The organism is Actinokineospora sp. NPDC004072, assembly GCF_053604195.1.
In genome coordinates this window covers 173,195-229,936 of sequence record NZ_JBSGHB010000011.1, presented here as the reverse complement: position 1 = coordinate 229,936, position 56,742 = coordinate 173,195, and the positions used below count along the sequence as shown (strand labels likewise).

The window sequence follows — 56,742 nt, the reverse complement described above, 5'->3', positions numbered from 1 at the left end:
CGATCCGCGACACCTTCAGCCCCGACGATCCCAGCCGTGCGTACTGCACGTGACCTCCCCGGTGCGACCCAGACTGCCAGGTGATGACCCTACTGGGTGAACGGCGGACCGCTCCGACACGCTTGCGACGCGGCCGGCCGTGGGGTATTGGACCCGATTTGGGTGACGCTGCGCGGGTGCGTACACTGGGCAGGTGGCGCTGTGCAAGCGCCGTCTCTGTCGTGCGTGTCGTCCGGGACAAGGGTAGCTGTTGCCCTGGCGCGCGGCTCGGCAGTGTCACCCGACACCGTCACGAAACGCGGAGGACATGGGCAAGAAGGACGGGGCCATCGAGGTCGAAGGCCGCGTGGTCGAGCCACTCCCCAACGCGATGTTCCGCGTCGAGTTGGAGAACGGCCACAAGGTGCTGGCACACATCAGCGGCAAGATGCGGCAGCACTACATCCGCATCCTGCCCGAGGACCGGGTCGTCGTAGAGCTCTCGCCCTACGACCTGTCCCGCGGCCGCATCGTCTACCGCTACAAGTGACCCCCGGTCCGCCGCGGACCGGGCCACTACTGCTGCCCCCGCCCTGGCGGGGGCACGCGGCCGAAGCAGGAGAAACAAGGACGTGAAGGTCCAGCCGAGCGTCAAGAAGATCTGCGACAAGTGCAAGGTGATCCGCCGTCACGGGCGGGTCATGGTGATCTGCGAGAACCTGCGCCACAAGCAGCGCCAGGGCTGATCACGCCGCACCCGAGGACCTCCCTCGACCTGCCGGGTCACACGGACCCGGTTCACGCCCGGTCTCCAGGCCGGGTCCCCGACCTTGAGTCGGCCGGGGGTGGCGGGGGAGCAGACCTGGAGATACCGACAGGAGACAGAAGCCGCCATGGCACGACTCGTTGGCGTCGACCTCCCCCGCGACAAGCGGATGGAGATCGCGCTCACCTACATCTTCGGCATCGGCCGCACGCGCTCCAAGGAGCTGCTTGCCGCCACCGAGATCTCGCCCGACCTGCGCGTGAAGGATCTCTCCGACGAGGAGCTGACCCGCCTGCGCGACTACATCGAGAACAACTACAAGGTCGAGGGTGACCTCCGCCGCGAGGTGCAGGCCGACATCCGACGCAAGATCGAGATCGGCTGCTACGAGGGCCTGCGCTGGCGTCGCGGGCTGCCGGTCCGCGGTCAGCGGACCAAGACCAACGCCCGCACCCGCAAGGGCCCGAAGAAGACGGTCGCCGGCAAGAAGAAGGCCGGCAAGAAGTGAGCACGGGCCGCCAGACCGTGGTCGTCGCCCCGCAGCGGCGACGCAACCGGGCCTTCATGGCTCTTGCCGTCGCGCCCCGGAGCAGCCGCCCGGCTGCCCTGCGCGAGCTGTACACGGACGCCGGGACAGTCATCCGGCACGCGGCCCCCACCGTCACCACCTCGAAGCGTTCCAAGTAGGAGAACACCCAAGACATGCCCCCCAAGTCGCGCACCGGCGCCGGAGTCAAGAAGGTCCGGCGCAAGGAAAAGAAGAACGTCTCGCACGGGCACGCCCACATCAAGAGCACGTTCAACAACACGATCGTCTCCATCACCGACCCGACCGGCGCCGTGATCTCGTGGGCGTCCTCCGGGCACGTCGGCTTCAAGGGCTCGCGCAAGTCGACCCCGTTCGCCGCGCAGATGGCCGCCGAGAACGCCGCCCGCAAGGCGGCCGAGCACGGCATGAAGAAGGTCGACGTCTTCGTCAAGGGCCCCGGCTCCGGCCGGGAGACCGCGATCCGGTCGCTGCAGGCGGCGGGCCTCGAGGTCGGCACGATCCAGGATGTGACCCCGCAGCCCCACAACGGCTGCCGCCCGCCCAAGCGGCGCCGGGTCTGAGGAACGGGGAGGAGTAGAAACCATGGCACGCTACACCGGCCCCGCCACGCGCATCTCGCGTCGCCTCAAGGTCGACCTCGTCGGCGGCGACCAGGCCTTCGAGCGCCGCCCCTACCCGCCCGGCCAGCACGGCCGCGGCCGGGTCAAGGAGAGCGAGTACCTGCTGCAGCTGCAGGAGAAGCAGAAGGCGCGCTACACCTACGGCGTCCTGGAGCGGCAGTTCCGCCGCTACTACGAGGAGGCCGTGCGCCGCCAGGGCAAGACCGGCGAGGTCCTGCTCCAGCTGCTGGAGTCCCGCCTGGACAACGTGGTCTACCGCGCAGGCCTGGCCCGCACCCGCCGCCAGGCGCGGCAGCTGGTCAGCCACGGGCACTTCCTGGTCAACGGCAAGAAGGTCAACATCCCCAGCTTCCAGGTGTCGAAGTTCGACATCATCGACGTGAAGCCGAAGTCGCTGCCCACGCTGCCGTTCGTGATCGCCAAGGAGTCCGTCGGCGACCGGCCGATCCCGGGCTGGCTGCAGCTGGTCCCGTCGACCCTGCGCATCCTCGTGCACCAGCTGCCCGAGCGCGCCCAGATCGACGTGCCGGTCCAGGAGCAGCTCATCGTCGAGTTCTACTCGAAGTAGCCGTCATGGGCGGCGGCCGACCCGGCCGCCGCCCGGCTTTCGACTGGCGTCATATAGCGGGCGCCTTCGGAAAGGAAATCCCAGAAGTGCTCATCTCACAGCGTCCCACCCTGACCGAGGAGCCGGTCAACGAGACCCGCTCCCGCTTCGTCATCGAGCCGCTTGAGCCCGGCTTCGGCTACACGCTCGGCAACTCGCTGCGGCGCACGCTGCTGTCCTCGATCCCCGGCGCGTCCGTGACCAGCATCCGCATCGACGGCGTGCTGCACGAGTTCACGACCGTGCCGGGCGTCAAGGAGGACGTCACCGACATCATCCTCAACCTCAAGGAGCTGGTGATCTCCTCGGAGGAGGACGAGCCGGTGACGATGTACCTGCGCAAGCAGGGCCCCGGTGAGGTCACCGCGGGCGACATCGTGCCGCCCGCGGGCGTCACGGTGCACAACCCGGATCTGCACATCGCCACGCTCAACGGCAAGGGCAAGCTGGAGATCGAGCTCGTCGTCGAGCGCGGTCGCGGCTACGTCCCGGCGATGCAGAACAAGCAGGCGGGCGCCGAGATCGGCCGCATCCCGGTCGACTCGATCTACTCGCCGGTGCTCAAGGTGACCTACAAGGTCGAGGCCACCCGCGTCGAGCAGCGCACCGACTTCGACAAGCTGGTGCTCGACGTGGAGACCAAGCCGTCGATCACGCCGCGCGACGCCGTCGCGTCGGCGGGCAAGACGCTGGTGGAGCTCTTCGGCCTGGCCCGCGAGCTGAACGTCGACGCCGAGGGCATCGAGATCGGCCCCTCGCCGCAGGAGGCGGACACCATCGCCGCCTACGCGATGCCGATCGAGGACCTCGACCTCACCGTGCGCTCGTACAACTGCCTCAAGCGCGAGGGCATCCACACCGTGGGCGAGCTGGTCTCGCGCAGCGAGGCGGACCTGCTGGACATCCGCAACTTCGGCGCGAAGTCCATCGACGAGGTCAAGATGAAGCTGGTCGGCCTCGGCCTCGCGCTCAAGGACAGCCCGCCCGGGTTCGACCCGTCGGCGGCGGCCACCGACTACTCCGCGGACGCGGGCTGGTCGACCGGCGCGGACACGGGCAACGACGACGGCCAGGACTACGCGGAGACCGAGCAGCTCTAGGTCCTCGCGGGCCTCGCTGATCTTAATCAAGGAGCATCCAATGCCCACCCCAACCAAGGGCGCCCGGCTGGGCGCGGGCCCGGCCCACGAGCGGCTGCTGCTGGCCAACCTGGCCACCTCGCTGTTCCAGAACGGCCGCATCACCACCACCGAGGCCAAGGCCAAGCGCCTGCGGCCGTACGCGGAGCGGCTGATCACCAAGGCCAAGCGCGGCGACCTGCACAACCGCCGCGAGATCATGAAGGTCATCCGGGACAAGGACGTCGTCCAGCGCCTGATGACCGAGATCGGCCCGTTCTTCAGCGACCGCAACGGCGGCTACCTGCGCATCGTCAAGACGATGCCGCGCCGGGGCGACAACGCCGCGATGGCCGTCATCGAGCTCATCCAGGAGAAGACGGTCACCGCGGAGGCCGAGGCCGCCCGCAAGACCAAGTTCGCCGCGGACGAGAAGAAGGCCGACGCCGCCAAGGCCGAGGAGACCCCGGCCGAGGACGCGGAGACCACCGCGGCCGCCGACGTGGCGGACCAGGACGCCGAGGCGCCCGAGTCGGCCACCAAGGACGCCGCCGAGGAGCCCGCGGAGGGCGCCGACGACGCCGCGGACAAGGACAAGACGTCCTGACCGAGCACGTCCAGGGCGAGCCCGTCACCCCAGCCGGGGGTGGCGGGCTCGCCCGCTTCCGCATGGACATCGCCTACGACGGGGCGGGCTTCTCCGGCTGGGCCCGCCAGCCGTCGCGGCGCACCGTGTGCGGGGTGCTGGAGGAGGCGCTGGAGCGGGTGCTGCGCCGCCCGGTGCGGCTGACCGTGGCGGGCCGCACGGACGCGGGCGTGCACGCCAGCGGCCAGGTGGCGCACGCCGACCTGCCCGCCGGCACCGACCCCGGGCACCTGGTGTTCCGCCTGTCCCGGGCGCTGCCCGCCGACGTGCGCGTGCTGGCCGCCCGGGTGGTCCCGCCCGCCTTCGACGCCCGCTTCGGCGCGCTGCGCAGGCACTACGCCTACCGGATCACCGACACCCCGTGGCAGGCGGACCCGCTGCGGCGCGGCTTCGTGGTGGCCTGGCCGCGGCCGCTGTCCCTGGACGCGCTGAACGCGGCCTCGGCGCTGCTGCTGGGCGAGCACGACTTCGTCGCCTTCTGCAAGCGCCGCGAGGGCGCGACGACCATCCGCGAGCTCCAGCGCCTGGAGTGGGTGCGCGAGGGGGACGAGCTGGTCGCGCTGGTCTCCGCGGACGCCTTCTGCCACTCGATGGTCCGCAGCCTCATGGGCGCGCTGCTGGCCGTCGGCGAGGGCCGCAAGCCCGCCGACTGGCCCGCGTCGATGCTGACCGCGACGAGCCGCCCCTCGGAGATCACCGTCGCCCCGGCCCACGGCCTGGCGCTCATCGGCGTGGACTACCCGCCGGACGACGAGCTGGCCGCCCGCGCCGACCTCACCCGCAACGTGCGCACCCGCTGACGCGCGCAGGCCCGCCGAGTCCGGGGGAACTCGGCGGGCCCCGCCGCTCATGCCGTCATGCCGAGCAGGCTCGGATCACAGGTCGAGCGTCCAGCTGTTGATCGTGCCGGTGTCGGAGCGGTACACGTCGCGGACCGACAGGCGCCAGGTGCCGTTCGGGGACTCCCCGGCCAGGTTGACGGTGAAGGTCGCGATGACGTTGTCCGCGCTGTCCGAGCCGCTGGAGTTCTTCAGCCGGTACGACGAGCCGTCCGGGGCGATCAGGTCGACGACCAGGTCACCGCGGTAGGTGTGGCGGATGTCGACGGCCACCTTGGACGTCGAGGACGCCGCGTCGCAGTTGGCGATGGTGATGGAGCTGGTCACGGCCGAGCCCGCGTCCGGGATGGCGACGTCGGTGTCGTTGGTGACCGGGTCGCAGCCCGTCGGCGGCTCCTCGCCGCCGCCCTGGCCGGTGTAGAGCAGGCGGTTCGGCGAGCCGGTGCCCGGGTTGCTGATCTTGCCGGTGGACGCCGCGCCGATGATCGCCGCGTTCACCTGCGCCGGGGTGGCCGACGGGTTGGCCGCCAGGTACAGCGCCGCGGCGCCCGCGACGTGCGGGGAGGCCATCGACGTGCCGCTGATCGAGTTGGTGGCGGTGTTGCCGGTGTACCACGCCGAGGTGATGTTCACGCCGGGCGCGTACAGGTCGGTGCAGGTGCCGTAGTTGGAGAAGCTGGCCCTGGCGTCGTTGCTGTCGCTGGCGTTGACCGTCAGCGCCTCGGCCACCCGCGCGGGCGAGGAGTTGCAGGCGCTGGTGTTGGAGTTGCCCGACGCCAGCGCGTAGGTCACGCCCGCGGAGATCGAGCGGCGCACCGCGTCGTCCAGCGCGGTGGAGGCGCCGCCGCCGAGGCTCATGTTCGCCACGGCGGGCTTGACGTGGTTCTGGGTCACCCAGTCCACGCCCGCGATGACCCCGGCGTTGGTGCCCGAGCCCGAGCAGTTGAGCACCCGGACCGCGTAGAGCTTGACGCCCTTGGCCACGCCGTACGTGCCGCCGCCGACGGTGCCCGCCACGTGGGTGCCGTGGCCGTTGCAGTCGGTGGCGTTGTTGTCGTTGTCGACGGTGTCGCGGCCGTGGACCGCGCGCCCGCCGAAGTCGTTGTGCGTGGTCAGGATGCCGGTGTCGATGATGTAGGCGTTGACGTTGGCCGCCCGCGTCGTGAACGAGTACTTGTTGTCCAGCGGCCGGTCGGTCTGGTCGATGCGGTCCAGGCCCCAGGTCGGGTTGAGCTGGTCCTCGGCGATGGACACCACCTGGTCGGCCTCGACGTAGGCGACGGCGGGGTCGGCCGCCAGCCGCTTGGCCTGGCGCTCGGACATGGTCGCCGAGAAGCCCTTGATGGTGGCGCTGAACCGGTGCTTGATCTTGCCGCCGTGCCGCGCGGCCAGCGCGTCGGCGGTGGCGCCCTGTGCCTGGACGCCGTCCTTCATGACGACGATGTAGCTGCCCTCGATGGCCGTCGCGTTGCCGGCGCCCAGGATCTGGCCCTCGGCGGCAGCAGCTGGTGCGACCAGGCCGACGCCCGCGGCGGCGGTGGCCGCCGCGGCGATGCCCACCCCGGCGAGCCGACGCAGCGACTCGGCGCGAGACTTACCCATCAGTCGATCTCCTTGGTGCAGGGAGCATGCGGCGCCAGACCCTCGTGGTCAGGGCCGCGTGCTGGTTGGGGAGATGTGATGTTGCAGGGTGTCCGCGCGGACTTCCTCACAGTGGTTTATCGCCGTTAACCGCCGCAAGGGGTATTCCGTGTATGAGGGCGTCCACTTATGAACAGATGGGCCTTCCCTGGGAAGCGTTTGCCCCCCGGGGAGCACCTGGCTGGTCCGGATGGCTCAGTCGCCTCGGCGGACCGGCCCCAGGATCTGCTGTTCCTTCTGGGTGGTGACCAGCCGCATGCGCTCCCACATGTTGCGACCGAGGGCCACGACCTGGTCGTCGGCCAGCGAGCTGAGCTCCTGCACCATCGGCGGGGGCAGCCGCCAGATCCGGGCCGCGAGCTGGGCCTGGCCGACCGGCAGGCGCTGCATCAGCACCAGGTCGGCGGTGTTCGCGGTGGCCCCGGCCTGCGGGTGCATGTACGGCAGCACGTAGACGGTGGTCTGCCACGGCGAGCGCGGCGGGAACAGCTCCTGCGGCGTCGGGCCGCCGTCGTGCACGACCAGCAGCGGGCCGTCCTCGGAGGGGCGGGGCAGCTCGACCGGGCTCAGCCGCCGGATCTGCACCAGCGGCGCAGGCCGCCCGTCCGGGCCGGTCCCGGCGGCCTTCTGCAGCACCTGCCAGGCCGCGGGCCGACCGGTGGCCACGACCACCCACGCGCCGACGGCCATCGCCCGCAGCGCCACCTGCCGCGCCAGGTACAGCCCGCCCACCAGCACGATCCGGGTGGGGGCGGGCCGCAGCGCCGAGACCAGCAGCGGCTCGCCGCGCGGGCTGGATCCCAGCACCATGCCGCCGCGGTCGCCCGACGGGCTGACCGCGCTCAGCATCTCCGGCGGCACCAGGAACTCCGGCGCGACGCCCGCGCCGCCCTTGGTGTCCATCAGCCTGCTGCTCATACCTGGCCTCCCAGCGGCAGCGACGCGGCCAGGCCCGCGGCCTGCAGCCCGCGCAGCGGGGTGAGGGTGATCCCGATGCGGTCGGCGATGGCGGTCAGCCGCTCGTCCGCGTGCCCGAGCTCGTCGGGGTTGCGGGCGCTGACGCGCACCAGCCCGCGCAGGCCGACCAGGCCCTCGTCCGCGCCGGGGGAGATCGACATGGTGACCGTGGCCGAGAGCGCGCGCACGCTGGTGAGCGTGTTGAGGCTCTGCGCGGCCTTGCCCTGCGGCCAGCCGGTGATGGCGTAGCTGGCGTGGCCGATGCCCGCCGCGGTCACGCCGGTCCAGCGCTCGCGCAGCGACACCCGCGCCTGCGAGCCCGCGACGCCGGTCAGCTCGGCGGCGGAGATGCCCGCCTTGAGCAGCTCGTCGGGGTCCAGCGGCCGGGTCGGCACGCCGCGCGACTCCAGCGCGTTGCGCACCCGCGAGAGCGCGCCGATCAGCGCGCGGTGGGCGCCGACGACGCCGCCGCCGCGCTCGCGCACCGCGGCCGGGCAGCGCCGCGGGTCCAGCCGCACCGCGACCCAGGTGCTGCGCCGCGCCGCGGCCGACAGTCCACCCAGGACCTCCAAATAGGACGCCAGCGCCGGGGAGTTCGGCGGCAGCGCCGCGCTTCCCGGGTAGCAGTGCCAGATCACCTGGATCGCGTCGAGCACCACGCCGCGGTCCTCCAGGCACGGGGCGAGCGCGGCCAGCGGCAGGCTGGGCGTCGCGCCGACCTTGGTGATCAGCCCGGGGGCCGGGTCGACCAGCAGCACCGCCGTCCAGGTGCCCTCGTGCCAGGCCAGGCCGACCGGCTTGCGCTCGTGGTCGATGCCGTGGGCCACGACGAGGTCGGGCACGGCCAGCCGCAGCAGCGCCACGCGCGGGTCGTCGGGGCCGGTGACCTCGGCCTCGCTGCCCGGGGCCATCTGCTCCATGGTCACCACGCCGGTCGGCTTGGTGACGCGGGTGTGCGAGCGGGCGAGGTAGCGCGCGGTGACCGTGACCCACTGGGTGAACCAGCGGCCGCGCCAGCGCAGGAACGCCACCACCAGCGCGACGACCGCGATGCCGATGGCGACGTAGACCAGCTTGAGGTTGATCGCCAGCAGGATGAGCCCGATCGCCAGGCCGACCTCCAGCACGACCAGGTTGGCCACCGGCAGCGGGCCCAGGCTCGCGCCGCGGGCCCGCCTGCGCGCCGAGACCCGGGTCGGCGGCGGTCCGGCGGGCACCGCGCCCGCAGGCCCCGGCCTGCCCGGACCACCCGGCCCCCCGGGGCCGCCCGGCCCACCGGGACCACCCGGGCCGCCGGGTCCGCCCGGCCCACCGGGTCCGCCAGGACCACCCGGGCCGCCGGGCCTGCCGGGACCACCTGGTCCCCCCGGGCCACCCGGTCTGCCCGGCCCCCCGGGTCCGCCCGGCCCGGGGTGCGGCGGCTGCCCCGGCGGTGGTGTCCTGCCCTGGCGCGGCGGAGTGGTCACGGACATCCGATCGATCATTCCCCTAGTGTCGGTGCCGGTTCTGGCCGAACCGGCATACGGCGCACGTCCGTACGACTATCCTGCGGAACCGTACCGCGACGGGGAGAGCTGCAGGCCGAGAATGCCATCAACACCGACGACGAAGTCCCAGGTTCAGGCATACCGCTTCGTGCTGCGCAGGATGCAGTCGGCGCTGGTCCGCAAGGACGCGGTGATGCTGCACGATCCGATGCGCACCCACACCAGAGCCACCGTCGTCGGCATCTGCCTCGGCGCGATCGGCCTGATCGGGTTCCTCATCTTCGGGCTGCTGAGCCCGTCGCCGAAGCCGCCGGACAAGGACGGCATCGTCATCGCCCAGCCGTCGGGCTCGGTGTACGTGCTGCTGAACGGCACGCCCAAGGGCAAGGTGCTGATCCCCACGTTCAACCTCGCCTCGGCGCGGCTGCTGCTGCTGGCCCGCAGCAGCCCGGAGGCCCAGGGGGTGGGCACCCAGGTCGAGGGCAGCGAGCCGATCGGCGCGGTGGCCCAGCCGACCTTCGTCGACGACAAGAAGCTCGAAGGCATCCCGCGCGAGCGGATGACCGGCCTGCCCGACGCCCCGCAGCTGCTGCCGGAGAAGGCCGAGCAGCGGGTGACCGACCACTGGGCGGTCTGCGACGAGTACCAGCTCGACCGCAGCCTCAACGACCCGGCCAGCCAGGACAAGATCGAGACCACGGTGCTCGGCGGGGTGGCCGACCTCGGCCCCGAGCTCGGCGAGCAGGCCGCCCTGCTGGTCGAGGCCCCCACCAAGAAGGTGTACCTCGTCTACCGCACGCCCGGGTCGGCCAACCGCCCGAACACCAGCACGGTGCGCGCCGAGGTCGACATGTCCAACGACCGCGTGGTCGACGCGCTGAACCTCGACCGCAACAACGCCCGCAAGATCACCGTCGGCCTGCTCAACGCGATCCCCGAGGCCGCGGCGCTGCGCTCGCCGGAGATCCCCGGCCGCGGCGCGCCGAGCAACGTCGACATCGACGGCCTCAAGGTCGGCGACGTGATGGAGGTCGAGCGCGCGGGCCAGCTGGTGTACTACGTGCTCCTGCGCGACGGCGTGCAGCAGATCAAGAAGACCACCGCCGACCTCATCCGGTTCACCCAGTCCGACCAGGTCGACATCCCGCGCGTGGCCCCCGAGCAGGTCACCAGCCGGGTCGTGCGCGACGTGGTGGAGGAGAAGGACTTCCCCGAGGTCGTGCCCGAGGTGCTGACCCCGACCAACTTCCCGGTGGTGTGCCTGGGCTGGGGCATCGTCGGCGAGGGCGCCAACGCCCAGGGCCAGACCAAGGTGCACATCGGCCAGGACGTGCCGCTGCCGATGAAGACCAGCGCTGGCGGGTCGCCGGTCGTCGACATCACCTCGCCCAACGCCGACGGCGGCAAGATCGACCACTTCTTCCTGCAGCCGGGCAAGGCCGCCGTGGTGCGCGGCTCGGTGTCCCCGGCCGACTTCACCACCGGCCCGATCTACCTGATCTCCGACCGCGGCGTGAAGTACGGCATCCCCGACGCCCGCACGGCCGGTGCGCTCGGCCTGGCCAACCAGACCCCCGCGCCGGACGCGATCGTGCGGCTGCTGCCCAACGGCGCGTCCCTCAACGCCCGCGACGTCCTGCAGACCTACGACTCGGTCCCGGTCGGCGACGGCGTGTTCACCGAGCAGCCGCAGCCCGCGGGCCAGCCCGCCCCCTAGGGGAACCGGACAGTTCGGCCTACCGTCGGAACCGGTACCCCGTCCGGCGAAGGAGGACCAGCGGATGGCCGTGATCAAGGTCGACCCCGACTGGGTCGGCGGCTACGCGAAGAAGGTCGCGGCCGCCGCCGCCGAGCTGTCCGAGGGCGCAGCCGTGCTCAGCACCGCCCCGCTGGGGCCGGAGGCGTTCGGCGAGCTGGGCCGCACGGTGCGCATCGCGGACGCCTACCAGCGAGCGTCCGCCGCGCTGCGCGGGCAGCTCGACCGCGGCGTGGAGTCGCTGTCGGCGGCGGCGGAGAGCCTGGGCAAGGTGGCCGAGCAGTACCAGACGTCCGACGACGACGGCGCGGTCTCGCTGCGCCGCAGCGGGGGTGAGTGAGGTGGTCGTCGTCGGCGCGGTGGCCAAGGGCGGTCCCGACGGGGCCGACGTCGAGGCGGGCATCGGCCCGTACCTGGACTTCCTGTCCCGGCTGTGCGCGGAGCTGGGCGTGCCCGACCCGGTGGAGGACTACTTCGCCCCGGTCGTGGGCCGCTGGAGCGACCTGCACGCCGAAGCCGAGCGCTACCGCGCGGTGGGCGCGGTGGCCGAGCAGGTGTCGAGCGACCTGACCGGACCCCTGGGCGGCCTGGACGCCGCGTGGCAGGGCGCCGACGCGGATTCGTTCATCGACTACATGAACAAGGTCGGCCTGGCGGGCAACGACATGGCCGACGCGATGACGACGATGGCCGACGTGCTGGACGAGACCGCCGACGGCCTGCGGGAGATCGTGGTCACGCTGGCGGACATGCTGGTCGACACGGCCGAGACCGCGGGCGGCGGGCGCGGCCTCGGCGACGACCGCACCCGCTTCTACCTCGACCAGATGCGCAGGCCCGGCCAGGAGCTGTTCGAGTCGGTGCGCCAGGTGCTCGACGCGCTGGTCCAGCTGTGCGAGGGCATCGACGGCTCGGCCGCGTTCAAGGACGTGGCGATGGCGCACACCTTCCCGGAGACCGACTGGACCATGACGGCCCCGCAGGTCAAGCCGGTGGAGACCGAGACGCCCTCGGTGCCGTCGGCGGGCGGCGCCGGTGGTGGCGGGGGCTTCGGCGGCGGTGGGTTCGGCGGTGGCGGCGCGGGCGGCGTCGGCAGCGCCACGAGCCCGCCCGCCCCGGGCGACTGGGTGGCCGCGGGCGAGGCGGCCCAGGGCAAGCAGGCCCCAGCCGCGGGCGCTGCCGCGGCGGCCGCAGGCGGTGGGGCGGCCGCGGGCCGCGGCATGGGCATGGGCGGCATGGGCATGATGCCGATGGGCGGCGGGATGATGGGCCAGCAGGGCGGCGGCACCGAGCACAAGCCGCGCAACCGGGTCCAGGGCAAGCCAGAGGACATCTTCGGCAAGCCCGCCAAGGCTTCCCCCTCCGTCATCGGCGACGACTGACCCCCCGACGGCCGAGCAGCCCCCGCCGAACACCGGGCGGGGGCTGCTCGTGTTCAGTGACCCGCGGCGACGGTCTGGTTGACCGCCTAGGCGAGGGTCGCCAGTGTGCCCGCCCTGCGCTTAGCCGTTCTGCCGTCCTGGCCGGGGATCTCGCCCTCGCAACTCGCGCTGGATTGGCGGATGCTCAGGACATCGGCGGGCGGTTGGCCGCGATGATCCCGGCGGCGAGCGCGCGGTTCAGGCCTGGCCCCTCACCTCGGCGGGTGATCCCGGCCGGTTGCGGCGGATGGTGTGGACGACGAACAGGGTGACCAGCAGCAGGAGCAGCCCGCCGCCCGCGCCGATCAGGGCGACGTGCATGGGCGTCCAGTCCTTGCGGATCTCCGGTGGCATCTGCATCTGGACGTCGACCGCCTCGGCGGGCGCGATGCCCTGCTCGGCCGGGATCATCGCCGTCAGCGCGCCGATCGGGTTGATCATGCCGTAGCCGACGAGGTTGTCGTGGCCGCCGGGGGCCGCGGGGTGCGAGGCGGTCAGCTTGATGCGCTCCATCACCTCGCGGGCGTCCAGGTGGTCGAAGCGCTCGCGGATCAGCGCGGCCAGGCCTGCGACGTAGGGCGCGGCGAAGCTGGTGCCCTGGATGGTGCTCTTCTCGCCGCTGTTCTTGATGTGCAGGTTGGCCAGGCCGTCGCCGGAGGGGTCCAGCGAGATGATGTCGGTGCCGGGGGCGGACACGCCGACCCACGGGCCCTGCACGGTGAACGGCGCGGGGTCGCCGTCGCGGTTCACCGCGGCCACCGACAGCACGTCGTCGCGGAACCACGGCGGGGTGACGATGTGGCTGGGGTTGTTGGGGTCGAAGCCGTTCTGCGAGTCCGGGCACAGGTCGTCGTCGGTGTTGCCCGCGGAGGTGACCAGCACGGCGTCCTTCTGGTCCACCGCGTACCGCACGGCCGCCTGCAGGGCCAGCTCGCCGCTGTCGATGACGTACGAGGAGGCCAGCCTGCACCGGTTCACCGACATGTTGATCACGTCGGCGCCTGCGTCGGCGGCCAGCACGACCGCCTTGGCCAGGGTTTCCAGGTTGCCCGCCCGGACCTCCTCGCGCCTGCCGTTCTTCTCGATCTCGGCGGTGTAGTTGGCGCTGGACTGGCGGATGCTCAGGATCGTCGCGTCCGGGGCGATGCCCTTGAAGCCGATGTCGGAGTCCGCGGGCGGCTTCGCGGCGATGATCCCCGCGACCATCGTGCCGTGGCCGTCGCAGTCCTCCAGGCCGCGGTGCTCCTTCTTGACGAAGTCGCCGATGCCCTGCAGGTCCTTCAGGTACGGGTGCGGCGACACCCCGGTGTCGATCACCGCGACCTTGATGCCCTTGCCGGTTGCGAACTTGTGCAGGGTGTCGAACTGCAGCTTCGACTGGCCCCACGGCTTGTTCTTGATGTCGATGTTGTCCTTGTGCCCGCGGATGCACTGGGTCTTCAGCCCGTAGGTCAGGTTCGGGTCGGTCCCGCGCGGCACCGGCGTGCCCGGGGGCAGCGGCGGCGGGAAGGCCCCTGCGGTGCTCGGCGGCGGCTGCTGCTGGGCGAGCGCGGGCTGGACGGGCACGGCCACGGCCAGCCCGGCGGCGAGGATGGCGGCGGGGACGCGGAGGCGGCGCATCAGAGCTTGAAGTTCACTTGCCGCAGGACCGAGTACAGCTCCATCACCGCGAGCGCCAGCGGCAGGACCACGGCGATGCAGATGGCCTCGAACACCTCGACGCTGCGCCGCAGCGGCGGGGAGAAGCGCTGGCGCGGGAAGATCACGCCGAGCACCAGGGCGGCGGCGGCGACGAGCACCAGCGCGCCGAAGACCCACAGCAGCCGCTCGAACGGCGGCATCGACAGCAGCCAGCCGACCAGGATGCCCGCCGCAGCCAGCATGCCGGTCGCCAGCAGGGCGATGGCCTGGCTGCCGTTGGCGTAGGTCCGCCCGCGCAGCAGCAGCACCAGCGTGGCCACCACGCCCAGGATGATCCCCCACGGCCCGGGCGCGGACGCCGCCACGATCGCGCCGATCGCGGTGACCGCGCCGCAGCCGATGATCATGCCCGTCATGTACTCGTGGGCCAGGCCCGCGCGCCGCTCGATCGAGCGGTAGTCCGGGAAGCCGGTGTCCTCCTTGAGGTCCTCGGCGCTGCCCGGCACGTTCGGCAGCGGCAGCCGGGCCAGCTGGATGGTCAGCCGCGGCAGCAGCGACAGCGCGGCCAGCGCGACCGCGACCGCGCCTGCGGCGATGCCCGGGGCCGGGTGGGCGATCAGCGTGGCCACGCCGAAGGCGAGCACGCCGAGCCCGGCCGCCGTGCCCGCGGCCACGAACGTGGTCACGCCCGCGCCGATCAGCATGATCGAGGCCGACGCGACGATCAGCACCAGCGCCGAGGCCAGCAGCAGCGACGCCCGCCCGGTCGCGCCCGGCACGATCGCCAGGCCGCTGACGAAGGCCATCGGCAGCGCGCCCGCCGCGGCGATCAGCACGCCGGTGGTGCGCTCCTGGTAGCCGCGGGCGATCACCGCGCCGAGCGCGACGAACACCACGGCGGCCACGCCCGCGGTGATGGCGGGGCCGAGGTGCCCGCCGCCGAACATCGGCCCGCCCATCCACACCGCGACCGCGCCGGTGATCAGGGCGAGCGCGCCCGCGATGTGCCCGATGCGGCGGGCGGTGTCCTTGGTCCACGGCCGGTAGCTGTCCGGGGCGGACTCGGCGATCGCGTCGACCACGTCGTCGTACAGCGGCGGCGGCGGGTTCTCGGCGCGCTTGCGCAGCTGGAGCATGTCGCCGTCGACGATGCCCAGCGAGCCGAGCGTGCGGCTGGGGTCGAGCGGGGCGTCGCCGAGCTTGGCCAGGCACCAGCCGCCGTGCCGCGCGCCGCCGTCCGGGGTGGCCTCCTTGGCCATCTCCAGCAGCATCGACATCAGGTCGGCCACCGGAACGTCCGCCGGCAGCGCCACGTCGATGCGCGTTCTCGGGGCGAGCACCGTCACCCGGCTGAACACGGTCGTCCCCGTTGCCACCTAGCTGCCCCCTAACCCTGGCCGATCACGCCCCGGCTGCCCCGAGACGGCCCTTAGTATGGCCGCACCGCCCCGCGCGGGTGAGCCGGTTGGCGCAGAAACCGGACGCGGGGGACCAACGGGGAGATGACGATGGCCGTTCCGCCTGCCCGCCGCGGCGTCGCGGGCGCGCTGCTGCCACCGGCGACCGCCCTGGCCGCCGTCGGCATGGCCGTGCTGATGGCCACCGCGACCGGCCACCCGGCCGCCGTCCTGCCCGCCGCCGCGGTCGCCGCCGCGGCGCTCGCCGTCGGCTACACCCCCGCGGGCGCGACCTTCCCCGGGCGCGTGGCCTTGGGCGTGGTGCTGGTCGCCGCGGCGGTGGCGATCATGGGCGTGATGTTCCTCGTGGACGGCCGCGACCCGGCGGGGCTGGCCTACGGCGCGGCCTTCCTGGTCGCGTCGGTGGCGCTGCTGTTCTCCGGGCGCGTCGACACCTCGCCGCGCCCGGTGACCGCGTACGCGCCCGCGGTGGCGGCGGTGGCGGGCGCGCTGCTGCTGGCGATCCAGTACCTCGGCGCGTCCGGCGCGGTGGCCGCGTTATGGCACGGTGGCCTCGCCCTGCTGCTCGCGGTCCTGCTCGCGGTCGCGTCCGCCGCAGGCGGGCCTGCCCGGTTCGCCCTGGGCGCACTGGGCGTGGCGCTGTCGGCCGCGCTGCTGTACTTCCTGGCGATCACCGGCCCCGGCGCCGCGGCGGTCGCGGTGGCCGCGGTGGTCACCGTCGCCGCCGTGGCCGGGATCGGCCCGCTGGACAAGAGCCGTTCGGCCGAATCGTCGGACGGCGGTCCCCGGGTTCGGTAGGTTCCCGGTCAAGTCCTGCCCACGAGAGAGGTGTCCTCCCGGTGAGCACGCTGCAGTTCAAGCGATCGCCGCGCATGGCCGCGCCCCGCCAGCCCGGCGGCGAGGTGCACCTGGAGCCGCCGCCGGAGGTGCCCCGGGTCATCCCGGGCAACATCGTCATGAAGCTGCTGCCAGCGGTCATGATCGTGGCCTCCATCGGGATGATGGTCTTCATGTTCATGGTCGGCGGCCGCAACCCGATGTCGCTGATGTTCGGCGGCATGTTCCTGATGTCGACGGTGGGCATGATGGCCGGCGGCATGGGCGGGCGCGGCGGCGGCCAGAAGAAGGCCGAGATGAACGAGGACCGCAAGGACTACCTGCGCTACCTCGGCCAGATGCGCGACCGGGCCCGCGAGGCCGCGCTCGACCAGCGCGCCGCCCTGGAGTGGACCCACCCCGACCCGCAGGCGCTGTGGTCGATCGCCACCAGCCGCCGGATGTGGGAGCGCCGCCAGGCCGACGCCGACTTCTGCCACCTGCGCGCCGGGCGCGGCTCGCAGCGGCTGGCCACCCGCCTGGTCCCGCCGCAGACCGGCCCGGTCGACGAGCTGGAGCCGATCGCCACGCTGGCCCTGCGCCGGTTCGTCCGGGCCCACTCGATCGTGCCGGACCTGCCGATCCAGGTCGCCATCCGCGGGTTCGCCGCGGTCGGCATCTCCGGCGAGCGGGACCGCACCCGCGCCCTGGCCCGGGCGCTGCTGGCCCAGCTGGTCACCTTCCACAGCCCCGACGACGTGCTGATCGCCGTGGTCACCTCGGGCAAGGCCAAGCAGGAGTGGGAGTGGGCCAAGTGGCTGCCCCACGTCCAGCACCCGACGATGGTCGACGGCATCGGCCAGCTGCGGATGATGGCCGGGTCGCTGGCCCAGATCGAGCACTGGCTCGACGACGAGCTGCGCGACCGGCAGCGGTTCACCCGCAACGCCCCGCCGCAGCCGGACCAGCCGCACATCGTGATCGTCATCGACGACGGCGAGGTGACCCGCGAGGAGAACATCATCCTGGAGGAGGGCCAGGTCGGCGTCACGCTGATCGACCTGTCCGACTCCCTGGGCGCGCTGACCGCCCGCCGCGGCCTGCGCCTGGTGATCGAGGGCGACAAGCTCGGCGCGCGCAGCGCCAGCGGGGTGGAGTGGTTCGCCGCGCCGGACTCGCTGACCGTGGCCGAGGCCGAGGCGCTGGCCCGCAAGCTCTCCCCGTACCGGCTGGGCCAGGGCCAGGCCGACTCCGGCGAGGAGGACGCGCTCGCGGCCAACCCGACGCTGCTGGAGCTGCTGGGCATCCCCGGCGACCCGATGACCTTCGACGTGCAGCAGGCGTGGCGGCCGCGGCCGGTCCGCGACCGCTACCGGGTGCCCTTCGGCATCGGCGAGTACGGCCAGGCCGTCGAGCTGGACATCAAGGAAGCGGCGATGGAGGGCATGGGCCCGCACGGCCTGTGCATCGGCGCGACCGGTTCCGGCAAGTCCGAGTTCCTGCGCACGCTCGTGCTGGGCATGCTGGCCACGCACTCGTCCACCACGCTGAACTTCGTCCTGGTCGACTTCAAGGGTGGTGCGACGTTCCTCGGCTTGGACGGCGCGCCGCACGTCTCCGCGGTCATCACCAACCTGGCAGGCGAGATCACGCTGGTCGACCGCATGAAGGACGCGCTGGCGGGGGAGATGAACCGCCGCCAGGAGGCGCTGAAGAACGGCGGCAACTTCAAGAACGTCTGGGAGTACGAGAAGGCCAGGGAGAACGGCGCCGACCTCGACCCGCTGCCCGCGCTGTTCATCGTCGTCGACGAGTTCTCCGAGCTGCTGTCGGCCAAGCCGGACTTCATCGACCTGTTCGTCATGATCGGCCGCCTCGGCCGGTCGCTGCAGATGCACATGCTGCTGGCCTCGCAGCGCCTGGAGGAGGGCAAGCTGCGCGGCCTGGACTCGCACCTGTCCTACCGCATCGGCCTGAAGACCTTCTCCGCGGCCGAGTCCCGCGCCGCCATCGGCGTGCCGGACGCCTTCGAGCTGCCGTCGATCCCGGGTTCGGGCTACCTGAAGTACGACACCAGCACGATGGTGCGCTTCAAGGCCGCCTACGTCTCCGGCCCCTACCGCCCCGCGGGCATGCAGGCCGCTGGCCCGGTGGCCGCGGTGTCCGGCGACCGGCGCGCGAAGCTGTTCGTGCCGGACTACGTCGAGATCCCCAAGGAGCCGGAGAAGCCGGTCGTCCCGGTCAAGGAGGAGCCCAAGCCCGAGGGCGGCCACGAGCCCAGCGAGCTCGACGTGATCGTCGGCCGCCTGGTCGGCCAGGGCCCGCCCGCCCACGAGGTGTGGCTGCCGCCGCTGAACGAGCCCAACTCCCTGGACACGCTGTTCCCGCCGCTCCAGCCCACCGAGGACCGGGGGCTGTCCCCGGTCGGCTTCTACGGCAACGGCAGGCTCCAGATCCCGCTGGGCATCATCGACAAGCCCTACGAGCAGCGCCGCGACCTGCTGTGGGCGGACTTCTCCGGCGCCGCTGGCCACGCCGCGGTCGCGGGCGGCCCGCAGACCGGCAAGTCGATGCTGCTGCGCACGATGATCATGTCGATGGCGCTGACCCACACCCCGCAGGAGGTGCAGTTCTACTGCGTCGACCTCGGCGGTGGCACGCTGGCGTCGCTGGAGGGCCTGCCGCACGTCGGCGGGGTCGCCGGGCGCCTGGACCCGGACAAGGTCCGCCGGATGGTGGCCGAGGTCACCGGCCTGGTCGCCGAGCGCGAGGCCCGCTTCCGCGACCTGGGCATCGACTCGATGACCGACTACCGCAACCGCAAGCGCCGCGGCGAGCTGGCCGACGACCCCTTCGGCGATGTCTTCCTGGTCGTCGACGGCTGGCTGAACTTCCGCCAGGAGTTCGAGAACCTGGAGATGCAGGTCGTCAACCTGGCCGCGCAGGGCCTGTCCTACGGCATCCACGTCGTGGTGGCCGCCAACCGCTGGGCCGAGATCCGGCCCGCGCTCAAGGACCTGCTCGGCACCCGCTTCGAGCTGCGCCTCGGCGACCCGTCGGAGTCCGATGTGGACCGGCGGGTGGCGGTGAACGTGCCTGCCGGGCGGCCCGGCCGCGGCCTGTCCCGGGACAAGCTGCACTTCCTCGTCGGCCTGCCCAGGGTGGACGGTTCGAGCAACGCCGAGGACGTGGCGGTGGGCGTGCAGGACGCCGTCGCCAAGATCGCCGGGTCCTGGCGCGGCCGGACCGCGCCGAAGGTGCGCCTGCTGCCGGAGCTGCTGCCCTACGAGGACCTGCTGGCGATGGACAACCGCCGCGACACGCACATGGTCCCCATCGGCGTGGACGAGGAGGACCTCGCGCCGGTCTACCTCGACTTCGACAACGAGCCGCACTTCATGGCCTTCGCCGACGGCGAGTCGGGCAAGACCAACCTGCTGCGCACGATCGTGCGCGGCATCATGGACCGCTACACGCCCAAGGAAGCGGTCATCATCCTGGTCGACTACCGCCGCACGATGCTCGGCTTCATCAACACCGACCACCTGCTGTCCTACGCGGTGTCGTCCAACCAGCTCGGCGACATCGTCAAGGACGTGCGCGGCTCGATGCTCAAGCGCCTGCCCGGCCCGGACGTGACGCAGGAGCAGCTGAAGAACCGGTCCTGGTGGAAGGGCCCGGAGCTGTTCATCGTCGTCGACGACTACGACCTGGTCGCCCCGCAGGGCAACAACCCGCTGCAGCCGCTGGCGGAGTTCCTGCCCCAGGCCAAGGACGTGGGTCTGCACATCGTCACCGCGCGGCGCACCGGCGGCGCGTCCCGGGCGATGTTCGACCCGATCCTGGGCAAGCTGCGCGAGATCGCCAGCCCCGGCCTGGTCATGTCCGGGTCGAAGGACGAGGGCGCGCTGCTGGGCACGGTCAAGCCGTCGGCGCTGCCGCCGGGCCGCGGCACGCTGGTCAGCCGCAAGGCGGGCCAGGCGCTGATGCACGTGGCCTGGATCCAGCCGGACTGAGCCGGGCGGGAAGTAGGGTCGCCCCATGAACCCCGACTTCGCCGAAGCCGTCGCCCGGTTCCGCGCGGAACTCGCCTCGGCCGTCACCCGCTCGCGGCGGGCGGCGGCCGAGGCGCGGTCGCATTCGGCCGCGCTGCGCCGCGAGGTCGAGCAGGCCGACGCCGAGCCGCAGCGGCAGCCGCCACCGTCCGATCCGGACGACGAGGACTTCTCCGACGAGCCCATCCTGTTCCGCCCCTGACGGTGCATTTGCACACGCTTTGCGGCGCTGACCTGCGGGTTCCCCGATCCGGCGTTTACGGGAGCAACTACCTGGGGCCAACCGCAACCGGGGTGGAACCGAACCTGGCAGGGTCTCCGTCGTAAGGGGCGTACGGACGAAGAACGCCAAACAGATCTAATAGGGGGTCATTCCCATGGCCGGTGGATACGGTGTTTCCCAGGACGAGATGGCCAAGGCCGCTGTTGACGTCGACAACGTCAACCAGCAGAGCCAGGACGCTCTCAAGAGCCTGTACAACGCGCTGACCCCGCTGCAGGACAACTGGCGCGGCCAGGCGTCGGTCGCCTTCCAGACGCTGCTGCAGCGCTACCAGGACGACTCGAACAAGCTGCACCAGGCCCTGGCCGACATCTCCGACCAGCTCAAGCAGTCGAACGAGGCCTACGCCCGCCAGGAGGAGGAGTCCTCCCAGGCGCTCAGCAACATCACCAACGTCCTCGGCGGCTGAGTCCGCTCCCGCCATAGCGATACCCACAACCGGCTTATATCCACAGGGAGAGAACAATGGGCGAGATCAAGGTCAACTTCGAAGAGGTGGCCGCCGCCTCGCAGTCGCTCAACAGCACCGCGGGCCAGCTCGAGGGCCTGCTGCAGGACCTCAAGTCCCGCCTGGCCCCGATCGGCGCCAGCTACACCGGTGCGGCGTCCGAGGCCTGGCAGCAGAAGCAGGCCGAGTGGGACCGCGCCTACGACGACCTGAAGCAGGTCCTGTCCTCCATCGGCGCGGCCGTCGGCCAGGCTGGCGAGAACTACCAGGCCACCGAGCAGGCGAACGCCTCGCGCTGGGGCTAGACCGCCCTTCGCGCCGAGCCCCGCGGGTCCGCGCCCGCGGGGCTCGCGGCGTGTCCGGGATCACTCGGCGGCGGGTGGGGGACCCCCGTTTTGACCCCCGCCGATGCCACCCGGTATCTTCTTTCTTTGTTGTGCGGCGCGGGGCGTGAGGCTCGACCGGCTGGAGCTATGGTCGGGTGGCGTTGCGCGCTCCTGGCCGGTTCGCCGGCCAGGGGTGATGCCCGCACAGGTACCCATGACGCAAGTTGACAATGAGGTAGACCCGTGCCCACGTACACCCCGAAGCCCGGCGAGATCGACCGCGCTTGGCACGTTGTCGACGCCGAGGACGTGGTGCTTGGCAGGCTCGCCACGCACGTCGCGAACCTGCTGCGCGGCAAGCACAAGCCCACCTACGCCCCGCACGTCGACACCGGCGACTTCGTCGTCATCGTCAACGCCGAGAAGGTGGCCCTGACCGGCAACAAGCGCGACACCGCGTTCGTCTACCGGCACAGCGGCTACCCCGGCGGTCTGCGCAAGCGCTCCTTCGGCGAGATGCTCGACACCCGGCCGGAGCGGCTGCTGGAGAAGGTCGTCAAGGGCATGCTGCCCAAGAACAAGCTGGGTCGCGCCCAGGCCAAGAAGCTGAAGGTCTACGCGGGCCCGAACCACCCGCACGAGGCGCAGCAGCCCAAGCCGTTCGAGATTGCGAAGGTCGCCAAGTGAGTGAAGACGCCGTGACCCCCGAGGTCGAGGAGACCCCGGAGACCCCGGAGACCGCGGAGGAGGCCGTTGAGGCCCCGGTCGCCGACGCCGAGCCGCAGGCCGACTCGTTCGAGGCCATCGAGGCCGCCGACGACGAGCCCGCCGCGCCCGCGCTGCCCCGGCTGACCGCCGAGAGCGCCCAGACCGTCGGCCGCCGCAAGGAGGCCGTGGTGCGGGTGCGCATCACCCCCGGCTCGGGCAAGTTCCTGCTCAACGGCCGCTCCCTGGAGGAGTACTTCCCGAACAAGGTGCACCAGCAGCTCATCCGCGAGCCCCTGGTGACCGTCGAGAAGAACGAGTCCTTCGACATCCGCGCCAACCTGCGCGGCGGCGGCATCACCGGGCAGGCGGGCGCGCTGCGCCTGGCCATCGCCCGGGCGCTGATCGAGCTGGACAGCGAGGACCGGCCGCCGCTGAAGAAGGCGGGCTTCCTCACCCGTGACGCGCGGGTCAAGGAGCGCAAGAAGTACGGCCTCAAGAAGGCCCGCAAGGCGCCGCAGTACAGCAAGCGCTGACGCGACATCACGCTACCGTTCGGGAGCAGCACGCACCGTGCTGCTCCCGTTCTGGTTTCGCACTAGTGGAGGTTTCCCGGTCCATGGCCCGCCTGTTCGGCACCGACGGGGTGCGCGGTCTCGCCAACGCCGACCTGTCCCCGGAGCTGGCCCTGTCGGTCGCCGCGTCGGCGGCCCGCGTGCTGGCCGCGCACGACCGCACGCACCGGCCGGTCGCCGTGGTCGGGCGCGACCCGCGGGCCAGCGGCGAGATGCTGCAGGCCGCGGTGTGCGCCGGGCTGGCCGCGGCGGGGGCCGACGTCATGCAGGTGGGCGTGCTGCCCACGCCGGGGGTGGCCCACCTGGTCGGCGACCTCGGCGCCGACCTGGGCGTGATGATCTCCGCCTCGCACAACCCGATGCCGGACAACGGCATCAAGCTCTTCGCCGCGGGCGGGCACAAGCTGCCCGACGCCATCGAGGACGAGATCGAGGCGGGCATCGGGACCACCGACGGCCGCCCGACCGGCGCGGGCGTCGGCCGGGTCTACGACATCCCCGACGCCGAGGACCGCTACGTCGAGCACCTGCTCAAGGCGGTGCCCAACCGGCTCGACGGGCTGCGCGTCGTGGTCGACTGCGCCAACGGCGCGGCCTGGTCGGTCGCCCCGCGCGCCTACCGGGAGGCCGGGGCCGAGGTCATCGCCCTGCACGCGCTGCCGGACGGGGCCAACATCAACGACGGCTGCGGCTCGACCCACCTCGACGACCTGCGCGCGGCCGTGGTGGCCGAGGGCGCGGACCTGGGCATCGCCCACGACGGCGACGCCGACCGCTGCCTGGCCGTGGACGCCGCGGGCGAGGTGGTCGACGGCGACCAGATCATGGCGGTGCTGGCGCTGGCCATGAAGGACGCGGGCGAGCTGGTGGACGACACCCTCGTGATCACCGTGATGAGCAACCTCGGCCTGCACCTGGCCATGCGGGAGGCGGGCGTCGCGCTGCGCACCACCGCGGTCGGCGACCGGTACGTGCTGGAGGAGCTGCGCGCCTCCGGGCTGGCGCTGGGCGGCGAGCAGTCCGGGCACGTGATCATCCCCGGGTTCGCCACCACTGGCGACGGCCTGCTGACCGCGATGCGGCTGATGGCCCGCGTGGCCGCCACCGGGCGGCCGCTGGCCGAGCTGGCGGGCGTGATGACCAAGCTGCCCCAGGTGCTGATCAACGTCAAGGTGGCCGACAAGGCCGTCGTCGCCGCCTCCGAGCAGGTCAGCGCGGCCGTGGCCGCGGTGGAGGCCGAGCTGGGCGACACCGGGCGGGTGCTGCTGCGGCCCTCGGGCACCGAGCAGCTCGTCCGGGTCATGGTCGAGGCCGCGACCCAGGAGCTGGCCCAGGCCGCCGCCGACCGGCTCGCCGCCGCGGTGGCCGCCGCGGGCTGAGCGGGCTTCGCGTCCGCAACCGCCTGGGAACCCGCCGCTCCCCGTCGCCATCCCATCCCCGGCAAGCAGGTGTGATCACCCGTTTGGACCGTCCCGGTCGGAACAGGCGAGTACGCTGCGCAGCACGGGCCGGGAGACCGGAAGGGGAGTTTCGTGAGCGGCTTTGAGTACGACGCCGACGCGGTGCGGGGGTTCGCCGCGGTGTTCGCCGAGGCGCAGTCGCAGGTGTCGATGATCCAGTCGGACCTGGCCACCAGCACGGCGAAGGCGGCCGACTTCGGCAAGCCGTGGGCCGGGCTGCAGGGCGCGGAGTTCGAGTCCTACTGGCAGGCGCTGGCCAACGACCTGAAGAACCTGGCCACCCACCTCGGGGAGATCAGCGCGAGCCTCAACCAGGGCACCGACCTCGTCGTGGAGTCCGACACCTCCGGGTACGGCAACCTCAAGTCCATCGAAGATCGCATGGGCGGCGACCCGGCCGGCGGCCCCGCCGTCGCCGTGTAGCGGGCGCCGGGCGCGTAGGGGGAAGCAGTGGAATTCGAGAAGCCGGACGCCTACCAGGCGTTGGTGAACAAGTCCGCGGCGGTGGGCACCCGCGGCGAGGCGTGGGACGTGATCGGCGAGCCGATGAACTACGGCGTCGACCAGCTCCTGCCCGCCTACGACACCGCCATCGAGCTCAACCTCAACCCGAAGCCGCCGGAGAAGCGGCAGGAGGTCAACGAGCTGCGCTGGGGGAAGATCAAGAAGGACGCGGTGCGGCTGGAGGGCCTGGCCGCGGCGATGGAGAACATCGCCCAGGTCGTCAAGAGCGGCCGGGACAAGCTTGCCCACGACTGGAAGGGCGAGTCGTTCGAGGCGTTCAAGACCGCCGTCGAGCGGGTGGAGAAGACCCTCACCGACTACGCGGGGGCGTGCAAGACGACCGCGGGCGGGCTCACCGCCGCGATGGAGAGCGCCGAGCAGCTCTACCAGAGCTACTCCGACAACTGCGTCAGCATCTTCGACTTCAGCTGCTTCACCAAGCCCGAGGACTGGAAGAAGGTCCAGCAGAGCGACCTCGACCAGTTCGCCGAGACCTGCGGCGACTGGCACGAGTGGACGTTCAACTGCGACAAGGACGACGACGACGCCGCCGCGATGATCGGCAAGTTCGCCACCAAGGGCTGGTTGGAGTGGTTCGACTCCAACGAGTGCGACGAGAGCGGCGACAAGGTCCGCGGCATGGCCTCGGATGTGGCGACCAAGTCCGAGGAGGAGCGCCAGTCGATCCGGGAGAAGATCCACGGCTTCTACACCGCGACCGACGACCTCAAGGAGCAGGTCACCGAGCTGCACGACGCGGCGCTGGAGAACATGCGGATCATGGCGGAGCTGAAGGTCTTCGCCCTGATGAAGGTCCCCGGCGCGCCCTCGGGCAACGGCAATGACAACGGCGGCAACGACAACGGTGGCGGCGGCAACGACAACGGGGGTGGCGGCGGCACCGGCGGCGGTTCGGGCAGCGGCGGCGGCTCCGGCTCCGGCGGTGGTTCCGGCTCCGGTGGCGGCGGCGAGCAGGCCCAGATGCCGACCCCGCCGACCCCGCCGCCGCTGCCCGAGCCCGACCAGGGCTCGCTGGAGAAGGACGGCAAGCCCGACCCCAACAACCCGCTCGACCCCGACAACCTCGACCCGAACGACCCGAGCAACCCCGGCCCGGACGGCTCCGCTGGCAACAACGGCGCGCCCGAGACGGTGAAGATCGAGGAGGACGGGCGCACGATCGAGGTCACCAGCCCGGACAGCCAGGGCCAGGTCAAGGTGACCGTCGACGACGGCACGGGCAAGCCCAAGACCTACACCGTGGACTTCGGCGCGGGCGGCACGCCGCTGCCCGGCGGCGTCACCACGATGCCCGCGCCCGCCCAGGGCTCCGGCCCGGAGGGCCCCGGGGCGGGCGGCGGCGGGCTGCCGGGCGCGGACGGCGAGCTGGTCCAGCCCGGCGCCGACGGCAAGGCCGTGATCTCCGACCCGCCGATGACGATCACCGCGGAGCGCCCGGGCGGCGGCGACACGGTGGTGGTCACCGTCGACGACGGCAGCGGCGGCGAGCCCACGACCTACACCCTCGACTACTCCGACCCCGACCAGTCGCCGACCCCGCAGCCGGACGGCCTCGTCGAGGTCAAGCCGATGCCCGCGCCCGCGTTCACCGAGCCGCAGGCCGCCGTGTGGTCCGAGCCCGGCTCGACGCCCGGCGCCGCGCCGGTCGGGTCGCCCATCAGCGCCCCCGGCGAGCCGGTCGCGGCGTTCGCGGGCGGCTCCGGCGAGGCGGGCCAGTCCTTCGGCGGCGGCTCGGGCGGCGCCTACGGCGAGCCCGCGGGCGTCGTGGCGGGCGCGGGGGCCGAGCCGGTCGCGGTGGCCGACTACCAGGGCACGACGCCCTCCGGCGACGGCGGCGCGTGGGGCGCGGCGGGCAGCGCGTTCGCCGACCCGCTGCCGCAGGCCGCGGAGAACGCGATGGCCCAGGCCGCGACGGCCACCAGCGAGGCCGCGCTGAGCGCGGTCAGCGGCACCCCCGGCGGGGCGGCCGACGGCCAGCCGGGCGGCTCGGCAGGCATGGGCGCGATGGGCGGCGGCATGGGCGGCATGGGCGGTGCGGGAGCCGGTGGCGGCCAGGGCGGCGACTCGGAGCGGTCGAGCGGTCAGTGGCGCACCAGCGGCAACCTCTTCGACGACGACTTCGCCGAGTCCCGCATCGGCGGCTTCCTCGGCGACTTCCGCTGACGACGGGGGCGGTCATGAGCACGTACCTGATGGACCAGATGGACCCGGCGGCCACCCAGCGCCGCATCGACCAGGCGACCGAGGCCGGTCGCCGGGCGATGGACCGGGCGCTGGAGCGCTCGCAGGAGCTGGACAAGTCCGCGGCCGAGGCGAACAAGCAGCGCGAGCAGCTGGTGCGCGAGGCCAAGGAGGAGCACGAGCGCAAGGAGGCCGCGCGCATCGCCGCGCGGGAGGCGGCCAAAGCGGAGAAGAAGCCGCAGAACCCCTGGGGCGACCGCCCGCAGCGGCAGACGGTGCTCTCCTTCGGCGAGGAGGAGCCCGCCCCCGCGCCGCGGCCGGGCCCGCCGCCCCTGCCGCCGCGCCCGGTTCCGCCCGCGGCCCAGCCGCAGGCCGCGCCGCCCCAGCGCTACCTGAGCTTCGGCGGCGAAGCCGATGACGCGCAGGCCCAGCCTGCGCCCCCGCCCGTCCGCGCGCCCGAGCCGCCGCGTCGTCCCGCGCCCCAGCGCAGGCCCGTCGAGAGCCACGACGACGATGACGACGACTGGTCGGGCCGGAGCTGGATGCGGCGGTAGCCGATGACCGCCGGGGAGGTGCGGGTCGACCCCGAGGCCGTCGAGCGCGCGGTCCGGGGGCTGGCCGAGATCAAGTCCGCGGTGGACGACGTGGCCGCGTTCGCCGCGCGGGAGGCGCTCGCCGCGCAGCAGTTCGGGCCGCTGGCCGCCCGGTTCGGGGCGGGGGAGGCGGTCGTCGGCGCGGTGGCGGCGCTGCGCGAGTCCTTCGCGCGGTCGGTGCCGGTGCTGGCCGAGCTGGCCGACGGCCTGGCCGAGCAGGCCAAGCGGGTGGTCGAGGTCGACGCGGAGGCCGCAGCGGCGATCCGCAGGGCCGGAGGGGGGTGAGCGTGTCCGCAGACGCGATCTTGTCCGCCCTGGTCGAGCCCGCGGGGGCCGACACCGGCGACACCAGCACCGTGCTGCTCGACACCGAGATCGCCCGGCGCTGCCAGGCGCTGTCCACCCGGGAGGCGGGCGGGCTGTACGCGCGGTGGCGCACCCACCCGGCGGCCCGGCAGGGCTGGTCCGAGCCCGCCTGGGGCACCCCCGACGACGAGCGGCTGCTGGCCGAGCTGCGCGCGATCGAGTTCTGGGCGCTGGACGCCTGCGCCGCCCGGCTCGCCGCGCTGGTCGAGGCCGCCGACGCCCTGCGCGACGCGGTCGACGCCGTGGGCGGCGGCCTGCACGACGCCTGGGCCGACGCCGTGGCCACCGCGGCCGCAGGCCGCTTCGGCCGCTACGCCGCGGGCGTGCGCGGCTGGCAGGACGGGCTGACCCAGCTGGCCGTGGGCATCGACGGTGGCCGCGACGTGGTCTCCGGCGTGCTGCGCGGCTGGGCCGACGACGCCCGCGACCTCGACATCCGGGTGGACGACCCGGCGCTGCGGCAGGCCCAGATCGACCGCGTGGACGACGCGCTGGGCCGGGGCGCGCTGTGGGGCCGGACGTTCCGCCCCGACGAGCTGCGCGCCGAGGGCGCCTGCGACCTCAACCTGCGCGGCGTCCCCGCCTGGCCCAGCCACGACGTGCTGGCCTGGCTGGACGAGTTCTGCGGGCGCTACGACGCCGTCGTCGGCCGCTTCCGCGCCGGGCTGCGCGCCGTGCACGACGCGGTGGGCCAGACCTGGCAGGCGGTGGCCGAGCTGGCCAAGGCCGTCGACCCCGACCCGTTCGCCGCCGCGCTGGCGGGCGCCGCGCCCGCCGACCCGGTGACCGGCGGCGACCGCGTGGTCATCCGCGACGGCGGCCGCGCGATGACCCTGGTCGGCCCGGACGAGCGGGGCCGCTACGGGCTGACCGTCGACGGCCGCGCCCACGTGCTGGAGCTGGCGGGCGGCAGCGCCGTGGTGCAGGACGGCAGCACGACGATCACCGCCGAGCAGATCGGCCCCGGGCGGGTCCGGCTGACGGTGGACGACGGCTCCGGGCCGCCGCAGCAGTACACGATCGAGTCGAGCGACGCCCCGCAGGCCAAGCCCGCCGAGGCCGCGGACGGCGGCCAGTCCGGCGCGTCGGCCACCGGCGGCGGACCGGGCAGCGGCGGCGGGCCGGGTGGCGGCGGGCCTGCCGGGGGCGACCCGGGTGGGGCCAGCGGTTCGGGCGGTTCCAGCGGGGCAGGCGCCGGGACCGGGGCGACCGCGCCGGGCGAGGGCGCGATGTCCGGAGCCCAGGAGCTGGAGGGCGAGCGCAAGCCCGCCCCCGCCGCGGCCGCCGCAGGCGGCGGCGCCGCAGCGGGTGGCGCGGCGGGCGGCGGTGGCATGCCGATGGGCGGCGGCGGCATGGGCGCCGGGGCGGGCGCGGGCGGCCAGGGCGGCGACAACGAGCGCAAGTCCAGCCAGTGGCGCGTCCAGGGCAGCCTCTTCGACGAGACCGACCCCGCGGTGAACTTCGACGGCGTCATCGGCGCCGTGGCCCCGAAGGGGTGATGGCAGTGCTGGACGAGAGCGACCCCGCCGTCCGGGCCGCCCGGGCGCGCTTCGCGGCGATCAGCGCCGACTTCGGCGACCGGCTCGACGCGGCCAAGAAGGTGTGCCGGGAGAAGCTGGCCGAGGCGCAGCGGCCCCTGCCGCCCCCGCCGCCACCACCCCCGCCGCCGCCGGTCCGGCGGCGCAGGCCGCAGCCCGACGACCCGTCCGACACCGGGTTCTTCGAGGTCAGCTGGATGACCAAGGGCCACTAGGCCGCCGTGGTCAGCGTCCCCTTGACCGGCTCGTCCAGCAGGGCGGCGTAGTCGGCGACCCCGGCGAGGTGGTGCAGGAAGAACGCCGTCAGCAGGCCGCGGGCCAGCTTGCGCGCCCCCGAGTCGCCCTTGCCGTGCACGAGCAGCTCGCTCCAGTGGCGGCCCTCGGTGAAGGCCAGGTGGCTGGCCTTGGGCAGCACGCACAGCCGCGACGGACCCGCCCAGGTCCGCGCGATCAGCTCGGCGTGGGCCACCGGCGGGGCGACGACGTCGCGCGCCCCGGCCAGGTGCAGGCCGGGCATCGCGCACGCGCGGGCGGCCTCGGAGGCGAACGGGCGGGTCTGCGCCGCCGCCAGCGTGGCCACCGCCCGCACCCGGGTGTCCTCGGCCGCGGCCAGCACCGCGCAGCCCGCGCCCGTGGAGTGCCCGGCCAGGCCGAGCCTGCCCGGGTCGACGCTGATCTCGCCGTCCCCGAGCCGCACGCCGACGCAGATGTCCAGCGCCGTGCGCAGGTCGGCGGCGAACAGCCGGTTCGAGCCGAAGGGCCCCGATTGGGTGGCGGGCGCGGCCACCACGACGCCCCAGGACGCCAGGTGCCGCAGCAGCCCGCGGTAGCGCTCGACGGGTTGCAGCCAGCCGTGGCCGAAGGCGACGGCAGGCAGGTTGCGCCCGGTGCTCGGGGTGAACACCGCCCCCGGCAGGCCGACGAGGGCCAGGTCGCCGCGCAGCACTGCGTGCGGGCCCGGGCGGGACAGCTCGTCGAGCAGGCGTGCCATGCGGGAAGCCTATCCGGGTCCGCGCGGCGCACGTGGTTACCCTGGTCGCCGTGTGTGGAATCGTGGGTTACGTAGGACACCGGCAGGCGCTGGACGTCGTCCTCAACGGGCTGCGCAGGCTGGAGTACCGCGGGTACGACTCGGCGGGCGTCGCCGTCCTGACCGGCTCGGGCCTGACCGTCGAGCGCAAGGCGGGCAGGCTGGCCAACCTGGAGGCGCGGCTGGCCGAGGTCGGGGTGGGCAGCTTCGCGGGCACCGCGGGCATGGGCCACACCCGCTGGGCGACCCACGGCGCCCCGGTCGACCGCAACTCCCACCCGCACCGCGACGCCACCGGGCGCGTCGCCGTCGTGCACAACGGCATCATCGAGAACTTCGCCGCGCTGCGCGCCGAGCTCGAAGCCGAGGGCGTCGAGCTGACCAGCGACACCGACACCGAGACCGCGGCCCACCTCGTCGCCCGCGCCTACGCAGGCGACCTCGCCGAGGCCGTGCGCGCGGTCTGCCGCAGGCTCGAAGGCGCGTTCACCCTCGTCGTCTCGCACGCCGACGAGCCCGACCGCATCGTCGCCGCGCGCCGCTCGTCGCCGCTGGTGGTCGGCCTCGGCGAGGGGGAGACCTTCGTCGCCTCCGACGTCGCCGCGTTCATCGAGCACACCCGCGAGGCCGTCGAGCTGGGCCAGGACCAGCTGGTGGAGATCACCCGCGACGGCTACCGGGTCACCGACTTCCACGGCAGCCCGGCCGAGGTCAAGCCCTTCACCGTGGACTGGGACCTCTCCGCCGCCGAGAAGGGCGGCCACGAGTACTTCATGCTCAAGGAGATCGAGGAGCAGCCCGAGGCGCTGGCCAACACGCTGCGCGGGCACTTCGCCGACGGGCGCATCGTCCTCGACGAGCAGCGGCTGTCCGACCAGGACCTGCGCGAGGTCGACAAGGTCTTCGTCGTGGCCTGCGGCTCGGCCTACCACTCCGGCCTGGTCGCCAAGTACGCCATCGAGCACTGGACGCGGCTGCCCGTCGAGGTCGAGCTGGCCTCGGAGTTCCGCTACCGCGACCCGGTGCTCGACCGCGACACCCTCGTCGTCGCGGTGTCGCAGTCCGGGGAGACCGCCGACACGCTGGAGGCCGTGCGGCACGCCCGCGAGCAGAAGGCCCGCGTGCTGGCGGTGTGCAACACCAACGGCGCGCAGATCCCGCGCGAGTCCGACGCGGTGCTCTACACCCACGCCGGGCCCGAGATCGGCGTCGCGTCCACCAAGGCGTTCCTCGCCCAGATCGCGGCGAACTACCTGGTCGGCCTGGCCCTGGCGCAGGCCCGCGGCACCAAGTACGCCGACGAGGTGGCCCGGGAGTTCCACGAGCTGGCGGCCATGCCCGCCGCCGTCACCCGGGTGCTGTCCACTGTGGACCAGGTGCGGGCGCTGGGCCGGGAGCTGGCCGACTCCAAGGCGGTGCTGTTCCTCGGCCGCCACGTCGGCTACCCGGTGGCGCTGGAGGGCGCGCTCAAGCTCAAGGAGCTGGCCTACATGCACGCCGAGGGCTTCGCCGCAGGCGAGCTGAAGCACGGCCCGATCGCGCTGATCGAGGAGGGCCTGCCGGTCGTCGTGGTGATGCCGTCGCCCAAGGGGCGCGCGGTGCTGCACGCCAAGCTGGTGTCCAACATCAGCGAGATCCAGGCCCGCGGCGCGCGCACCATCGTCATCGCCGAGGAGGGCGACGAGACCGTGCGGCCCTTCGCCGACGAGCTGATCGAGGTGCCCGCGGTGCCGACGCTGCTGCAGCCCCTGGTGTCGACCGTCCCGCTGCAGGTGCTGGCCGCCGAGATCGCCCGCTCGCGCGGGTACGACGTGGACAAGCCCCGCAACCTGGCCAAGTCCGTCACGGTCGAATAGTGCGCGGCGTCTGGGTCACCGACCGGGTGCGCGAGGCCGAGCGCCTGGTGCTGGCCAGGACGGCCCCCGGCGCGCTCATGCGCCGCGCCGCGCACGCCGTCGCGCTGCGCACGGCCGAGCTGCTGCGCCAGCGGACCGGCGGGGTGGCCGGGCGGCACGTCGCGCTGCTGGTCGGCACCGGCGACAACGGCGGCGACGCGCTGTGGGCCGGGGCGTTCCTGCGGCGCCGGTCGGTCGGGGTGACCGCGGTGCTGCTCGACCCGGAGCGCGCGCACGCCGAGGGGCTGGCCGCGCTGCTGCGGGCGGGCGGCCGGGTCGGATCGGCGGTCGAGCCCGCGGACGCGGTGGTCGACGGGATCGTCGGGCTCTCCGCCCGCGGGCCGCTGCGGCCCGCCGCGGCCGAGCTGGTCTCGCGGGTGCGCGCGCCGATCGTGGCCGTGGACCTGCCGAGCGGGGTCGACCCGGACACCGGCGCGGTCGAGGGGCCCGCGGTGACCGCCGCGGTGACGGTGACGTTCGGGGCGTACAAGCCCGCGCACTTCCTGGCCGCCGAGCGGTGCGGCGAGGTGCACCTGGTGGACCTCGGGCTGGCGCTGTCCGACCCGGACTTCGCGGTGCTCGACGCCGACGACGTGGTCCGGGCCTGGCGCCTGCCGGGTCCGACCGACGACAAGTACTCCCAGGGCGTGGTGGGGATCGCCGCGGGTTCGGCGACCTACCCGGGCGCCGCGGTGCTGAGCGTGGGCGCGGCGGTCGCGGCGACGTCCGGGCTGACCCGGTACGCGGGCACCGCGGCCGACGAGGTGCGGGCGCGCTGGCCGGAGGTCGTGGCCACCGGGTCGGTGGGCGACGCCGGGCGGGTGCAGGCGTGGGTCGTCGGGCCGGGGATGGGCACCGGGGCCGCGGCGAAGGCCGTGCTGCGCGACGTGCTCGCCGACGGCGTGACCACCTGCGTCGACGCCGACGGGATCACCCTGCTGGGCGCGCACCCGGACCTGTGGGACGCCCGCGACCCGGACGCCGCGGTGGTCCTGACCCCGCACGACCGGGAGTTCGCCCGGGTGGCCGAGCCGCTGGGGATCCGGCTGGGCGCCGACCGGGTGGCCGCCGCGCAAGCAGTTGCGACCCGTCTGGGCGCGACCGTCCTGCTCAAGGGGCACGCGACGGTGGTGGCGGGGCCGGACGGGCGGACGCTGGTCAACCCGGCGCGCTCGCACTGGCTGGCGACGGCGGGCACCGGCGACATCCTGTCCGGCCTGCTCGGCGCCCTCCTGGCGACCGGGGCGGACCCGGTGGTGGCGGCGGGCGCCGCGGCCCGGGTGCACGTGCGGGCCGCTGAGCTGGCCGCGCGCGGCGCGCCGGTCTCGGCCTCGCCGATCCTGGCAGCTGTGCCCCAAGCGGTGCGAGAGGTGGTGGCCCATGACTAGGCCGCGGGCCGAGGTGCTGGTGCACCTCGACCACATCCGGTCCAACGTCGAGCTCCTGGCCGAGAAGGCCCGGGGGGCTGCGGTGATGGGCGTGGTCAAGGCCGACGGCTACGGCCACGGCGCGGTGCGCGTCGGCAAGGCGGCGCTGTCGGCCGGGGCGAGCTGGCTGGGGACGGTGTCCCTGGCCGAGGCGCTGGAGCTGCGCGAGTCCGGGATCGACGCGCCGATCCTGTGCTGGCTGGACCCGGTGGGGACCGACTACCGGCCCGCCGCCGCGGCGGGCATCGACGTCTCGGTGTCCAGTGTGGAGCAGCTGCGCGCGCTGTCCGGGGTCCGGATCCACCTGAAGATCGACACCGGGCTGAGCCGGGGCGGGTGCCCGCCCGAGCGCTGGCCGGAGCTGGTCGCCGCCGCGGCGGCGTCGGACAACGAGGTCTACGCGATCTGGTCGCACCTGGCCTGCGCCGACGACCCCGGCCACCCGTCGGTCGACGCGCAGGCCAAGCGGTTCGACGAGGCGTACGGGCTGGCGCTGGCCGCGGGGCTGCGCCCCCGGCGGCACCTGGCCAACTCGGCGGCCACGCTGACCCGGCCGGACCTGCACTTCGACATGGTGCGCGTCGGCATCGCCATGTACGGCTACAACCCCATCCCCGGCGGGGAGGCGCTGCGGCCCGCCATGACGTTCCGGTCGTCGGTGGTGTCGGTCAAGGAGGTCGCCGCGGGCGAGTCCGTCTCCTACGGGCACCTGTGGACCGCCGAGCGCGACACCCGGCTGGCGCTGGTGCCCGTCGGCTACGGCGACGGCGTGCCGCGGCTGCTGACCGGGCGGATGTCGGTGCTGGTCGACGGCGTGCTGAGCCCGGTGCGCGGGCGGGTGTGCATGGACCAGATCGTGGTCGAGGCCGACGCGCGCCCGGGCGACGAGGTGGTGCTGTTCGGGCCGGGCACGCGCGGCGAGCCGACCGCGACCGACTGGGCCGAGGCCATCGGCACGATCGACTACGAGATCATCACCGGGATGTACCGGCCGCGGGTGACCCGCACCTACGTGGGGGACCGGTGAGGGGTGGCCGCGCGCTCGCCGCGGTCGGGGGCGCGGTGGGGCTGGCCGCGGCCGCCGTCGCGCTGGCCGCGCGGCGCGGGTCCGAGGACCCGTACGCCGAGGAGCCCTTCGGCGACCTGCCGCCCGACCGGTCGCGCACGGTCGTGACCGACGACGGCGTGGCGCTGTCGGTCGAGGAGATCGATCCGGCCGACGGCGGCGCGCCGGAGCTGACCGCCGTCCTCGTGCACGGGTTCGCGGTCAGCAGGCTGTGCTGGCACTTCCAGCGCCGCGACCTGGCGGCGCTGACCGCGCCGAGGGTGGCCCAGGTGCTCTACGACCTGCGCAGCCACGGCCGCTCCGGCCGCACCGACGCGGCGGGCAGCACGATCGAGCGGCTGGCGCGCGACCTGGCCCAGGTGATCGACGCGGTGGCGCCCACCGGCCCGCTGGTCCTCATCGGGCACTCGATGGGCGGGATGGTGGTCATCGGGCTGGCCGAGTCGCACCCGGAGCTGTTCGCCGAGCGGGTGCGCGGGGTGGCGCTGATCGGCACGTCGGCGGGGGAGGTGGGCAAGCGGGGGCTGCCGCGCCCGCTGCTGTCGAAGCACAACCCGCTGACCCGCTGGCTGGGCCGCTTCGCCGACTGGCAGCCGGGCCTGGTCGAGCTGATCCGGGCCGCGGGCGGCCAGCTGACCCGCGCCGGGGTGCGCGCGATCGGGTTCGGCTCCCGGGAGGTGAGCCCCCGGCTGGTCGACTTCATGGTGGCGATGCTGGACGTGACCCCGGTGCGCGTCCTGGCCGACTTCATCGAGACCTTGGGCAGCCACAACCGCTACGCCGCCCTCGCGGGCCTGCGCACCTGCCGCGTCCTGGTGCTCAGCGGCGACGAGGACATGATGACCCCCTGGTCGCACGCGGAGCGCATCGCCGCCGAGCTGCCCGACGCCACCCTGGTCCGCGTGCGCGGCGCGGGCCACCTGGTCATGCTGGAGCGCCCCGACGAGGTGACCGGCCACCTCGCGGTCCTGCTCGGGGAATGCGCTGAACGCGGAGGAGTTGGTGATGGTTGACCTGCCCACCCACGAGGACACCCTGGCCTTCGGCCGCAGGCTGGGCGCCCTCCTGCAGCCGGGCGACCTCGTCCTGCTGTCCGGCCCCCTCGGCGCGGGCAAGACGGTCCTGGCCAAGGGCATCGGGGAGGGCCTGGGCGTCAAGGGCCGCATCAGCAGCCCGACCTTCATCATCGCCCGCGAACACCCCGCGGGCCCCCGAGGCATCCCCATGATCCACGTGGACGCCTACCGCCTCAACGGCGACCTGGCCCAACTGGACGACCTCGACCTCGACACCGAGCTGGTGGAAGCCGCGGTGATCATCGAATGGGGCGAAGGCGCCGCCGAACGCCTCTCCACCGACCACCTCCTCATCCACCTCACCCGCCACCCCGACGACACCCGAGCAGCAACCCTCCACCCCTCCGGCACCTGGACCACCCGAATCACCGCCCTACTGGAAACCCCCAACCACGCCTGAGGGCCCGACTGAGCAGAAGACGAACCAGCCCCGCGTGCGCAGGGACGACGAGTTCCCGCAACTTCCTACCGAGCGCTACCCGGGACCAGCCCCGCTGCGCGGGGACGACGCCAGCGACAGCACCATCGGCCACAGGGCGGGGGGACCAGCCCTGCGTGCGCGGGGACGACGGGGTGCGCACCGTGCTGGCGGGCATCTGCGACGGACCAGCCCCGCGTGCGCGGGGACGACTCTCCTGTGGAGCCCCGCCCGGTCCGGCCAAGACGGACCAGCCCCGCGTGCGCGGGGACGACCGACCCGGCCAAGGGCCGCCAAACCGTCGGAGGGGACCAGCCCCGCGTGCGCGGGGACGACACTTCGTGAGCTGGGGCGATAGTAAGCGGTTGGCCCGTTCTCATTCACTTCCCTGCCGGAGTCGGGGCGTAGTGGTGCCAACCGAGGCGCGTCCTGGCAAGCAAACCAGCTACGGCCCCACGATCCCCCGAACCACTCCCAGCTCCACCAGATCCTGCGGCCGCAGCTTCAACTGCTCCGCCGTCGCCCGCACCTCCCCAGCCCCCCGCTTCAGAATCGCCGCGCTCAACTCCGGCGCGATCACCGAGAAGTACGCATCCGGCGTGATCCACGTCCGATCCGGCGCCGCCAGCGCCAGCGCTCCGCCTGAGCCGCCCTCGCCGATCACCAACGTCGTCACCGGAACCCGGCAAGCCGCGATCGCCATGAACAGCGACGCGATCGCCGGGCCGACCCCGGCTCGCTCGGCCGCCGGGTCGTTGGCCGCGCCCGGGGTGTCGACCAGCGTCAGCACCGGCAGCCCGAGGCGTTCGGCCAGGTGGATCAGGCGGACGGCGGTGCGGAAGCCTGCGGGGGTGGTCGGGGTGCCGGTCTGGGCCGCGTAGGCGATGGAGCGGCGGCCGCGGCGGCCGATGCCGCAGAGCATGCCGGTGTCGGTGCCGCCTGCGATGGGGCGGTGGAGGTCGAAGTAGTCGTCCAGGTAGGCGTCGGCGCGGGGGCGGGCGGGGGAGCGCGCGGCCTGGACCGCTGACCAGGCGTCCGGGGCCGGGGTCGGCGCGCCGAGGGCGCGGGGGACGTCGGCGGGCTCGGGGCTGGCGGACGACAGCAGCGACAGCCACTCCGCCACCACCGACGGCAGCTCGGGCAGCCCGCACACCTCGTCCACGTGCCCGCCCGCGTACTGGCCCTCCGCGGTGTACGCCGGGTCGTCCACCGGCCGGACCCGCGATCCCGCGAACCCCACCTGCGCCCCCTCGACCCCCACGACCACGTCCGCCCCCGCCCCCAGCGACGCCCACAGCCCGCCGGTGGTCGGGTCGCGCAGGACCGACAGCTGGGGGACGCCCGCGTCGCGCAGCAGCGTCGACTGGCGGGCGATGCGCTGGAGCTGGCGCAGCGACAGCATCCCCTCCTGCATCCGGCTGCCCCCGGTCGCCAGCAGCGACACCAGCGGGGTGCGGGTCCGCCGGGCGTGGGTGAAGGCGTGCTCGATGCGGTCGCCGGTCGCGGTGCCGACCGAGCCGCCCAGGAAGGCGAAGTCGAAGGCGATGACGACCGCGGCGGTCCCGCCGACCCGGCCGACCCCGCACACCACCGACTCGGTCTCGCCGCTGCGCCCGCGGGCGCGGGCGCGCTGCTCGGCGTAGCCGGTCCAGCCCAGCGGGCCGTCCCCGCCGGGGTCGGCGGGCGCGGCGAACTCGGTGAAGTCGGTGGCCACGAGGTCGATGACCCACCGCGCGCCCGGGTCAGCCATGCAGGGCCCGCTTCGTGACCTTGCCCATCTCGTTGCGCGGCAGGGCGTCGAGGTACCGGACGACCCGCGGGCGCTTGTGCGGGGCCAGCAGCCCGGCCACGTGGTCGGCCAGCTCCTCGGCGGGCGGCGGCGTCCCGGCGGGCACCACCCACGCGACGATCCGCTCGCCGAGGTCGTCGTCGGGCTCGCCGGTCACCGCGGCCTCGGCGACCCCGGGGTGCTCCAGCAGCGCGTTCTCGATCTCGCCAGCGCCGATCTTGTAGCCGCCGCTCTTGATCAGGTCCGTGGCCCGCCGCCCGACGATGCGGAAGGCGCCGTCGGGCTCCTGCACGGCCAGGTCGCCCGTGCGGAACCAGCCGTCGGCGAAGGCCGCCGCGGTGGCGTCGGGCCGGTTGAGGTAGCCGAGGAACAGGTTCGGCCCGCGGACCTCGATCTCGCCCATGCCGTCGACCACGTCGGCCAGCCGGACCTCGACGCCGGGCAGCGCGGGCCCGACGATGCCCGGCCGCCGCTCGCCGTCGGCGCGCACGCCGCAGTTCATCAGCGTCTCGGTCATCCCGTAGCGCTCCACGACCCGCTGCCCGGTCGCCGCGGTGATGCGGGCGTGGTCGGTCGCGGGCAGCGCCGCCGACCCGGACACCAGCAGCCGCGCCCGGCCCACCGCCGCGGCCAGCTCGGCGTCCGCGGCGCAGTCCAGCCCCAGCCGGTGGTACATCGTGGGCACGCCGAACATCACCGTGGCGCCCTCGCGGAAGGCCGCGCCGACGGCCGCGCTGGAGAACCGGCCCAGGTGCCGCATCGTCCCGCCGCGCCGCAGCGTGCCCAGCACGCCGACGATAAGCCCGTGCACGTGGAACAGCGGCAGCGCGTGCACCACCTCGTCCTCCGGCGTCCAGGCCCAGATCTCGGCCAGCGCGTCGAGGTTGGTCGCCACCGCCCGCCGCGGCAGCAGCACGCCCTTGGGCGGCCCGGTCGTCCCGGAGGTGTAGACGATGAACGCCACCGACTCCGCGGGCGGCTCGGGCAGCGGCTCGCCGCCCGCCCGCGCGGCCACGTCGACCACGTGCCGGGGCAGGTCCACCCCGGGGTCGTCGGCGGGGGCGTGCAGCAGCAGCTCCGGGGCGCTGTCGGCGAGGATGTGGGCCAGCTCCCGGGCGCCCACCTTCGGGTTCAGCGGCACCACCGCCACCCCGGCGGCCAGGCAGCCGACCACCGCGACCACCGTCTCCGGCGCGGCCGTCGCCCACACGGCGACCCGCTCGCGGCCGCGCACCGCGTCGGCGACGGCCCGGGCGGCCGCGGCCAGCTCGGCGTGGGTGAGCGTGAGCCCGGGGAACCGGACGGCGGCCCGCTCCGGGGCGGCTTGCGGCAGCAGCACGAGCCCGAGCTTAGTGGTGGGCACCGGCCGCTGAGGGCTGTGAGCAGGCTCTCTCGTACCCTTGACGACTGTGTTGGTTCTGGCTGTTGACACCGCCACCCCCGCCGTCACCGCCGGTGTCGTCCAGGTGGGTGACGACGTGCGCGTGCTGGCCGAGCGGGTCACCGTGGACGCCAAGGCGCACGGCGAGCTGCTGACGCCGCACGTGCGCGACGCGCTCGCCGACGCCGGGCGGACGCTCGCCGACGTCGACGCCATCGTCTGCGGGGTCGGCCCCGGCCCGTTCACCGGCCTGCGCGCGGGCATGGTCAGCGCGGGCGCCCTGGGCCACGCCCTGGGCAGGCCGGTGCACCCGGTGTGCTCCCTGGACGCGATCGCCGCGGCCGTGCCGGGCGAGCCGCTGCTGGTGGTCACCGACGCCCGCCGCCGCGAGGTCTACTGGGCGACCTACGACGCCCAGGGCGTGCGCGTCGACGGCCCGCACGTCTCCGCCCCCGACGCGGTCGTCCCCGGCGCCTCGACCCGGGTCGCGGGGGCCGACCTGCACGACTTCGGCCTCCCGCTGGTCGAGCCCGCGCACCCGACCCCGGCGGGGCTGGTGGCCGCCGCCCGCGCCGCGCTGCTCTCCGGCGCCGAGCCCGGCCCGCTGACCCCGCTGTACCTGCGCAGGCCCGACGCGGTCGTCCCCGGCGCCCGCAAACGGGTGAGCCGGGCATGACCGTCCGCACGGCCCGCCTGCGCCGGTCCGACCTGGCCCGGTGCGCGGAGCTGGAGCGCGTGCTCTTCGCAGGCGAGGACCCGTGGAGCGAGGCAGCGTTCGCCTCCGAGCTGGACTGGGGGCACTTCTACCTCGGCGCCTACGACGGCGACCAGCTCGTCGGCTACGCCGGGCTGGCGCTGGTCGGCCCGCCCGGCGACGTCGAGGCCAACATCCACACCATCGGCGTCGACCCGCAGTTCCAGCGGCGCGGCATCGGGCGGCTGCTGCTGCGCGCGCTGCTGGCCGAGGCCGACCGGGTGCGGGCGACGGTGTTCCTGGAAGTGCGCACCGACAACGAGCCCGCGATCGCGCTCTACACCGAGCACGGCTTCACCCGCGTCGGCGTGCGCAAGCGCTACTACCAGCCCTCGGGAGCCGACGCCTACACGATGACGCGGCCCGCCCCGGCCGGGGAGAGAGTGGAGACATGACGGTCATCCTGGGCATCGAGACCTCCTGCGACGAGACCGGCGTCGGCCTGGTCCGCCTCGACGGCTCCGGCGCGGTCGAGCTGCTGGCCGACGAGGTGGCCTCCAGCGTCGAGCAGCACGCCCGCTTCGGCGGCGTGGTGCCCGAGGTGGCCAGCCGCGCGCACCTGGAGGCGATGGTCCCGACCATGCGCCGGGCCTTCGACACCGCGGGGCTGAAGCTGTCCGATGTGGACGCCATCGCCGTCACCTGCGGGCCGGGCCTGGCTGGTGCGCTGCTGGTGGGCGTGTCCGCGGCCAAGGCGTACGCGCTGTCGCTGGGCGTGCCGCTGTACGGGGCCAACCACCTGGCCGGGCACGTGGCCGCCGACACCCTCGACCACGGCCCGCTGCCCACGCCGTGCATCGCCCTGCTGGTCTCCGGCGGGCACACCCAGCTGCTGCGGGTGGACGACCTGGCCACCGGCATCACCGAGATCGGCTCGACCATCGACGACGCCGCGGGCGAGGCCTACGACAAGGTCGCCCGCGTCCTCGACCTGCCCTACCCCGGCGGCCCGCCGATCGACGCCGCCGCCCGCCGCGGCAACCCGTCGGCCATCGCGTTCCCGCGCGGCCTCACCGGCCCCCGCGACGCCCGCAACGACTTCTCCTTCTCCGGCCTGAAGACCGCCGTCGCCCGCTGGGTCGAGTCCCACGAGCCCAACCCGATCCCGGTCGACGACGTGGCCGCGTCCTTCCAGGAGGCCGTCGCCGACGTGCTGACCATGAAGGCCGTCCGCGCCTGCGTGGACGAGGGCATCTCCACGATGGTCATCTCCGGCGGCGTGGCGGCCAACTCCCGGCTCAAGGAGCTGGCCGCCGAGCGCTGCGCGGCCGCGGGCATCGAACTGCGCGTCCCGCGGCCGCGGCTGTGCACCGACAACGGCGCGATGATGGCCGCCCTCGGCGCCCACCTGGTCGCAGCAGGCGTCGAGGCGTCCGCTTTGGACCTCTCGGCGGACCCGGCGCTGCCGGTGTCCACCATCTCGGTCTAGCGGCGCGGCCGCGGCGGCTTGGGCACCACGTAGTCGGTCCGCAGGGTCACGTCCGAGGCCTTGACGAAGCCGAAGCGGTGGCCGAACTGGATCTGGATGTACCGCTCGCCGCGGACCACCAGGTGGTGGGCCGGGTCGAACGTGGTCGCCTTGAAGTACTCGGCGGCCACGTCGCCGCCCATCACGTACTTCTGGCCCGCGGGCAGCCGGTACGGCAGCGCCTCCACCGGCTCCGGGGTGATGCCCGGCGGGTAGGCCGCCGCCTGCGGGTAGGCCCGGCCGTACACCGGGATGGACGTCTTGCCCAGCTTGGGCCACACCTGCACGCCCTGGCCGGGCACGGTGTGGACGGTCCGCAGCCAGCCCTTCTGGCCCAGGTACCAGATGGCCGTCCACGCCCCGCGGACCTCGGCGACGGCGAACTGCTGGCCGGAGTCGACCCGGCTGCCGATGTCGGAGACGTGCATGGTCGAGGCCGCGCCGCCCGGCCGCAGGCCGATGTCCTTGAGCAGCGGGGCGGTGTCGCTCGGGGCGGTGCGCAGGACGACCGAGGTCGAGCTGCGCGCCGGGCACGCCGCGCTGGTGCCGTCGCAGCCGGTGAACCGCGGCTTGTTGTTCGCCCAGTCCGCGCGGATGGTCACGATGCCGGTGTACCCCGACCCCTCGGCGGCGATGGGCGCGCCCAGCAGGCCGAAGTAGTGCGTCCAGTTCCAGTACGGGCCCGGGTCCCAGTGCATCGCGGGGATGTTCGCCCCGACCGGGCCGGGGACGTTGTCGTGGCCGATGATGTGGTGGCGGTTCAGCGGGACGCCGTACCGCGCGGCCAGGTACTTCACCAGCTTCGCCGAGGCGCGGTACATCGCCTCGGTGTACCAGGTGCCCGCGGCGGCGAAGCCCTCGTGCTCGATGCCGATGGCCTTGGAGTTGACGTACCAGTTGCCCGCGTGCCAGCCCACGTCCTTGGTCGCCACGTGCTGGGCGACGCGGCCGTCGCTGCTGCGCAGGGTGTAGTGCCAGCTGGCGGGGCGGGTCAGGGTCTGCACCGAGGACAGCGCGCCCGCGTAGGTGCCTTCGACGTCGTGGATGACGATGTAGTCGACCTTCTGGTTGGTCGGCCGGTTGGACTTGTCGTGGTTGCCGTAGGTGTTGTTGAACTGCGCGTACGGCGCGGGGACCCACTCGCAGGCCACGTCGGCCGGGCACTCGGTGTTGGCCGCCGAGGTCTGGGCCAGGCCCATGCGGCCGAGCACCGCCTTGTCCGGCCGGACCGCCCGGGCCTGCAGGCGCACCTGCTGGCCGTCGTCGGTGGTGCGGGCGAAGCCCTGGCCCAGCACGCCGTAGACCTCGTCGGCGAAGATCTCCGCGCCGCGGGTGTCGGTGGCGCCGCTGTAGCGGGCGACCGCGCCGTACCAGTCGGCGGGGTTGTCGCTCAGGGGGCCGAGTTCGCGCTGGTAGTGGGCCAGCAGCGCGGCGCCCCCGCGGATGTTGGCCACCGGGTCCGCGCGCAGGCGGTCCGGGGCGATCCCGGTCAGCTCGGCGGCCTTGGCCAGGGTGTTCAGCAACGGCGCGCTGGTGTCGACGGGGGCGGGCTGCGGCCGCAGGGTCTCCCGCGCGGTGTCCCCGCGCGGGTCCTCGCCGTGGTCGTGGTGGGTGCCGCCCGCGGTCGCGGTGGCGGCGTCGGTCAGGTGCATCGGGCCGTAGCCCGCTGACACGCTCGGCTGCCCGGCGTTGGCGTCCCACCGGGACTCCAAATAGGACAGTGCGATGAGCAGGTCGGCGGGGACGTCGAACTCCGCGGCTGCCGCGGCGAAGGCGCGTTGGCGCTTCTCGTGCGCGGGTTGGGCGGTCGCGGGGTTGGAGATCGCCAGCGCGGCGAGCGTGACGACCGCGACGGCCAAGGTGCGTCGGCGGTGCAAGGGAAAGGCCTTCCGGTAGAGAACCCCAGTGTGTGGATGCCACTCTGCTCGGCTCGGCCTTTCCCCGTCAACGCACCTCGGCCTGGAGATCAAGCGCGGTGCAACGTCGGGTCGCGGTCGGCTACGACGAATGTCGCAGCGGTGGTGGCCGGGGCGTTCGGGGTGCTGACCGCGGGGAGGGTGCGGAAGTCGGCCCGCAGTTCGCGTGCGCTGATCCGGGTGCGCACGTAGCCGCGGCGGTTGCTGTAGAACTTCAGATGCGGGTTCTCCGCCAGGACCGCGGCGTTGTCGGAGTCGTCGCCGTCGCCGCCGGAGGTCACCGAGGTGGCGACGAGCTCGGTCGCCACCCGGCGGGAGTCGGGGCGGTCCCAGGTCTCCAGCACCTCGCCCGCCCAGTGCCGGTGCACGTCGCCGGTCAGCACGACGGCGTTGCGGGTCCGGCCGAGCATCCCGGCGACGCGGTCGCGGTTGGCCTGGTAGCCGTCCCAGCTGTCCATGCTGAAGCCCTGGTCCGGGCCGACCCGCAGGTCGCGCTGGGCGAAGAACACCTGCTGGCCCAGCACGTCCCAGCGGGCCCGGGACCGGGCCAGCCCGTCGGCCAGCCACCGCTCCTGCTCGACGCCGGTGATCGTCCGAGTCGGGTCCAGCCGCTCCGCGCAGTCGACCCGCGTGCCGTCGCCGCACGCCTGGTCGTCGCGGTACTGGCGGGTGTCGAGCATGTGGAAGTTCGCCAGCGAGCCCCAGCCGATCCGCCGGTAGAGCCGCATGTCGATGCCGCGCGGGCGGGCCGCCCGGCGCAGCGGCATGTTCTCGTAGTACGCCTGGAAGGCCGCGGCGCGCCGGTCGAGGAAGGCCGGGTCCGGCTGCTCGGGGACCTCGTCCGCCCAGTTGTTCTCGGTCTCGTGGTCCCACCAAGCGGGTCAGCCAACTACAGTCGACAAGCGGCCTACCAGCGAGGATACGAGCGATGAGCGCATCACCTACCCGCCGTGCACGGCGCAAGTTCCAGAAGCAACTCAGCGACAAGCCCGCAGTGGTCCCGTTCACCCCGGATGGTGACGGCGCGGTCTGCTACGCGCGTCAGTCGCACTACACCGACGAGAGCATGTCGAGTGCGACGCAGACGAAGGAAACGCACCGTTGGTCTAATGCCTTCGGAGTTCCCATTCTCGCCACCGTGGAAGACTTGCACGTGTCGGGCGATCTCGACCCTTTCAAGAGGGAAGGGCTGAAAGAGTGGCTGACCGATGCGCCTCCCCGCCCGTGGAAGACCCTGGTTGTGTCGAAGCTGGATCGCCTCGTTCGAAACGTCATGGATGCGCTGACGCTACTGGACTGGCTGCGGGCGCGTGGAAAGCGACTCATCTGCATCGCCGAAGGCATCGATTCGTCGAATTCGATGAGCGAGTTCATGATCACGCTCATCGCTGCCTTTGCTCGAATGGAACGGGAGCGGATGCGCGAGAGGTTCCGCGCATCCAAAGCCGCATTGAAAGAGGCGGGCCGTTGGGGTGGTGAAGGGCACCTCTACGGAACGATGCCGGTGGAATTGCCTGGGGGCGGTTGGATTCTCGGCCTAGATCAGTACGCGGTCAAGGTTCTGCACAAGCTCTCGGAGCAGGCGCGTCAAGGGACCGGGCTTTCCGCTATGTGTCGATGGTTGAACGAAAACCACGTCGTCAGTCCGAGGGACCGTCAACTACAGCTATCAGCCGAACGGCGTGGTCACGACCCGGGCAGTGTCGAACTGAAGGGGTACGAGTGGAACGTCACTGTTCTGCGCAGGCTGCTTGAGCACCCGGACCTCGTGGAGTTCGGCATTTTCGAACCCGCCGAACAGGCTGAGATTTCAGCCAAGCTGGATGAGAAGGCGCGGCGCAAGAGTAGAGGCAGCAACCAGCCCTACCCGTTCTCTGGGGTTCTGGTCTGCGCGGATTGCCTGGAACCCCTGTGGCACCGGATCGCTACTGCGAAGCGGACAGCCAAGGATGGGTCAACGGTGTCCTACCTTTACAACTACTGGCAGTGCCCCACCCGGCAACATGGACCCGCGATGCGGGTAGAGGTTATCGAACCGATGGCGGAACAGACCTTCTACAGGCTCTTCGCGATGGTGCCCGTTCGGGAACGGATCGTGTTGCCGCCGACCAGCCATGCCAACGAGATCGCCAAACTTGAACGCGAATACTCCCGCGCGATGACGGCGGTCGCCAAAGCGACAACGCCCGCGGATCGGCGCAGGGTGATGGATGAGGGAGATCGAATTCTTCGCGATATCGACACGCTCCGGGCTCTGCCCGCCGACCCTGGGGGCGTGCGTTGGGTTCCCACCGATCGGACTTGGCAGGAAGAGTTGGCTGGGTTGTCTCCTGAGGATCGACGGCTGCGATGGTTGGAACTGGGATACCGATTCGCGGTGCGCAAGAACCCGGATGGAACACTGGATGCTGGTTTCCGCCTGCCAGACGGCTGGCGCGAAGCCATGCCTGAACTAGCTCAGCATGTCGAGACCATTACTCTCGATGGTGCGCAAGCGAGCACGGTTACTATCCCCCTCGACACGCCAGTCAAGAGTTAGGGGGACCCGTTTCGACTGCATCGTGTTGGTTATTCTGAACCTTGCACGTTCAAATTCATTGGCCAATCGAACAAGGGGTGAGCCCCTTCCATGCAGCATGGAGGGGGCTCACCCTTATCTAGCGTTCGTATCGTGGTTGCGTGGGGATCAGCAGGTCGCATGCCTCCCTAATTTTCGCCGCGACCTGTTCGGCGTCCTTACCCGCGACGGTCACCCAAAGTGAACCGTCCGATCCATTCATCAGCGTAACCGCAATCATCCTGCTCGCGGAAGCAGCGGCGGGGATCGTTCGCCCCCGATCGTCGTTAGGGTTATCCAGTTCAACTTCACGGTCTCGAATCGCATTTTCTCTGCCGCTTTCCTGAGTGCGGTTAGTTGCAGAAGCCTCTGCTCCCTGTGAGTGGTCAGCCGCCGTGGTGACCACCTCCACTCGCACCGGGGAGGGAGCTGCTCGGCCCGCCCTCCGGTGCGCGGACTACGAGGGTTTCCGCGTCGTGGGCGTGCGCGCTCGGCTGACTCCCTCCCTGATAACCGCCCTGGTCAGGCCAGGGATGTGGGACATAGGAAGAGGTAGGGATAGGTCCCTGGCTCCCTGGTGTCTCCCTGTGGCCACGACGGTTGATCGCGTCCGCGACGTCATCGGCTCGGACGACCATCGCGCCGTCGGACTTTCGTGGCCGGATGCCATATTCCGTCAAGACTGCCCGCAGGTTCCGCGCATTCCACGGTTCGTAAACAGTCGGGTTGAGCGCGGCTAACCGGGCAAGGACGACCTGAGTCCTCACCCTTGGTTCGCCGTTGATCACCTGGTGGATATCGGATAGGTGGTCGACGGTCGCCCCCTCGATCTCCAACCTGTTCTCGACCGCGTATACCTGTGCGTTTCCCTCACGGAGGGTTAGAGCGCGAGCCACTACCGGGGTGACTTCATCGCTCCCGTCCTCGAAGGCTACGTAGAACGTGCGGACCAGATCGAAGGGACTGTCTGTGACTCCGACCGCGACGCAGGTTCCCCGGTCGGTGCCCATGCGCAATTCTGTCGCCCGGATGCCAGCCCGGTACTTGCCTGAGCCAAGGAGTCCGTCGTTGGCAACATGGTCGGCGACGGAAAATGCGATGCCACAGGAGACGTTCCGGGTCACCTCCTTGGGAATGCTGTCCTTTGTCGGCGATTGAGTGGCCAGTAGCAGGATGACTCCGTACTTGCGGCCACGCTTGATCAGCCGTACGGCAAGTTCCTCGGCCTTCTTGCCGTAGCGAGGGTGCTGGAACAACTCATGGCATTCGTCGATCGCCAGGATCAGCGGATGGAGTCCGAGTCCGGGGCGGTCGGCCAGACGACGGGAGATCTTGGGCGGACGGCCCGGCTGGCAGCCGAGCACCTTCCCCCGCCGCTCCATCTCGCCCAGCAGGTCTTCCAGGGCGGCTACGGCGTCAGCGGCCACCGAGTCATCCATGCCCACCCGGTAGCGGCCCAGGCGCGGCGCTAGGGGCTCGAAATCCGGGCTCTCGCCCATCACGAACACCCACAGTTCCGCTGTCGGGTCCAGCCCGGCCCCCAGCAGCAGAACCCGCAAGACGTTCGACTTGCCTTGTCCCGGCCTGCCACCAACCAGCCAGTTGGACGCGAACAGCGGGCCGCTGATCACCTCACCACGCTGCGAGAGCCCGAACGGAACCCCGTCGAACACGTCTACGGTCCCGTCGTGCAGCAGCGGCCACTCACCCGCGCCGCCGGACAGGGTTCCTTTGTCGGCAACCCACAGGTCCAACAGACCGTCTTCGGCGCCGGTGGTCGGCCATGTCTCCAACGCAGCTCGGCCGAGATTCGCGGCCAGCACCTTGCGCCGGTCGGTCACCATCTCCGCCGTCACCCCGAGGGGAAGTCGAACCTGCGCGTAGGTGCCGTCACCGTCCTTGCGGGCGGGAACCGTGTAGACGAGTTCGCCGCCGCGTTTGACGAAGGTGTTGAGCGGGGCGATTCCGAGATGGGTCAACGCACGGGAGATCATCCTCTCGTCAACCCACGAGTCGGAGTCGTCGCGGTCCGGGCGGGTCAACCACCCTGCGCCGGGCGTGCGGTCCCGGCCCTCCCACACAGCAGCCGCGACGAGTGCGGTCGTGCCGATGACGGGTAGCCACGTCCAGGCGACCAATGCCGCGCCAGCTAGCGCGTCACGGACCGCGTAGACGGCCCGCAACCACCCCGGCAGGCTCGCCCGGTCGGCGAACATGGCGACCAGCGCCAGGAGGAACAGCACTACCGCCACCACGGCGGCCGAGACCACTGCGCGTCGCAGGAAGACCCCGCACTTGGCCCACCTAACCCGGGCATCGGCGCGGATCAGCTCCTGCGCGGTCCGCCGGGCTGCCGTGTCGCCTGCCAGCCGGGCGGCGCGTGCGTCAGCCCTGAGGTCGGCATAGGACACCCATCGCCATGCCTTGCCGATCCACCTGCCCACGCCGCGCACCAGGAACCACAGCAGTCTGACTGCATCACGTGGGGCTTTCCGCACCCGATAGGCAGCCACCGACCGTGCGCGAACCACCACGTCAAGAGCAGCGATGGAGCGCCCCGCGGAGCAAACCCACTGCCACCTTCTAGAGGTGGGTTTCGCTTGCGTAGCAACGGCTTCCTCGGGTAGCACTTCCCCTTCGAACACGTGTCGAACCAGAGCCCGGCCAGTCTGATCGGGCACGTTCTGATCCGTCATCGGCGACCACCGCCCGAGCGGTCACGGCGGGACGTCCCAGAGGAAATGGTCAGTGCCCGAACCAACGTCCCGCTCGCGAGCAGCGCAGGCAACAGCAACGCACCGGCCTTCACCGCCCACGTGCTGCTCGGGTGGGTCAGCGCCAACCACTGCCCACCACAAACCGCGATCGCTACGACCACGGTTCGTCCAACAAGCGAGAACAACCGCGTGCCAGACCTCGCGTGCTCAGCCGCGAGGCGCGCCCGCCGCGCCGATGAGCGGCACACCCACAAGACGACCAATGCGGCCGTCAGGCCAGCCAACGCCTGTACCGGCGTGAGAGTCCAACCGCTCATCGCGCTTCACCCCACACGCCCCAAGCGGCCGCTTCCGGGTCGGCGTAGTACGCGGCAGCGCTGTCGTATGCCTGTGCGTAAGCGGCCGCAATAGCCGCAACCTTGCTGGCCTGGTCAGCGATCAGTCGGTACAGCCAAGCGCCTTGGTCGGGCGCACAAGCGACATTCTCTAGTTCCTCGCCCAGATAGCCCAAGTGGTAGAGGCGGGCTTGCAGCGATTCCCAGCGTTCCATCGGTGGTTGATCCTTCGGTGACGAGTCCCACGCGACGAGGGACTGGTTGGAGCCTGTTCACGGGAATTCGTGAACCGCTGCAACCAGTAAGCCCGTCGTGCCATGGGCATCACTACATCGGATCTGGAATAGGCTTATACCGTCAGCGGAATGCCGCAGGTCAGCCGCGGTGTCGATCGCCCGCGTATGCCGAGAAAGAATATGTGAGGACGACTATTCATCTGGAGAATGTTGATCTTCGGGGGCTTAGCCTATGAGTGGTGGCCAACCAGCTTGTGGTGAAGAAGCAGCAACGCGGCGACGGCATTGGCACTACGGACCTCGCCCTTGCTGATCAACTCAGGCACGCGCTCAAGCGCAACCCACTCCCGGCGGCCTGACTCGAAATCGTCTTCAGGATGCCCGACATACTCCGCGCCTTCGGCCCAGTAGACGTGGTGCAAGGCGTCAGAAAGACCGTTAGACGGCTCAACCGTCATGAGCGGGTGCAATCGACCTGCTCGCCAACCCGTCTCTTCAAGCATCTCCCGTGCCGCTGCCTCTTCGATGGTTTCACCGTCGTCAACGACGCCAGCGGGCAGCTCCCACCCCCACGTATCCGTGATGAACCGGTGTCGCCACAACAGCATCACTTCGTTCTGCGCGTTGACGGCCGCAGTGAGGGCAACGGGTCGCTGGCGGATGACGAAATGGTCCAGGTGGCGACCGTCGGGCAACTCGACATCGGCTAGCTTGACCTTGAACCACCGGTTCTCATAGACCGGTGTTTCGCCAAGATTCTTCCATTCCACGCCGATGGCCTCCTATTGCGGCGAGTCTCCTACGGAATAAACGAGATAGCGGTATCTATCCTAGCTATGGCTTCTCGGCTCACGGTGGCTGGGCGGCTGGCGAGTGCATTGCGAAGCTTGGCGAACCGACTGGCCAAGCGACGAGAGTCCATCCCGCGGGCTATTTCCACCATCTCGCAGGCGAGCGCGGAAGCGCGTTCAAGATCTCCCTTTGCGTACTCCAACGTTGCCAACGACGCGAGGCGATTGACCTTCCCCCGAGCGTGCCCTTCGCTGAGAACTGATTGTTCGGCGTAGCGGTGGGCTGCGGCAATCTCTCCCAGGTTGGTCAGGGCTTCGGCAAGCTGAGCCTGCAAGTGCCCTTCCTGCGCATAACTTGCCTCGCCCACCTCGCCGTTGCCGGAGACGTTGGCTACCGCTGACTCGATCTCACGGATCGCAGACATAGCCGAAGCGGTGTCGCCCATCGATGCCAAGGCTTTGGCTTTCATTGTCTGCAAATCGATGCTCAACGGCGACACCGGCGCTTTCCCGGAAGAGCGTAGACCCAAATCGGCTAGGTTCACCGCTTGTACGTAGTCCTCTAACGCGAGCGCTTGATTGGCCATTAGAGCCAGCACATACGAGTGGAACCGACGGTCTTGCGTGCGCTCCGCGATCGCCAAAGCTTGGTAGAACCGGGAGTGAGCGACGGACCATTCTTCGGAGTCGTATGCGCAAACTCCCGCGAGCGCGACCAGACTCCCAAAGGCTCGCTGCCTTCGCAGTTCTAGTTCGTCGTGGGATGCGCCGCCGCCGAGTAGCATCGGCACCGCCTCGCGGGCAAGGAAGGAATCGATTCTGCTTCCCGCGGCCAGTCCTCCAGAGTTGCGGTACATCTGCTCGAAGTGAACTCGCGCCTCGGACATGCGGTGGACGACAAGGATAGGGTCGTTGATCGCACCAGCGGGAGTTGACAGGGCGCTTACTCGATGGATTGTCGGGTATTGAGCTCCCAAGGTGGGCGAGTTGACCGACGCGGCCGGATCAACGTTGATTCGTGTCTGCCCCGGTAGGTCGAACCACAGCATGCGTTGCGGAATGTGGAGAATCGAAGCGTAGGATCTGAGAGTGTCCAGGTTGTTCTCAGGTTTCCCGTTCTCCAGCTTGGAAACCTGCGCCTGCGTGAGCCCCAACCAGCGCCCAAGGGTTTGCTGGTTCAGCGCCTTCCCGAACAGCTTCAGAAAGTGCGGGTGGTGTCGGTACGCCTTGAGAACCCGGCCGATGTGCTGGGATTGGAACGCCGCACGTAGGGCGTCCGTTTCCCAGAAACCTTCTCCTACAGGTGCCGGGGTGCGAAGTTGATCGCGCTGGTCGCGGAGGCAGCGACCGCAGAGTTGGGCAGTGTTGTCCGGTGTAAGCGGGGATGAGCAACTAGCGCACTTCTTGGGAACACCACCGATCCTGCTGCTTGCCCACTTGCTCTTGTCGCTGCTCATCAGGCCCCCTGTGTCACCGCCTCTCCAGGGTAGCCCTGTCGCTCCGCATGCAGCGACCTTTGGTGCGTTCCTGCCTGCACCAGCTCCTTGCGTGCCTGCGGAGCAGGTGACCCCCCGCGCGCGTGTCCCCTATCCGGGTGAACCCTGGGATGCCGGATGTGCTGTTCGACCTCGCAGTTATGCCGCGCCTGGCATAGGCCATTCTCAAATGGTAATAGACATCTACCCTGCAGGTGGTCGACCTTTGTCGCACGAAATGGGCGACGGGCGTCGCGACAATGAGTGCGATACGGGAGAAGGCTATGGGAGCGTTGTTTGTTAGACGCAAACTCGAATGATCGTCACGGCTGTGTTGACGACCGGAGTGGGGCGGGTCGTGCGTGGGAAAAGAGAAGCGGTCGGACTGATTGACGAGTTGCTAGGCATCGACCACGGGAGTTGGGAGTCCATCCTCTACCTAGGTGACGTCGAGTACTACACCAGTCGTTCCGGTCCGGTACCGAATCAGCAGATGAGGGTGAGCGCAAGCCCGGCAAAAGGGGCTGCGGCGCTCAATTACCTAGATCATGACGACCCCGGCGGGCCGATGGTCATTTCCTTCAACCCTTCCCCCGAACCGCCAGAGGTCGACCTCATCTTTAATGGGTCGACGGGTGCTACGTTCCCTCGGTCGGCCGCAATACCCATCGCAGCTGCGCGCACGGCGTTGATTGAATGGCTGGATACGGGCACTCGGCCTGAGTGCATCCAATGGGTGCCGCTCTAGCGGAAAGAATCGCTAGTGACGGCTGAACACCAAGGACCATGCAATGCGTGGAACATTCAAGTCCTCGTTCGCGAGCGTTGATCTTTGCCTTTCTGAACTCCGGTTGCGGAGCTGGGCTATCTGGGGGTTCGGTGACCCTGTTGTAGCCCTCTGCGCGACCAAGGACCACCCTAGCGTGGCTGACGTCCTGATAATGTGGTCGGAGAAGGCGGCTATGGCCTATAGGACACCACGCAGCCAAGGAGACGACCCCTTCTTTCCCACGCATGTCATCGACCGGTACGAAGGTGCCGCACTATGGACAATGCGGTGGGTGCTGACGCTTGAACCGCCGGGTTCTGGCATGCCTGTGCTCCACCCTGTGCCGACTGATTTCGCTTTTCCTCCAACGATGCGAAGTCCGCGAAGGATGTGGGCTCCCCGACCTGTCAATAGACGGGACCGAGGGTAGGCGCGGTGGAAACCTGGATGGGGCTCGGAGGGCTTTGCGCTCTAGTTCTTCTGGTTGTCATCGTCGTGGTGCTTGATTCGCGGTGAGCAGTCGCGGAAATGGAGAGGCGAGATGGGACTCAACAAGCAGAGGTACGTTCAAAAGCTGGAGAAGGCTATCGAAGCGGCCTACGGCACGAGAAGCGTCGAGCCTGCCTTAAACATTGCCAGCGAGGCCATTGACCTCGGCCAGGTGCATAAAGGGCTGTCGGCGACCATGCTGGTCCAGATGGTTGCGGCTCACATGGCGCTATGCGATGGCTACGACCTAGTTACTGAACTGGGGCCATATCAGATAATTCGTGACGAGTTGATCCGCTTAGGCATGTGTAGCGTGGACGATGTGCGCCGACGCGAGGAAGGTGTTCTTCTCGCTTTTGGCAGACAGTACGGCTTTCTTGATAAGCGACAATGGGAGCGCCTTCGAGATGCCATAGTTCGTGACGACATCGGAGACGCCGAGGCGCTGCTTCGAGGAATTGTTCCAGTTGACCTTCCTCGAACAAGTGACACGACTCGCCGCCTGTCCACTGTGTTTATGAGAAGTATTGCATCAGATTGGCGAAGGTAACTTTCTATGGCTGTGAGAGGTATTTGATCAGCATGGGTGGTAATTTCCGGCCGCCACAGGTGCGAGATCGAGTGTTGGGTGTACTCCTGCGAGCGGCTCGGACTAGGGCGGGACTGACGCTCGAAGACGCAGCGACCATCGCCGGGAGTTCCATGTCGACATTAAGTCGTATCGAGAACGGCAAGCGGAAGATTGCTATCGACGAGCTCGCCGTCCTGCTGACGCTGTATAAGGTTCCGCTGCGAGACCGCGCGCGAATGCTTGCCGCTTCCCGAGTCGGCTCCTTGGCGGTGTGGTGGCAGGATTGGGGAGACCCAGGATGGCAGACCACCGTTTGGGCGGAGCATCAAGCGCAGGCGATACAGATAACCGAGTGGTCGATTCTTGCGATCCCGACATTGTTGCAGACTCACGACTATGCTTTGGGATTGCTAGCGGCTAGCGGGGTGTCGACTCAGAAGTGTCAAAGTATCTGGGAGATGCGGCAGCGGCGACAGCACGCCGCGCCCCCGATTGACTACGTAGCCTATATCCATCAGAACGCGCTGAGAATCCCGTTCGGTGGTGCAGAAGGGTTCGCCGAGCAGGTGCGCCATCTACTAGCGATGGCAGATCGAGGTTGGGGAATCCGGGTCGTACAAGCGGATGTGGCGACAACTTTCCTGGCGCACTCGTGGATGTTGCTTCAGTTCGCGAGAGAATCGCCGCTTGCCTACGTGCCACTGCACAATGAGTGTGGGATTTATCTGCACGAGCACGAGGCGAGCGCCTACGTGCAAGAGGCGCGCCGTCTTAGAGAAGTGGCACTCTCGAGGGACCGAACTCGCGACCACCTGAGGCGTGCAGTGGATGAGGCTTGGGCCGCTTCCCGCCGGACGGGGCTCGCCAGTGTTCGTAGGGCTGGCGCTTCGCCGTTGTGACGTGCTGGTCCTACCTCTTCGCAGGCTTGGTTTCGACGCCTGGTCAGGAGGAGGAACGGCGCGGGCAGGCTGCTAGACTGCTGCTGTTGTTGGTTGCCCAACCTCGTGGTCGTCCCAGACGACCGCCCAGGGGGCGACGCGGTGGGCCAGCTGGAGGTCGGGATCGGTCTTGTACTGGGCGTGGCGCAGGCGGTAGTCGGCCAGCGTGCGGGTCTCCGGGCCGACGACCTCGCGGACCTCGCCGGGGCGGGCGGCGTACTCGTACTGGTAGTCGCCCAGGTGCAGGACCAGGCCGGGGTCGTCCTCGGCGAGGCGGCGGTAGGCGGTGAAGTAGCCCGCGCCGAAGTGCGAGCAGGAGGCGAAGCACATCGTCAGCGGCGCGCCCAGGGTGCCGGGGTGCGGGGCCGTGCGGGTGCGGCCGACCTCGGTGAGGTGGTCGCCGACGCGGAAGCGGTAGAAGTACTCGGCGTCCGGGCGCAGGCCTGCCACCTCGACGTGCACGCTGTGCGCCGACTCCGGCCGGGCGACGGCCACCCCGGCCCGCACGACGCGCCGGAACCGCTCGTCGGCGGCGACCTGCCAGCGCACCGGGACCGGCCGGGACGGCATGCCGCCGCGCCCGTCGAGGGCCAGCGGCTCGGTGGCCAGGCGGGTCCACAGCACGACGCCGTCGGGGGCCGGGTCGCCGGAGGCGATGCCCAGGGTGAACGGGTCGGCGAGCCTGCGGCTCGGGGCTGCCAGCGCCGGGGCGCCCAGCGCGGTCAGACCGGCGGCGGCCGCGGCCCCGCCCAGCAGGACGGTGCGGCGGGATGCGTGGTGGGTCATCGGGCCTCCCAATCGGATCGGCGGTTGCCGGGGAGCAACGCTGGTGGGCGCCGGTGGCCGTGGCCCGACATCCGGGTGATGGCGGAATGAGCGGTCGTTTACCGTCGCCTGCGTGCACGCAGTCCGCGAGATCCTGCTGGCCCGCCGCTCCGGCGCGGCCGACGACGCCCGGGTGGCGCTGGCGATCGAGGGCGGGGCCAGCCGGGGCGCGTTCTCCGGCGGCATGGTCGCCGCCTTGGCCGAACTCGGCTTCGCCGGGTGCTTCGACGCCGTCTACGGCGCCTCGGCGGGGGCGCTGAACGGCGCGTGGTTCCTCGCGGGCCAGGCGCAGACCGGCGTCCTCGGCTGGTCCGACCCGCTGATCATGCGCCGGGTGACCAACCCGTGGCGGGCGCTGGCGGGCGGCCCGGTGGTCGACACCGAGCACCTGGTCGAGCGCGTCTACCCGGCCATCCCGATGGACTTCGCCGCCATCCTGGCCAACCCGACCACCTTCCACCCCCTGGCCACCGACATCACCACCGGCGCCGCCGTCGACCTGGCCCCCACCATCCACGACGCCGCGTCCCTGCGCGCCGCCCTCCGCGCCTCCACCGCCCTACCGCTGCTCGCAGGCCGCCCCGTCCGCATCGGCGACCGCTCCTACATCGACGCGGGCATCGCCGAATCCCTCCCGTTCCGCACCGCCGTCGCCCAGGGCGCAACCCACGTCCTCCTCCTGCGCACCCGCCCCGACCTCCCCCTGCCGGTCCCGTCCCGCATCGAGACCTCGGTCGTGACCCGCTACCTCCGCCGCACCGCCCCCGGCGCCCTCACGGCCTGGACCACCCGCCACACCCGCGTCACCACCGACGAAACCCACCTGTCCACCAACACCACCATCCTCCAAATCCGCCCACCCGCCGACGCCCCACCCATCACCCGCCTAACCCGAAACCCCCACCACCTCCGCCAAGCCGTCCACCTAGGCCACCAGGCCGTAATCTCCGCCCTGGGCTGACCGCACAACGGCATCGACAAACCGGGGCACGCTCCGATTGAACGTCACCACCCGCCACGTGTTGCCAGCCGTCTACTTTCCCACTCCCACACAAGCGTCGTTTCGGCGCAAGGCAGTAGGCACCCGTATTGCTGCCATGTGGGGATGCCAGGGGTGGCAAAGCTGTGAACGTCGCCGACCAGGGCAAACTCAGGTGGGTTCATGAAGGGGGCGATCCCGAACCGGTTTCAGCGGCGATCCCGCTACCCCGCTTCACGGGTCGCCTCCAGTCGTCTCGGACGAACTTGCCCGCGCAGATTCGCAGAACGAGCGACCTATTCCACCTTTCTCCGCATGCAAACTCGCAGGGCGGGGTCCAAGCCCAGGCGGGCTTCTTCGGCTACCTCGTCGGCCAAGGCGCCGGTTGGGGGGATTTCCACGAAGCCGAGGCGGCGGTAGTAGGGGGCGTTCCAGGGGATGTCGCGGAAGGTGGTGAGGGTGAGGGCGGGGAGGGAGTGGGAGCGGGCCCAGGTTTGGAGGTGGTCGATCAAGGCTTGGCCTA

The 56,742-nt window shown here is 71.5% G+C and carries 53 protein-coding genes and 2 pseudogenes (2 of these 55 only partly in view); 38 read left to right on the top strand and 17 right to left on the bottom strand.

Annotated elements, in window-relative coordinates; all coding sequences use genetic code 11:
• Positions 1-49, bottom strand: the beginning of a protein-coding gene (locus ACWEPX_RS19155) for an aldo/keto reductase (RefSeq protein WP_451898536.1). 929 nt of this gene lie to the left of the window's left edge; the window shows 49 of its 978 coding nt (coding positions 1-49); it begins with the start codon at positions 47-49; the stop codon falls past the left edge of the window.
• 258 nt (positions 50-307) lie between these two features.
• Between ACWEPX_RS19155 and infA the strand changes: the two genes are divergently transcribed.
• The 8 genes from infA to truA all read left to right on the top strand — a co-directional run bounded on the left by infA (position 308) and on the right by truA (position 5,086).
• Positions 308-529 carry a translation initiation factor IF-1 gene (gene infA / locus ACWEPX_RS19150; protein ID WP_005166804.1) on the top strand — a complete coding sequence of 74 codons (222 nt, stop codon included), beginning with the start codon at positions 308-310 and terminating at the stop codon, positions 527-529.
• 82 nt (positions 530-611) lie between these two features.
• Positions 612-725, top strand: coding sequence for a 50S ribosomal protein L36 (gene rpmJ / locus ACWEPX_RS19145; protein ID WP_010148647.1), 114 nt, complete (start codon positions 612-614; stop codon positions 723-725).
• Positions 726-872: 147 nt separating this feature from the next.
• Positions 873-1,253 (top strand): 30S ribosomal protein S13, encoded by a 381-nt coding sequence (rpsM, locus tag ACWEPX_RS19140; RefSeq protein ID WP_451898535.1) that lies wholly within the window; start codon positions 873-875, stop codon positions 1,251-1,253.
• Positions 1,254-1,447: 194 nt separating this feature from the next.
• Positions 1,448-1,855, top strand: coding sequence for a 30S ribosomal protein S11 (gene rpsK / locus ACWEPX_RS19135; protein WP_451898534.1), 408 nt, complete (start codon positions 1,448-1,450; stop codon positions 1,853-1,855).
• Positions 1,856-1,877: 22 nt separating this feature from the next.
• Entirely contained in the window at positions 1,878-2,483 is a 606-nt protein-coding gene (gene rpsD, locus ACWEPX_RS19130; RefSeq protein ID WP_451898533.1) for a 30S ribosomal protein S4, read from the top strand.
• Between the two features lie 86 nt (positions 2,484-2,569).
• On the top strand, positions 2,570-3,622 hold the full coding sequence (locus tag ACWEPX_RS19125; protein WP_189209518.1) for a DNA-directed RNA polymerase subunit alpha: 1,053 nt from the start codon (positions 2,570-2,572) through the stop codon (positions 3,620-3,622).
• Between the two features lie 40 nt (positions 3,623-3,662).
• Entirely contained in the window at positions 3,663-4,247 is a 585-nt protein-coding gene (gene rplQ / locus ACWEPX_RS19120; RefSeq protein WP_451898532.1) for a 50S ribosomal protein L17, read from the top strand.
• Positions 4,248-4,309: 62 nt separating this feature from the next.
• Complete coding sequence (truA, locus tag ACWEPX_RS19115) at positions 4,310-5,086, top strand: tRNA pseudouridine(38-40) synthase TruA (RefSeq protein WP_451898531.1); 777 nt, start codon at positions 4,310-4,312, stop codon at positions 5,084-5,086.
• Positions 5,087-5,161: 75 nt separating this feature from the next.
• Here the strand turns inward: truA and ACWEPX_RS19110 are convergent, their stop codons facing one another.
• The 3 genes from ACWEPX_RS19110 to eccE form a co-directional block, all read right to left on the bottom strand.
• Positions 5,162-6,727, bottom strand: coding sequence for a S8 family peptidase (locus ACWEPX_RS19110; protein WP_451898530.1), 1,566 nt, complete (start codon positions 6,725-6,727; stop codon positions 5,162-5,164).
• A gap of 234 nt (positions 6,728-6,961) precedes the next feature.
• Positions 6,962-7,684 (bottom strand): hypothetical protein, encoded by a 723-nt coding sequence (locus ACWEPX_RS19105; RefSeq protein WP_451898529.1) that lies wholly within the window; start codon positions 7,682-7,684, stop codon positions 6,962-6,964.
• A complete protein-coding gene (gene eccE / locus ACWEPX_RS19100) occupies positions 7,681-8,865 on the bottom strand; it encodes a type VII secretion protein EccE (RefSeq protein WP_451898595.1) in 1,185 nt (394 codons plus the stop codon). The genes ACWEPX_RS19105 and eccE overlap by 4 nt, the downstream gene beginning before the upstream one ends.
• A 445-nt stretch (positions 8,866-9,310) precedes the next feature.
• Here eccE and eccB point away from each other — a divergent pair, with 445 nt between their 5' ends.
• From eccB to ACWEPX_RS19085, 3 genes are all read left to right on the top strand, one after another.
• On the top strand, positions 9,311-10,927 hold the full coding sequence (gene eccB, locus ACWEPX_RS19095) for a type VII secretion protein EccB (protein ID WP_451898528.1): 1,617 nt from the start codon (positions 9,311-9,313) through the stop codon (positions 10,925-10,927).
• Positions 10,928-10,991: 64 nt separating this feature from the next.
• Positions 10,992-11,306: a hypothetical protein gene (locus ACWEPX_RS19090; RefSeq protein WP_451898527.1), complete on the top strand. Its 315-nt coding sequence runs from the start codon at positions 10,992-10,994 to the stop codon at positions 11,304-11,306.
• Positions 11,299-12,348 (top strand): WXG100 family type VII secretion target, encoded by a 1,050-nt coding sequence (locus ACWEPX_RS19085; protein WP_451898526.1) that lies wholly within the window; start codon positions 11,299-11,301, stop codon positions 12,346-12,348. The genes ACWEPX_RS19090 and ACWEPX_RS19085 overlap by 8 nt, the downstream gene beginning before the upstream one ends.
• Positions 12,349-12,585: 237 nt before the next feature.
• Here ACWEPX_RS19085 and mycP read toward each other — a convergent pair whose 3' ends face one another.
• Positions 12,586-14,007 carry a type VII secretion-associated serine protease mycosin gene (gene mycP / locus ACWEPX_RS19080; RefSeq protein WP_451898525.1) on the bottom strand — a complete coding sequence of 474 codons (1,422 nt, stop codon included), beginning with the start codon at positions 14,005-14,007 and terminating at the stop codon, positions 12,586-12,588.
• A complete protein-coding gene (gene eccD, locus ACWEPX_RS19075; protein ID WP_451898524.1) occupies positions 14,007-15,404 on the bottom strand; it encodes a type VII secretion integral membrane protein EccD in 1,398 nt (465 codons plus the stop codon). Before eccD ends, mycP begins: the two co-directional genes overlap by 1 nt.
• A 132-nt stretch (positions 15,405-15,536) precedes the next feature.
• Between eccD and ACWEPX_RS19070 the strand changes: the two genes are divergently transcribed.
• From ACWEPX_RS19070 to ACWEPX_RS19005, 14 genes are all read left to right on the top strand, one after another.
• Entirely contained in the window at positions 15,537-16,244 is a 708-nt protein-coding gene (locus tag ACWEPX_RS19070; protein WP_451898523.1) for a hypothetical protein, read from the top strand.
• Between the two features lie 41 nt (positions 16,245-16,285).
• Entirely contained in the window at positions 16,286-20,278 is a 3,993-nt protein-coding gene (gene eccCa, locus ACWEPX_RS19065) for a type VII secretion protein EccCa (protein ID WP_451898522.1), read from the top strand.
• Between the two features lie 25 nt (positions 20,279-20,303).
• The gene (locus ACWEPX_RS19060; RefSeq protein ID WP_451898521.1) at positions 20,304-20,519 is read left to right on the top strand and encodes a hypothetical protein; all 216 of its coding nucleotides are present in this window, start codon (positions 20,304-20,306) and stop codon (positions 20,517-20,519) included.
• A gap of 175 nt (positions 20,520-20,694) precedes the next feature.
• On the top strand, positions 20,695-21,009 hold the full coding sequence (locus ACWEPX_RS19055) for a WXG100 family type VII secretion target (protein ID WP_451898520.1): 315 nt from the start codon (positions 20,695-20,697) through the stop codon (positions 21,007-21,009).
• 56 nt (positions 21,010-21,065) lie between these two features.
• On the top strand, positions 21,066-21,353 hold the full coding sequence (locus ACWEPX_RS19050) for a WXG100 family type VII secretion target (protein WP_451898519.1): 288 nt from the start codon (positions 21,066-21,068) through the stop codon (positions 21,351-21,353).
• Positions 21,354-21,617: 264 nt separating this feature from the next.
• Positions 21,618-22,061: a 50S ribosomal protein L13 gene (gene rplM / locus ACWEPX_RS19045; protein ID WP_189209532.1), complete on the top strand. Its 444-nt coding sequence runs from the start codon at positions 21,618-21,620 to the stop codon at positions 22,059-22,061.
• A complete protein-coding gene (gene rpsI, locus ACWEPX_RS19040) occupies positions 22,058-22,615 on the top strand; it encodes a 30S ribosomal protein S9 (RefSeq protein WP_451898518.1) in 558 nt (185 codons plus the stop codon). Before rplM ends, rpsI begins: the two co-directional genes overlap by 4 nt.
• Positions 22,616-22,698: 83 nt before the next feature.
• Entirely contained in the window at positions 22,699-24,033 is a 1,335-nt protein-coding gene (glmM, locus tag ACWEPX_RS19035) for a phosphoglucosamine mutase (protein ID WP_451898517.1), read from the top strand.
• A gap of 153 nt (positions 24,034-24,186) precedes the next feature.
• Positions 24,187-24,537 carry a WXG100 family type VII secretion target gene (locus tag ACWEPX_RS19030; protein ID WP_451898516.1) on the top strand — a complete coding sequence of 117 codons (351 nt, stop codon included), beginning with the start codon at positions 24,187-24,189 and terminating at the stop codon, positions 24,535-24,537.
• A gap of 27 nt (positions 24,538-24,564) precedes the next feature.
• Positions 24,565-26,802 (top strand): hypothetical protein, encoded by a 2,238-nt coding sequence (locus ACWEPX_RS19025; protein ID WP_451898515.1) that lies wholly within the window; start codon positions 24,565-24,567, stop codon positions 26,800-26,802.
• A gap of 14 nt (positions 26,803-26,816) precedes the next feature.
• On the top strand, positions 26,817-27,374 hold the full coding sequence (locus ACWEPX_RS19020; protein WP_451898514.1) for a hypothetical protein: 558 nt from the start codon (positions 26,817-26,819) through the stop codon (positions 27,372-27,374).
• A 3-nt stretch (positions 27,375-27,377) separates the two neighbouring features.
• The gene (locus ACWEPX_RS19015; protein WP_451898513.1) at positions 27,378-27,698 is read left to right on the top strand and encodes a hypothetical protein; all 321 of its coding nucleotides are present in this window, start codon (positions 27,378-27,380) and stop codon (positions 27,696-27,698) included.
• A 2-nt stretch (positions 27,699-27,700) separates the two neighbouring features.
• A complete protein-coding gene (locus ACWEPX_RS19010; RefSeq protein WP_451898512.1) occupies positions 27,701-29,278 on the top strand; it encodes a hypothetical protein in 1,578 nt (525 codons plus the stop codon).
• Complete coding sequence (locus ACWEPX_RS19005) at positions 29,278-29,532, top strand: hypothetical protein (RefSeq protein WP_451898511.1); 255 nt, start codon at positions 29,278-29,280, stop codon at positions 29,530-29,532. The genes ACWEPX_RS19010 and ACWEPX_RS19005 overlap by 1 nt, the downstream gene beginning before the upstream one ends.
• Here ACWEPX_RS19005 and ACWEPX_RS19000 read toward each other — a convergent pair.
• Complete coding sequence (locus tag ACWEPX_RS19000) at positions 29,529-30,308, bottom strand: dienelactone hydrolase family protein (RefSeq protein ID WP_451898510.1); 780 nt, start codon at positions 30,306-30,308, stop codon at positions 29,529-29,531. The genes ACWEPX_RS19005 and ACWEPX_RS19000 overlap by 4 nt on opposite strands.
• A 50-nt stretch (positions 30,309-30,358) precedes the next feature.
• Here ACWEPX_RS19000 and glmS point away from each other — a divergent pair, with 50 nt between their 5' ends.
• From glmS to tsaE, 5 genes are read left to right on the top strand one after another with little or no spacing between them, the layout of a single operon-like run.
• A complete protein-coding gene (gene glmS / locus ACWEPX_RS18995) occupies positions 30,359-32,203 on the top strand; it encodes a glutamine--fructose-6-phosphate transaminase (isomerizing) (RefSeq protein WP_451898509.1) in 1,845 nt (614 codons plus the stop codon).
• Entirely contained in the window at positions 32,203-33,630 is a 1,428-nt protein-coding gene (locus tag ACWEPX_RS18990) for an NAD(P)H-hydrate epimerase (protein WP_451898508.1), read from the top strand. Before glmS ends, ACWEPX_RS18990 begins: the two co-directional genes overlap by 1 nt.
• Positions 33,623-34,696 carry an alanine racemase gene (gene alr, locus ACWEPX_RS18985; protein ID WP_451898507.1) on the top strand — a complete coding sequence of 358 codons (1,074 nt, stop codon included), beginning with the start codon at positions 33,623-33,625 and terminating at the stop codon, positions 34,694-34,696. Before ACWEPX_RS18990 ends, alr begins: the two co-directional genes overlap by 8 nt.
• Positions 34,693-35,748 carry an alpha/beta fold hydrolase gene (locus ACWEPX_RS18980; RefSeq protein ID WP_451898506.1) on the top strand — a complete coding sequence of 352 codons (1,056 nt, stop codon included), beginning with the start codon at positions 34,693-34,695 and terminating at the stop codon, positions 35,746-35,748. Before alr ends, ACWEPX_RS18980 begins: the two co-directional genes overlap by 4 nt.
• Positions 35,741-36,211: a tRNA (adenosine(37)-N6)-threonylcarbamoyltransferase complex ATPase subunit type 1 TsaE gene (gene tsaE, locus ACWEPX_RS18975; RefSeq protein WP_451898505.1), complete on the top strand. Its 471-nt coding sequence runs from the start codon at positions 35,741-35,743 to the stop codon at positions 36,209-36,211. Before ACWEPX_RS18980 ends, tsaE begins: the two co-directional genes overlap by 8 nt.
• Positions 36,212-36,674: 463 nt before the next feature.
• On the opposite strand, the gene ACWEPX_RS18970 is transcribed toward tsaE, so the two are convergent.
• Together ACWEPX_RS18970 and ACWEPX_RS18965 are read right to left on the bottom strand one after the other, a co-directional pair.
• A complete protein-coding gene (locus ACWEPX_RS18970; RefSeq protein ID WP_451898504.1) occupies positions 36,675-37,979 on the bottom strand; it encodes a carboxyl transferase domain-containing protein in 1,305 nt (434 codons plus the stop codon).
• Positions 37,972-39,357, bottom strand: a complete 1,386-nt coding sequence (locus ACWEPX_RS18965) for an acyl-CoA synthetase (protein WP_451898503.1) — start codon at positions 39,355-39,357, stop codon at positions 37,972-37,974. The genes ACWEPX_RS18970 and ACWEPX_RS18965 overlap by 8 nt, the downstream gene beginning before the upstream one ends.
• Before the next feature lie 70 nt (positions 39,358-39,427).
• Between ACWEPX_RS18965 and tsaB the strand changes: the two genes are divergently transcribed.
• The 3 genes from tsaB to tsaD are packed head-to-tail and all read left to right on the top strand — an operon-like array spanning position 39,428 to position 41,582.
• A complete protein-coding gene (tsaB, locus tag ACWEPX_RS18960; RefSeq protein ID WP_451898502.1) occupies positions 39,428-40,075 on the top strand; it encodes a tRNA (adenosine(37)-N6)-threonylcarbamoyltransferase complex dimerization subunit type 1 TsaB in 648 nt (215 codons plus the stop codon).
• On the top strand, positions 40,072-40,548 hold the full coding sequence (gene rimI / locus ACWEPX_RS18955; RefSeq protein ID WP_451898501.1) for a ribosomal protein S18-alanine N-acetyltransferase: 477 nt from the start codon (positions 40,072-40,074) through the stop codon (positions 40,546-40,548). Before tsaB ends, rimI begins: the two co-directional genes overlap by 4 nt.
• Positions 40,545-41,582, top strand: coding sequence for a tRNA (adenosine(37)-N6)-threonylcarbamoyltransferase complex transferase subunit TsaD (tsaD, locus tag ACWEPX_RS18950; RefSeq protein ID WP_451898500.1), 1,038 nt, complete (start codon positions 40,545-40,547; stop codon positions 41,580-41,582). The genes rimI and tsaD overlap by 4 nt, the downstream gene beginning before the upstream one ends.
• Here tsaD and ACWEPX_RS18945 read toward each other — a convergent pair.
• Both ACWEPX_RS18945 and ACWEPX_RS18940 read right to left on the bottom strand, forming a co-directional pair.
• Positions 41,579-43,498 (bottom strand): N-acetylmuramoyl-L-alanine amidase, encoded by a 1,920-nt coding sequence (locus ACWEPX_RS18945; protein ID WP_451898499.1) that lies wholly within the window; start codon positions 43,496-43,498, stop codon positions 41,579-41,581. The genes tsaD and ACWEPX_RS18945 overlap by 4 nt on opposite strands.
• A gap of 89 nt (positions 43,499-43,587) precedes the next feature.
• Positions 43,588-44,406 (bottom strand): annotated as a pseudogene (locus ACWEPX_RS18940) (alkaline phosphatase D family protein); the annotation flags it as partial.
• A gap of 59 nt (positions 44,407-44,465) precedes the next feature.
• On the opposite strand from ACWEPX_RS18940, the gene ACWEPX_RS18935 reads away from it, so the two are divergent.
• Positions 44,466-46,076 (top strand): recombinase family protein, encoded by a 1,611-nt coding sequence (locus tag ACWEPX_RS18935; protein ID WP_451898498.1) that lies wholly within the window; start codon positions 44,466-44,468, stop codon positions 46,074-46,076.
• A 404-nt stretch (positions 46,077-46,480) separates the two neighbouring features.
• Here ACWEPX_RS18935 and ACWEPX_RS18930 read toward each other — a convergent pair whose 3' ends face one another.
• From ACWEPX_RS18930 to ACWEPX_RS18915, 4 genes are all read right to left on the bottom strand, one after another.
• The gene (locus ACWEPX_RS18930) at positions 46,481-48,538 is read right to left on the bottom strand and encodes a hypothetical protein (RefSeq protein WP_451898497.1); all 2,058 of its coding nucleotides are present in this window, start codon (positions 48,536-48,538) and stop codon (positions 46,481-46,483) included.
• A 586-nt stretch (positions 48,539-49,124) separates the two neighbouring features.
• Entirely contained in the window at positions 49,125-49,361 is a 237-nt protein-coding gene (locus ACWEPX_RS18925) for a hypothetical protein (RefSeq protein ID WP_451898496.1), read from the bottom strand.
• 251 nt (positions 49,362-49,612) lie between these two features.
• Positions 49,613-50,152, bottom strand: a complete 540-nt coding sequence (locus ACWEPX_RS18920) for an NUDIX hydrolase (RefSeq protein ID WP_451898495.1) — start codon at positions 50,150-50,152, stop codon at positions 49,613-49,615.
• Positions 50,153-50,181: 29 nt separating this feature from the next.
• The gene (locus ACWEPX_RS18915; protein WP_451898494.1) at positions 50,182-51,630 is read right to left on the bottom strand and encodes a helix-turn-helix domain-containing protein; all 1,449 of its coding nucleotides are present in this window, start codon (positions 51,628-51,630) and stop codon (positions 50,182-50,184) included.
• Positions 51,631-51,964: 334 nt separating this feature from the next.
• Between ACWEPX_RS18915 and ACWEPX_RS18910 the strand changes: the two genes are divergently transcribed.
• From ACWEPX_RS18910 to ACWEPX_RS18900, 3 genes are all read left to right on the top strand, one after another.
• Positions 51,965-52,396 carry an Imm1 family immunity protein gene (locus ACWEPX_RS18910; RefSeq protein ID WP_451898493.1) on the top strand — a complete coding sequence of 144 codons (432 nt, stop codon included), beginning with the start codon at positions 51,965-51,967 and terminating at the stop codon, positions 52,394-52,396.
• A gap of 562 nt (positions 52,397-52,958) precedes the next feature.
• The gene (locus tag ACWEPX_RS18905; RefSeq protein ID WP_451898492.1) at positions 52,959-53,456 is read left to right on the top strand and encodes a hypothetical protein; all 498 of its coding nucleotides are present in this window, start codon (positions 52,959-52,961) and stop codon (positions 53,454-53,456) included.
• 32 nt (positions 53,457-53,488) lie between these two features.
• The gene (locus tag ACWEPX_RS18900; RefSeq protein WP_451898594.1) at positions 53,489-54,376 is read left to right on the top strand and encodes a helix-turn-helix domain-containing protein; all 888 of its coding nucleotides are present in this window, start codon (positions 53,489-53,491) and stop codon (positions 54,374-54,376) included.
• A gap of 99 nt (positions 54,377-54,475) precedes the next feature.
• Here the strand turns inward: ACWEPX_RS18900 and ACWEPX_RS18895 are convergent.
• Positions 54,476-55,201 (bottom strand): annotated as a pseudogene (locus tag ACWEPX_RS18895) (alkaline phosphatase D family protein); the annotation flags it as partial.
• A 112-nt stretch (positions 55,202-55,313) separates the two neighbouring features.
• Here ACWEPX_RS18895 and ACWEPX_RS18890 point away from each other — a divergent pair.
• Positions 55,314-56,201, top strand: a complete 888-nt coding sequence (locus ACWEPX_RS18890) for a patatin-like phospholipase family protein (RefSeq protein WP_451898491.1) — start codon at positions 55,314-55,316, stop codon at positions 56,199-56,201.
• Between the two features lie 314 nt (positions 56,202-56,515).
• Here the strand turns inward: ACWEPX_RS18890 and ACWEPX_RS18885 are convergent, their stop codons facing one another.
• On the bottom strand, positions 56,516-56,742 hold the 3' portion of the coding sequence (locus ACWEPX_RS18885) for a GNAT family N-acetyltransferase (protein WP_451898490.1). Its footprint extends 286 nt past the window's final position; only the last 227 of its 513 coding nucleotides appear in the window; its start codon lies beyond the right edge, outside the window; it ends in the stop codon at positions 56,516-56,518.

Coding starts and splice junctions, on each gene's coding strand:
- infA (WP_005166804.1), top strand. CDS start 308: ATGGGCAAGAAGGACGGGGCCATCGAGGTCGAAGGCCGCGTGGTCGAG.
- ACWEPX_RS19055 (WP_451898520.1), top strand. CDS start 20,695: ATGGCCGGTGGATACGGTGTTTCCCAGGACGAGATGGCCAAGGCCGCT.
- mycP (WP_451898525.1), bottom strand. CDS start 14,007: ATGCGCCGCCTCCGCGTCCCCGCCGCCATCCTCGCCGCCGGGCTGGCC.
- ACWEPX_RS19105 (WP_451898529.1), bottom strand. CDS start 7,684: ATGAGCAGCAGGCTGATGGACACCAAGGGCGGCGCGGGCGTCGCGCCG.
- alr (WP_451898507.1), top strand. CDS start 33,623: ATGACTAGGCCGCGGGCCGAGGTGCTGGTGCACCTCGACCACATCCGG.
- ACWEPX_RS19110 (WP_451898530.1), bottom strand. CDS start 6,727: ATGGGTAAGTCTCGCGCCGAGTCGCTGCGTCGGCTCGCCGGGGTGGGC.
- rpsK (WP_451898534.1), top strand. CDS start 1,448: ATGCCCCCCAAGTCGCGCACCGGCGCCGGAGTCAAGAAGGTCCGGCGC.
- eccB (WP_451898528.1), top strand. CDS start 9,311: ATGCCATCAACACCGACGACGAAGTCCCAGGTTCAGGCATACCGCTTC.
- ACWEPX_RS18905 (WP_451898492.1), top strand. CDS start 52,959: ATGGGACTCAACAAGCAGAGGTACGTTCAAAAGCTGGAGAAGGCTATC.
- ACWEPX_RS19000 (WP_451898510.1), bottom strand. CDS start 30,308: ATGGCACGCCTGCTCGACGAGCTGTCCCGCCCGGGCCCGCACGCAGTG.
- rpsD (WP_451898533.1), top strand. CDS start 1,878: ATGGCACGCTACACCGGCCCCGCCACGCGCATCTCGCGTCGCCTCAAG.
- ACWEPX_RS18910 (WP_451898493.1), top strand. CDS start 51,965: ATGATCGTCACGGCTGTGTTGACGACCGGAGTGGGGCGGGTCGTGCGT.
- rplQ (WP_451898532.1), top strand. CDS start 3,663: ATGCCCACCCCAACCAAGGGCGCCCGGCTGGGCGCGGGCCCGGCCCAC.
- truA (WP_451898531.1), top strand. CDS start 4,310: ATGGACATCGCCTACGACGGGGCGGGCTTCTCCGGCTGGGCCCGCCAG.
- ACWEPX_RS18970 (WP_451898504.1), bottom strand. CDS start 37,979: ATGGCTGACCCGGGCGCGCGGTGGGTCATCGACCTCGTGGCCACCGAC.
- ACWEPX_RS19050 (WP_451898519.1), top strand. CDS start 21,066: ATGGGCGAGATCAAGGTCAACTTCGAAGAGGTGGCCGCCGCCTCGCAG.
- ACWEPX_RS19020 (WP_451898514.1), top strand. CDS start 26,817: ATGAGCACGTACCTGATGGACCAGATGGACCCGGCGGCCACCCAGCGC.
- rpsM (WP_451898535.1), top strand. CDS start 873: ATGGCACGACTCGTTGGCGTCGACCTCCCCCGCGACAAGCGGATGGAG.
- ACWEPX_RS18925 (WP_451898496.1), bottom strand. CDS start 49,361: ATGGAACGCTGGGAATCGCTGCAAGCCCGCCTCTACCACTTGGGCTAT.
- ACWEPX_RS19015 (WP_451898513.1), top strand. CDS start 27,378: ATGACCGCCGGGGAGGTGCGGGTCGACCCCGAGGCCGTCGAGCGCGCG.
- ACWEPX_RS18900 (WP_451898594.1), top strand. CDS start 53,489: ATGGGTGGTAATTTCCGGCCGCCACAGGTGCGAGATCGAGTGTTGGGT.
- tsaE (WP_451898505.1), top strand. CDS start 35,741: ATGGTTGACCTGCCCACCCACGAGGACACCCTGGCCTTCGGCCGCAGG.
- tsaD (WP_451898500.1), top strand. CDS start 40,545: ATGACGGTCATCCTGGGCATCGAGACCTCCTGCGACGAGACCGGCGTC.
- ACWEPX_RS18915 (WP_451898494.1), bottom strand. CDS start 51,630: ATGAGCAGCGACAAGAGCAAGTGGGCAAGCAGCAGGATCGGTGGTGTT.
- ACWEPX_RS19005 (WP_451898511.1), top strand. CDS start 29,278: ATGGCAGTGCTGGACGAGAGCGACCCCGCCGTCCGGGCCGCCCGGGCG.
- rimI (WP_451898501.1), top strand. CDS start 40,072: ATGACCGTCCGCACGGCCCGCCTGCGCCGGTCCGACCTGGCCCGGTGC.
- glmM (WP_451898517.1), top strand. CDS start 22,699: ATGGCCCGCCTGTTCGGCACCGACGGGGTGCGCGGTCTCGCCAACGCC.
- ACWEPX_RS19060 (WP_451898521.1), top strand. CDS start 20,304: ATGAACCCCGACTTCGCCGAAGCCGTCGCCCGGTTCCGCGCGGAACTC.
- ACWEPX_RS19070 (WP_451898523.1), top strand. CDS start 15,537: ATGGCCGTTCCGCCTGCCCGCCGCGGCGTCGCGGGCGCGCTGCTGCCA.
- ACWEPX_RS19090 (WP_451898527.1), top strand. CDS start 10,992: ATGGCCGTGATCAAGGTCGACCCCGACTGGGTCGGCGGCTACGCGAAG.
- ACWEPX_RS18935 (WP_451898498.1), top strand. CDS start 44,466: ATGAGCGCATCACCTACCCGCCGTGCACGGCGCAAGTTCCAGAAGCAA.